Genomic DNA, 54,819 nt, shown 5'->3' with positions numbered 1-54,819 from the left:
GCCGCGTGTTACCCGATTCGACGCCCCAGCGCGCGAGCGCCGCATCGTCGGCGCTGCGGGCATCGACCCAGCGTTCGCCGTCCGGCGTCGTTTCCTTTTTCCAGAACGGCGCCTCGGTCTTCAGGTAATCCATCACGAACTCGCACGACGCGAACGCGTCGCCGCGGTGCGACGCGACGGTGGCGACCATCACGATCTGGTCGAGCGGCAGCAAGCGGCCGACGCGATGCACGATCGCGACGTCGATGCCGGGCCAGCGCCGGCCGGCCTCGGCGGCGATCTTCTCGAGCGCCTTCTCGGTCATCCCCGGATAGTGCTCGAGCTCCATCGCGGCGACCGAATCGCCTTCGTTCAGGTCACGCACGGTGCCGACGAAGCACGCGACCGCACCGATTTTCGGATTGCGCGCGCGCAATGCCGCCACTTCGGCGTTCAGGTCGAAATCGTCGGTCTGGATTCGTATCGTTGCCATGACACCCCCCTCATCCGCCCGTCACCGGCGGAAAAAACGCGACCTCGCAGCCGTCGGTGAGCCGCGTGTCGGGGTCGGTCATTTCGTGATTGCACGCCATGCGCAACGCGCGCCCTTCGGCGAGCGTCTCGGCCCACGCGCCGCCGCGCAGGCGCAGCCATGCGCGCACGTCGCCGACGGTCGTCACGCCGTCGGGCACGTCGGCCTGCTCGTCGGACACGCCCAGCGCCTCGCGCACGCTTGCAAAGAATTTCAGCTGAATCTTCATAGGTCGGGAAGCCGTCGCGTTACGACAGCAGTTCGGAAAACGGAATGAAACGCACGGTTTCGCCTGCGCTGATCGCGTGCTGCGGCGGATTGTCGATCAGGCCATCGCCCCAGACCGTCGACGTCAGCACCGCCGAACTCTGGTTCGGGAACAGGTCGAGGCCGCCGGCCGCATTGACGCGCGCGCGCAGGAATTCGTTGCGCCGGTCGCCCTTGCTTTGCGAGAAATCCGCCCGCAGCGACAGCGCGCGCGGCGCGACGTCACGCACGCCGGACAGGCGCAGCAGGAACGGCCGCACGAACAACAGGAACGTGACGAAGCTCGACACGGGGTTGCCCGGCAGCCCGATGAAGTGCGCGTCGGGACGCTCGTCGCCGCGGCGCACCGCGCCGAACGCGAGCGGCTTGCCGGGCTTCATCGCGATCTGCCACAGCGAGAGCCGCCCTTCGGCCTCGACGGCCGGCTTCACGTGATCCTCGTCGCCGACCGATACGCCGCCGCTCGTCAGGATCACGTCGTGATCGCGCGCGGCCTCGCGCAGCGTGTCGCGGGTCGCGGCGAGCGAGTCGGGCACGATCCCGTAGTCGGTCACGTGGCAGCCGAGCCGCTCCAGCAGCCCGCGCAGCGTGAAGCGGTTCGAGTTGTAGATCGCGCCGGGCTTCAGCGGCTCGCCCGGCATCGTCAGTTCGTCGCCGGTGAAGAACACCGCGACCCGCGGCCGCCGCGCGACCGACAGCCGCGCGCAGCCGACCGATGCTGCCAGGCCGAGCGCCTGCGGCGTGAGCCGCGTGCCGGCCGGCAGGATCACCGAACCCTGGCGGATGTCCGCGCCCTGCGCGGTGATCCATTCACCGGCCTTCGGCGTATGCAGGATCTCGACCGCGTCGCCGTCGGCCGACGCCTGTTCCTGCATCACGACGGCGTCGGCGCCGGGCGGCACCGTCGCACCGGTGAAGATCCGGGCGGCCGTGCCCGCCGCGAGCGGCGCGGCCGGATGGCCGGCCGGGATCCGCTGCGACACCGGCAGGCGCCGATCGCCGTGCATCAGGTCGGCGACCCGCACCGCATAGCCGTCCATCGCGCTCGTATGCATCGGCGGCACGTCGAGCGGCGAGCTCACGTCGGCTGCCAGCACGCGGCCGAGCGCGTCGAGCGTGGCGACGGTTTCGGCGCCGGGCAGCGGCTTCGCGGCATCGAGCAGCGCGGCGAGCGCTTCCGCGGTCGACAGCATCGGCGCGCGCGGCGCCACGGAATTCGGGTTCGACATCGAGGGAATCGGGGGATCGTTGGAATCAATACGTCATTGTAGCGACGCCGTCGCGCGCACGTGCGATATGGCGGACATGCGACAACTGTGATCGGCGCGAACGCGCGGCACTGACACTGGCTTCGCGCGGCATCGGACGACCTCCGCGCGGCCGCCACCAAACGAAACGGCCGGAACCCCGATCCGTGCGACGAATCGGCATTCCGGCCGTCCTGTGCCGCCGGGGGGAGCCCGGCAGCCCGGCGCTGCGTTACGCGCCCGTGTGCGCGGCGATGAAGTCCTTCACCTGTTGCGCGTCGGCCTTCACGACCTCGAAACGCTGCGGCAGCGCCTCGAGCCCGTCGAATGCGGCCGGCCGCTCGGCTTCGCGATCGAGCGCTTCGCGGATCGTCTCGCCGAACTTGATCGGCTGGGCCGTCTCGAGCACGACCATCGGCACGCCCGCGTCGAGATGCTCGCGCGCGACCTTCACGCCGTCGGCCGTATGCGTGTCGATCATCGTGTCGTAGCGCGAGAACACGTCGCGGATCGTCGCGATGCGGTCCGTGTGGCTGCTGCTGCCCGACACGAAGCCGAATTCGGCCACGCGCGCGAAATCGCCGCTCGCCGCGAGGTCGAAACCACCCTTCTCCTCGACGTCGCGGAACAGTTGCATCACGCGCGCCGGATCGCGGCCGAGCAGGTCGAACACGAAGCGTTCGAAGTTCGACGCCTTCGAGATGTCCATGCTCGGGCTGCTCGTGTGATACGTGTTCTCCGCGCTGCGCACGCGATAGGCGCCGGTGCGGAAGAACTCGTCGAGCACGTCGTTCTCGTTGGTCGCGACCACGAGCTTCGCGATCGGCAGGCCCATCATCCGCGCGATGTGACCCGCGCAGACGTTGCCGAAGTTGCCCGACGGCACCGTGAACGACACGCGTTCTTCATTGGACTGCGTCGCCGCGAAATAGCCCTTGAAGTAGTACACGACCTGCGCGACGACGCGCGCCCAGTTGATCGAGTTGACCGTGCCGATCTTCTGCTGCGCCTTGAACGCGTGATCGTTCGACACGGCCTTCACGATGTCCTGGCAGTCGTCGAACACGCCTTCGACCGCGAGGTTGAAGATGTTCGGATCCTGCAGGCTGAACATCTGGGCCGTCTGGAACGCGCTCATCTTCTTGTGCGGCGACAGCATGAACACGCGCACGCCGGCCTTGCCGCGCATCGCGTATTCGGCCGCGCTGCCCGTGTCGCCCGACGTCGCGCCGAGAATGTTCAGCGCGTCGCCGTGCTTCGCGAGCGTGTACTCGAACAGGTTGCCGAGCAACTGCATCGCCATGTCCTTGAACGCGAGCGTCGGGCCGTTCGACAGTTCGAGCAGCGACAGCGCGGTGCCGTTCTCGGTGCCGAGCGTCTTCAGCGGGGTGATGTCGGACGCGTTCTCGCCATGGCGCGTGTTGCTGTACACGGCGGCCGTATACGTGCGGCGCGTGATCGCGCGCAGGTCGTCGGCCGGCACGTCGTCGCAGAACTTCGACAGGATCTCGAACGCGAGATCCGCGTACGGCAGCGCGCGCCAGCGCGCGAGTTCGTCGGCCGACACCTTCGGATACTCGGCCGGCAGATACAGCCCGCCGTCCTTCGCGAGACCGCCGAGCAGGATGTCGGAGAACGTGTGGCGCTCGCCGATGCCGGCGCCGCGCGTGGAGATGTAGTTCATGTCGTTCCTGGTCCTCAGTTCAGCGCTTCCATGCGCAGCTTCGTCACCTTCGAGACCACCGTCGCGAGGCTTTCGATCTGCGCGATCGCCTTGTTGACGTGCTTCTCGAGCGTCTCGTGCGTGATCAGGACGATGTCGGTTTCGCCGTTCGCGTCGTCGACCTGCTCCGATTCCTTCTGCAGCAGCGCGTCGATCGAGATGCCCGTCTCGGCGAGCAGGCGCGTGATGTCCGCGAGCACGCCCGTCTGGTCGGCCACGCGCAGGCGCAGGTAGTAGCCGCTCGTCACTTCGTCGATCGGCAGGATCGGCGTGTTCGACAGGCGGTCCGGCTGGAACGCGAGATGCGGCACGCGATGCTCGGGGTCGGCCGTGTGCAGGCGCGTGACGTCGACGAGATCCGCGACGACCGCCGACGCGGTCGGTTCCGCGCCCGCGCCCTTGCCGTAGTACAGCGTCGTGCCGACCGCGTCGCCGTGCACGACGACCGCGTTCATCGCGCCTTCGACGTTCGCGAGCAGGCGCTTCTCGGGAATCAGCGTCGGATGCACGCGCAGCTCGATGCCGTTTTCGGCGCGGCGCGTGATGCCGAGCAGCTTGATCCGGTAGCCGAGCTCTTCCGCGTAGCGGATGTCGGTCGCGTCGAGCTTGCTGATGCCTTCGACGTACGCGCGGTCGAACTGGACCGGCACGCCGAACGCGATCGCGCTCATGATGGTCGCCTTGTGCGCGGCGTCGACGCCTTCGATGTCGAAGGTCGGATCGGCTTCCGCGTAGCCGAGCTCCTGCGCGGCCTTCAGCGCGGTCGCGAAGTCGAGCCCGCGGTCGCGCATTTCCGACAGGATGTAGTTCGTCGTGCCGTTGATGATGCCCGCGATGTACTGGATGCGGTTGGCGGTCAGGCCTTCGCGCAGCGCCTTGATGATCGGAATGCCGCCGGCGACGGCCGCCTCGAACGCGACCATCACGCCCTTCGCGCGCGCGGCTTCGAAGATCTCGGTGCCGTGCACCGCGAGCAGCGCCTTGTTCGCCGTCACGACGTGCTTGCCGTTCGCGATCGCGCGCAGCACGAGCTCGCGCGCGATGCCCGTGCCGCCGATCATCTCGGCGATGATCGCGATCGACGGATCGTCCACCACCGCGTTGAAATCATCGGTGATCTGCGCGCCGCCGGTGTCGCCGCCGAGCGCGGCCTGCGCCTTGGCCGGGTTGCGCACGGCAATGCGCGCGACCTCGATGCCGCGCCCCGCGCGGCGCTTGATTTCTTCCTGGTTGCGGTTCAGCACCGTGAAGGTGCCGCTGCCGACGGTGCCGAAGCCCAACAGGCCAACTTTGATCGGTTCCATGCTGCGTGTGGTCGATGAGTAAGAATGAATGATTGAATGCCGGGGGACCCGTCCGCTCAGACGGAATGGCGCTTGCGATAGCCGTCGAGGAAGCGCGCGATCCGGTTGATCGAATCGGTCAGGTCGTCGAGGTTCGGCAGGAACACCACGCGGAAGTGATCCGGGGCCGCCCAGTTGAAGCCCGTTCCCTGCACGAGCAGCACACGCTCCTCGAGCAACAGGTCGAGGATGAACTGCTGGTCGTTCTGGATCGGATAGAGCTTGGGATCGAGGCGCGGGAACATGTACAGCGCGGCCTGCGGCTTCACGCAGGTCACGCCGGGAATCGACGTGAGCATGTCATACGCGAGCTCGCGCTGCTTGTACAGGCGCCCGCTCGGCACGATCAGCTCGTTGATGCTCTGGTAGCCGCCGAGCGCGGTCTGGATCGCGAACTGCCCGGGCACGTTCGCGCACAGGCGCATCGACGACAGGATCCCGAGGCCTTCCAGGTAATCCTTCGCGCGCCGGCGATTGTCGCCGCCCAGGCCCGACACGGCCATCCAGCCCGCGCGGTAGCCGCACGAGCGATAGCTCTTCGACAGGCTGTTGAACGTGACGGTGATCACGTCTTCCGACAGCGAGCCGAGCGCGGTGTGCTCCAGCCCGTCGTAGACGATCTTGTCGTAGACCTCGTCGGCGAACACGATCAGCCCGTGCTCGCGCGCGATCCCGAGCAGCTCGAGCAGCAATTCGTCGGAATAAAGGGCGCCCGTCGGGTTGTTCGGGTTGATCACGACGATCGCCTTGGTGTTCGGCGTGATCTTGCGGCGGATGTCGTCCAGGTCGGGCATCCACGCGTTCTGCTCGTCGCACACGTAATGCACGGGCGTGCCGCCCGACAGGCTCACGGCGGCCGTCCACAGCGGATAGTCGGGCGCCGGCAGCAGCACCTCGTCGCCGTCGTTCAGCAGCGCCTGGGTCGCCATCACGATCAGTTCGGACGCGCCGTTGCCGATGTAGATGTCGTCGAGGCCGACGCCGACCACGCCCTTTTGCTGCGTGTAGTGCATCACGGCCTTGCGGGCCGAGAACACCCCCTTCGAATCCGAATAGCCGGACGACGCCGGCAGGTTGCGGATCATGTCCTGGATGATCTCGTCCGGCGCGTCGAACCCGAACGGCGCGAGGTTGCCGATGTTCAGCTTGATGATGCGGTGGCCTTCTTCCTCGAGGCGCTTCGCGTGCTCGAGCACCGGGCCACGGATGTCGTAGCAGACGTTGAGCAGCTTGTTCGACTTCTGAATCGGTTTCACGACGACACGGTTCCTGGGTTGGCCTTGCGGCCGGGGGACGGGATCAAAACTGGAGAGCGGACGGTCTGTGCGCGCTGTCTAGACTGGGAAAAAGCGGGCGGTCGGACGGCGCTTGTGACGACGCACGACGCAAGTGGCGCCCGGGGGCGACCAAAAAGTTATAATTTAGCGGATTTTGGCCGACTTTCGCAATGCACCATGGCCGCTGCGGGCCCGCGCCGTCAGGCGTCCCGTGTGCGCCGGCTCGCGAAACCGGCCGCCCGGGCCCGTGCGGCCCGTGCCAGACACTCCCCTACGGAAACCGCGGATTAACGATTTGAAACTGCACCAGGACACGAGCGGCGCGCTCAACACCGTCACCGGCTACGGCCCCGATTATGTCGACGTCAACCTCCAACGCCACGAAGGGAGCGTCATCGTACTGCCCGGCGCACCGGTGCGGGAATGGCCGGTGTCGTCGTTCGACGCACTCGCGCCCGAGCATTTCGCGATGCTGCTCGACCCGGCGCCCGAACTCGTGATCTTCGGCAGCGGCGCGCGGCTGCGCTTCCCGCACCCGCGGCTCGTGGCCGCGCTCACGGCCAAGCGAATCGGCGTCGAGACGATGGATTTCCAGGCCGCCTGCCGCACCTACAACATCCTGATGGCCGAGGGCCGCAAAGTCGCCGCCGCGCTCTTAATTGAACGTTAATCCCCGATGCGGTAAAACACGGGCCGGCGCACCGGGTCGATCCCCGGATCATCACCGGATCGATACCCGGCAGGCCGCCCGCCCCCGGCGCAACCCGCCGGCGGCCCATCACAACAACCAACAGGCTCAACATCCATGAACGATACGCCGTCGAGGCTACCGCTCAATCGCATCACGCTCGCCCTTCTGTTCCTCGCGCTCGCGATCGTCTGGTTCGCGCCGCTCGGGCTGCGCCACCTGATCCCGAGCGACGAAGGCCGCTACGCGGAGATGGCCCGGGAAATGTTCGTCACCGGCGACTGGATCACGCCGCGCTATAACGGCTACAAGTACTTCGAGAAGCCGCCGCTGCAGACCTGGCTGAACGCGCTGACCTTCGCCTGGTTCGGCATCGGCGAATGGCAGGCGCGCCTCTATACGGGCCTCGCCAGCTTCGCCGGCGTGCTGCTGGTCGGCTTCACCGGCGCGCGCCTGTTCAACCCGCTGTCGGGCTTCCTCGCGGCCGTCGTGCTCGCGTGCTCGCCGTACTGGAACCTGATGGGCCACTTCAACGCGCTCGACATGGGGCTCGCGTTCTGGATGGCGCTGTCGCTCTGCTCGCTGCTGCTCGCGCAGCGCCCCGGGCTGCGCGCGGGCGCGGTGCGCGGCTGGATGTGGGCGTGCTGGGCCGCGATGGCGTTCGCCGTACTGTCGAAAGGCCTCGTCGGCGTGATCCTGCCCGGCGCCGTGCTGGTGCTCTATACGCTGGTCGCCCGCGACTGGGCACTGTGGAAGCGGCTCTATCTGGTGAGCGGCCTCGTGATCTTCTTCGCGATCGTCACGCCGTGGTTCGTACTCGTCCAGCAGCGCAACCCCGAGTTCTTCAACTTCTTCTTCATCGTCCAGCAGTTCCGCCGCTACCTGACCCCGGAACAGAACCGCCCGGGCCCGCTCTACTACTTCGTGCCGGTGCTGCTGGTCGGCTTCCTGCCGTGGCTGTCGGTCGCGTGGCAGAGCATCCGTCACGCGCTGCGCATGCCGCGCCAGCCGAACGGCTTCTCCCCGATGCTCGTGCTGCTGATCTGGAGCGCGTTCATCTTCGTGTTCTTCAGCGTGTCGCATTCGAAGCTGATCTCGTATGTGCTGCCGGTCGCGCCGGCGCTCGCGCTGATGATCGGCGCGTACCTGCCGCTGCTGACCGCGGAGCGGTTCCGCCGCCACCTGCTCGGCTACCTCGTGTTCTTCGTCGTCGCGGCGTTCGGGATCATCTTCCTCGCGTACCAGGGTGATGCCCGCACGCCGAACGCGCTGTATCGCGCGTTCCAGATGTGGCTGTACGCGGGCCTCGCGGTCGCGGCCGCGCTGACGCTCGCCGCCGCGTGGCTGAACCGCCGCGTGGGCGTCGCGGCCGCGATCGCCGCGTTCGGCGCCGCGTGGCTCGCGTTCGGCACGATCGGCGGCACCGGTCACGACGAGTTCGGCCGCTACAGCTCGGGCGCGCTGCTCGCGCCCACCGTGCGCGCCGAACTGGCGACGCTGCCGCCCGACACGCCGTTCTACTCGATCGAGATGCTCGATCACACGTTCCCGTTCTATATGGGCCACACGACGATCATGGTCCAGCGCCAGGACGAGCTCGCCTTCGGCATCTCGGTCGAGCCGAACAAATGGATCCCGACCGTCGGCCAATGGATCGAACGCTGGAAACAGGAAACCCATGCGCTCGCGATCATGCCGACCGGCCAGTACGACACGCTGGTCAAGCAAGGCGTGCCGATGCGCGTGATCGCGCGCGACAACCGCCGCGTGATCGTCGAGAAACCGCAATCGTAAGGACGTCCACCGCATGAATCCCGTTTCGCTCGTCTGCATCATCACCGGCGTGATGCTCAACGCCTGTGCGCAACTTCTGCTGAAAGCCGGCGTCAACGCAGTTGGACACTTCGAATTCAGCCGCGCGAACATCATCCCGGTCGGGCTGAAGATCGCGACCCAGCTGCCGATCATCGGCGGCCTCGCCTGCTACGTGCTGAGCGTCGTCGTGTGGATTGTCGGGCTGTCGCGGGTCGACGTGTCGATCGCGTATCCGATGCTGTCGCTCGGCTACGTGGTCAACGCGTTCGCAGCGTGGTACCTGTTCGGCGAAGTGCTGTCGGTCCAGCGGCTCGTCGGGATCGGCATCATCCTGATCGGCGTGCTCGTGCTCGCGCGCAGTTGAGCGTGCCCGGCGGGCCCGGATGCACTCACGCGCATTAAGCGTCCGCCTACAAAAAATCACGGTACGAATCCGCCAACCGGTGTTTAATGCCGGTTTCGGGCCGGACCGCCCGACCCCTTTATTACACGCCATTACAGGCTAACGTGTTCATGAGCCAGACTACCGCTCCGTTTCTGCCGTTCACCCGCCCCGAGATCGATGAGGAAACCATCCAGGGCGTCGTCGAGGTGCTGCGCTCGGGCTGGATCACCACCGGCCCGCAAAGCCAGAAATTCGAAGCCGCGCTGTCCGAGTATTGCGGCGGCCGTCCGGTCCGCGCGTTCAATTCGGGCACCTGCACGCTCGAGATCGGCCTGCGCATCGCAGGCGTCGGCCCCGGCGACGAGGTGATCACGACGCCGGCCACGTGGGTGTCGACCAGCAACGTGATTCTCGAGACCGGCGCGACGCCCGTGTTCGCCGACATCGACCCGGTCACGCGCAACATCGACCTCGACAAGCTCGAGCAGGCGATCACGCCGCGCACCAAGGCGATCATCCCGGTCTACCTGGCCGGCCTGCCGGTCGACATGGACCGCCTGTACGCGATCGCGCGCGCACACAGCCTGCGCGTGATCGAGGACGCCGCGCAGGCGCTCGGCTCGACGTGGCACGGCAAGCGCATCGGCGCGTTCGGCGACATCGTGTCGTTCAGCTTCCACGCGAACAAGAACCTGACGACGATCGAAGGCGGCGCGCTGGTGCTGAACGACGAGGACGAGGCGACGCTCGCGCAGAAGTACCGGCTGCAGGGCATCACGCGCACCGGCCTGGACGGGATGGACTGCGACGTGCTCGGCGGCAAGTACAACCTGACCGACGTCGCCGCGCGCGTCGGTCTCGGCCAGCTGCCGCACCTCGAGCGCTTCACCGCGCAGCGCCGTGCGCTCGCGCGCGCGTATTTCGCCGCGCTCGGCGACGGCCCGGCCGTGAAGCTCGGCCTCGGCCTGCCCGTCGCCGATTTCGAGAACAGCAACTGGCACATGTTCCAGGTCACGCTGCCGCTCGAGCGCTTGTCGATCTCGCGCGCCGATTTCATGGCGCAGATGAAGGAACGCGGGATCGGCACGGGCGTCCACTACCCGGCCGTCCATCTTTTCACGCTGTATCGTGCGCGCGGCTTCAAGGAGGGCATGTTCCCCCACGCCGAACGATACGGCGCGTCGACCGTCACGCTGCCGCTCTTCACGCAGATGACCGAAGACGACGTGCGTCGCGTGGCCGACGCCATCAACCAGATTTGCGATCAATACGGAAAATAAGCGTACATGAATCACCTTGAAGCACGCGCCGGGCATCCGGGCGCCGCGAACCCGGAGGTATCGGTCATCATCCCCGTGTACAACGAGGAAGAGGGCCTGGCTGCGCTGTTCGCGCGGCTCTACCCGGCACTCGACGCACTCGGCACGTCGTACGAAGTGATCCTGATCAACGACGGCAGCCGCGACCGCTCGGCCGCGATGCTCGCGGACCAGTTCCACGTGCGTCCCGACACGACGCGCGTCGTGCTGCTCAACGGCAACTACGGTCAGCACATGGCGATCCTCGCCGGCTTCGCGCAGTCGCGCGGCGACATCGTCATCACGCTCGATGCCGACCTGCAGAACCCGCCGGAGGAAATCGGCAAGCTGATCGAGAAGATGCGCGCGGGCTACGACTACGTCGGCTCGATCCGCAAGCAGCGTCAGGACAGCCTGTGGCGGCGCAAGGCGTCGCAGATGATGAACCGGCTGCGCGAACGCATCACGCGGATCAAGATGACCGACCAGGGCTGCATGCTGCGCGCGTACAGCCGCCGCATCATCGACACGATCAACGTGTGCGGCGAGGTCAACACGTTCATCCCCGCGCTCGCGTACACGTTCGCGCAGAACCCGACCGAAATCGAGGTCGCGCACGAGGAGCGCTTCGCGGGCGAGTCGAAGTACTCGCTGTACAGCCTGATCCGGCTGAACTTCGACCTCGTGACGGGCTTCTCGGTCGTGCCGCTGCAGTGGCTGTCGTTCATCGGCGTGATCCTGTCGCTCGGCTCCGCCGCGCTGTTCGTGCTGCTGCTCGTGCGCCGCTTCATCGTCGGCGCGGAAGTGCAAGGCGTATTCACGCTGTTCGCGATCACGTTCTTCCTGCTCGGCGTGATCATCTTCGCGCTCGGCCTGCTCGGCGAATACGTCGGCCGCATCTACCAGCAGGTGCGTGCGCGGCCGCGCTACCTGATCCAGGCCGTGCTCGAACAGCACGACGGCATCCCGGCGGTGCCGGGCATGAACCGCTCGGAGGCCGCGCAATGAAGCCGCGCGCCGTCGTCTTCGCGTATCACAACGTCGGCGTGCGCTGCCTGCAGGTGCTGCTTGCACGCGGCGTCGACGTCGCGCTCGTCGTCACGCACGAGGACAACCCGAACGAGAACATCTGGTTCGGCAGCGTCGCATCGGTTGCCGCCGAGCACGGGATTCCCGTCGCCACGCCGGCCGACCCCGCCGACCCGGCGCTGCGCCGCGCGGTGGCCGACGCGCAGCCGGACTTCATCTTCTCGTTCTATTACCGCCACATGCTGCCGGTGGACCTGCTCGCGATCGCGCCGCGCGGCGCCTACAACATGCACGGTTCGCTGCTGCCGAAATACCGGGGTCGGGTACCGACCAACTGGGCCGTGCTGAACGGCGAAACGGAAACCGGCGCGACGCTGCACGAGATGGCCGCGAAGCCGGATGCCGGCGCGATCATCGGCCAGACCGCGGTGCCGATCCTGCCGGACGACACGGCCGCGCAGGTGTTCGACAAGGTGACGGTGGCCGCCGAGCAGACGCTCTGGCGCGTGCTGCCCGCGCTGCTCGCCGGCGAGGCGCCGCACCTGCCGAACGAGCTCGCGAACGGCAGCTACTACGGCGGCCGCAAGCCGGAAGACGGCCGCATCGACTGGTCGAAGCCGGCCGCGCAGGTCTACAACCTGGTGCGCGCGGTCGCGCCCCCGTATCCGGGCGCATTCACCGACGTCGGCGACACGCGCTTCGTGATCGCCCGCGCGCGCCTTGCGGCGCCCGGCAGCGCCGCCGCCGCGGCGGCGGCAGATTTGCCGCCCGGCCTGCACGTAAGCGATAATGCGCTATTCGGCGTCTGCGGCGACAGCCGCGCCCTATCCATTCTCGAGCTGTGGCAGCAGCGCGACGGCAGCGAAACCGTCGTGACGCCCGCGGAATTCGCGCAGTTCATTCATTCTTCCCGTCATTCATGAAAGCAAAAAAAGTCCTGATCCTGGGTGTGAACGGCTTCATCGGCCATCACCTGTCGAAGCGCATTCTTGAAACCACCGATTGGGAAGTGTTCGGCATGGACATGCAGACCGATCGGCTGGGCGACCTCGTCAACCACGAACGGATGCACTTCTTCGAAGGCGACATCACGATCAACAAGGAGTGGGTCGAGTATCACGTGAAGAAGTGCGACGTGATCCTGCCGCTCGTGGCGATCGCGACGCCCGCGACCTACGTCAAGCAGCCGCTGCGCGTGTTCGAGCTCGACTTCGAGGCGAACCTGCCGATCGTGCGTTCGGCTGTCAAGTACGGCAAGCACCTCGTGTTTCCGTCGACCTCCGAGGTCTACGGCATGTGCTCGGACGAGGAGTTCGATCCGGACGCATCGGCGCTCACCTACGGCCCGATCAACAAGCCGCGCTGGATCTACGCGTGCTCGAAGCAGCTGATGGACCGCGTGATCTGGGGCTACGGGATGGAAGGCCTGAACTTCACGCTGTTCCGCCCGTTCAACTGGATCGGCCCGGGCCTCGACTCGATCTACACGCCGAAGGAAGGCAGCTCGCGCGTCGTCACGCAGTTCCTCGGCCACATCGTGCGCGGCGAGAACATCAGCCTCGTCGACGGCGGCTCGCAGAAGCGCGCGTTCACCGACATCGACGACGGCATCAGCGCGCTGATGAAGATCATCGACAACAAGAACGGCGTCGCGTCGGGCAAGATCTACAACATCGGGAATCCGAAGAATAACTTCTCGGTTCGCGAGCTCGCGCACAAGATGCTCGAACTGGCCGCCGAATACCCGGAATACGCCGGCTCCGCGAAGCAGGTGCAACTCGTCGAAACGACGTCGGGCGCTTACTACGGCAATGGCTATCAAGACGTGCAGAACCGCGTGCCGAAGATCGACAACACGATGCAGGAACTCGCGTGGGCGCCGCAATCGACGTTCGACGACGCACTGCGCAAGATCTTCGAAGCGTATCGCGGCCATGTCGCCGACGCGCGCGCGCTGGTCGAGCAGAACTGACCGGGACGCTCGCTTGGCTCGTATCGTCCTCAAGATCGACGTCGACACGCTGCGCGGCACGCGCGAAGGCGTGCCGAACCTCGCGCGCATCTTCGACCGCTTCAGTGCGCGCGCGACCTTCCTCTTCAGCCTCGGGCCCGATCACACGGGCTGGGCGCTGCGGCGCGTGTTCCGCCCCGGCTTCCTGAAGAAGGTGTCGCGCACGTCGGTGGTCGAGCATTACGGCGTGAAGCAGCTGATGTACGGCGTGCTGCTGCCGGGCCCCGACATCGGCCGCCGTGCGATCGCCGACATGCGCGCGATCCACGAGGCCGGCTTCGAATGCGGGATCCATACGTGGGATCACGTGTACTGGCAGGACAACGTGCGCGTGCGCGATCGCGACTGGACCGCGCGTGAAATGCAGAAGAGCCACGCGCGCTTCATCGACATCTTCGGCGCACCGCCCGTCACGCACGGCGCGGCCGGCTGGCAGATGAACGACGCCGCATTCGAGCAGATCGACGCGTGGGGGATGCGCTACGCATCCGACGGCCGCGGCCATTCGCCGTACCTGCCGGTGGTCGGCGGCCGCACGCTGTCGCACGTGCAGATGCCGACCACGCTGCCGACGCTCGACGAAGTGCTCGGCATCGACGGCATCGACACGCACAACGTCGCCGCGCACATCCTGAAGTTCACGCAAGCCAATCCGCACGACCAGGTGTTCACGCTGCACGCGGAACTGGAAGGCCAGAAGCTCGCGCCGGTGTTCGAACAGCTGCTTGCCGGCTGGCGCGCGCAGGGCCATACGTTTGCGACGATGGGCGACTACCACGCGACGCTGGACCGCGACTCGCTGCCATCGTACCCTGTCACGTGGGGCGAAATCCCCGGCCGCTCCGGCGAACTGATCGTCCAGCCCGACTGAGCGTGCGTGCGCGCCGGCACCGCCCGCCCCGCCCTCGCGGCGTGCCGCAGCGCCCCCCGCCGAACCGCGCCGCCCGAGCGGCGCTTTCCATAACAACAGGAGAAACACGTGTCCGTCGAAGTTGACCGTCAAGTTCCCGATTTCACCGCACCGGCTACGGGTGGCGACATTTCGCTGTCCGGCCTGAAGGGCAAGAAGCTCGTCCTGTATTTCTATCCGAAGGACAACACGCCGGGCTGCACGACCGAAGGCCTGCAGTTCCGCGATCTCTATCCGAAGTTCAAGAAGGCTGGCGCCGAAGTCATCGGCGTGTCGCGCGATAGCCTGCGCTCGCATGACAATTTCAAGGCAAAGCTCGAGCTGCCGTTCCCGCTGATCTCCGATGCCGATGAAGCGCTGTGCGCGCTGTTCGATGTCATCAAGATGAAGAAAATGTATGGCAAGGAAGTGCGCGGAATCGAGCGCTCGACGTTCCTGATCGACGCCGACGGCGTGCTCCGCCAGGCATGGCGCGGCATCAAGGTGCCCGGCCACGTGGACGACGTGCTAAGTGCTGTACAAGCGCTTTGAGCCGCGCTATATTGGGCCGCAATGAATGCCCGTTCGCCCCATATTTCTCGTAGCTGCGCCGGTGCCCGTTGCGTTGCTTGCCGGCACCTGACGCGCATCACGACGGTATCAGCCGAGCCGCATGTCCCGGTCCACGGGGCAGCGGCTTTTTTTATGGACTGCGTGCCGGCTCTCGGTCCGGCCGTCATCTCGTCAAGGAGTTGACCGACACTTAGGCGAACCGGCTCGACGAAATTCCTGTGCGCCACCGCGCGCAAACTGCATGCGTCTACGTCACGCAGGATGCGATCAGCGGCGCACTTCATGCGACACGATTCCTCCCGAGGGACACCATGCCTTTGCCTACCCCCCCCAGCAAGCTCGGCAGCCTGCTGCCGCCCGACGAATACAAGGCGAAAGCGCGGCCCGCGAAAGCCGCGAAGAAATCCGCCGAAGGGGACGCATCCACAGCCGGTGACTACGGTCCGGCCAGCGTGGCCCAACCGATGACCGAAGCCGCGAACACGACCGCACCGCTGCGCGCCGTCGCGTCGTCGGAGCACGACACCGCAAGCACGCCCGCACGCGGCCGCAAGTCCCGGCAGACGGCCGCGTTGCTTCAGCCGATGCCGGCGCCGGCCGTGCCGGCAGCCCCCGCGGCCCCCGCCGCGCCGGTCGTTGCACGCAACGACAAGCCGGCCGCCGGCAAACCGTCCGCGGCGCCCGCGCGCGATGCCGGCGCGGCGACGAAGTCGCGCAGCCGCAAGCCGGCCGAAGCCGAACTGCAGAAGCTGTTCGTGCTCGACACCAACGTGCTGATGCACGACCCGAGCAGCCTCTTCCGCTTCGAGGAACACGACGTCTATCTGCCGATGATGACGCTCGAGGAACTCGACAATCACAAGAAGGGGATGTCCGAAGTCGCGCGCAACGCGCGCCAGGTGAGCCGCACGCTCGACTCGCTGGTCGCCGACGGCGGCCCGATCTCGGCCGGCATTCCGCTGTCGCGCCTCGGTAGCCGCGAGGCACTCGGCCGCCTGTACTTCCAGACGAAGCTCGCGGACATCGCGCCGATCGAAGGCCTGCCCGAAGGCAAGGCCGACAACCAGATCCTCGGCGTCGTGCGCGCGCTGCAGCGCGACCGGCCGGACCGCCAGGTCGTGCTGGTGTCGAAAGACATCAACATGCGGATCAAGGCGCACGCGCTCGGCCTGCCCGCTGAAGACTACTTCAACGACCAGGTCCTCGAGGACAAGGATCTCCTCTACAACGGCGTGCGCGAGCTGCCGCAGGATTTCTGGACCAAGCACGCGAAGGGCATGGAGAGCTGGCAGGACACGAAGACGGGCACCACGTACTACCGCGTGACCGGCCCGCTCGTCGCGTCGATGCTCGTCAACGAGTTCGTCTATCTCGAGCCGCAGAACGGCGAGCCGACGTTCCATGCGATCGTCCGCGAACTGAACGGCAAGACGGCGCTGCTGCAGACGCTGCGCGACTATAGCCACCACAAGAACAACGTGTGGGGCATCACCGCGCGCAACCGCGAGCAGAATTTCGCGCTGAACCTGCTGATGAACCCCGAGATCGACTTCGTCACGCTGCTTGGCCAGGCCGGCACCGGCAAGACGCTCGTCGCGCTCGCGGCCGGCCTCGCGCAGGTGCTCGACGACAAGCGCTACAACGAGATCATCGTGACGCGCGCGACCGTGCCCGTCGGCGAGGACATCGGTTTCCTGCCCGGCACCGAGGAAGAGAAGATGCAGCCGTGGATGGGTGCATTCGACGACAACCTCGAGGTGCTGCAGAAGACCGACGACGCGGCCGGCGAATGGGGCCGTGCGGCGACGCAGGAGCTGATCCGTTCGCGCCTGAAGGTGAAGAGCATGAACTTCATGCGCGGCCGCACGTTCGTCGACAAGTACCTGATCATCGACGAAGCGCAGAACCTGACGCCGAAGCAGATGAAGACGCTCGTGACGCGCGCGGGCCCCGGCACGAAGATCGTGTGCCTCGGCAACATCGCGCAGATCGACACGCCTTACCTGACCGAAGGCAGCTCGGGCCTGACCTACGTCGTCGACCGCTTCAAGGGCTGGGGCCACAGCGGCCACGTGACGCTCGCGCGCGGTGAACGCTCGCGGCTCGCCGACTACGCGTCGGACATCCTGTAACGCACGACACGCCGGCTTTCGCCGGCCGTCGACGCCACACGGCGCTCCGTTTCCGGAGCGCCGTTTTTATTTTTGGGGTCGGAAACGTTGGTCACGCTTCGTAACGCAACGACCTCACTTACGCACGAAACTTCAAGTAAATTCTCAGGAATGGTTGCCTAAGCCCCGCCGGAACGTCTACCATCGGGTCTGTCTGTTGTCATACGATTGGCGAGCGCGTCGCGCTCGTCCGCCTTCTCATGCTTCGAATCTGGGTTCCCGTCGCCGTCGTTTCACTGCTCGCGGCCTGCTCCAGCGTGCCGCCGCAGTCGGCATCGCGCACCTCCGGCATGAAGATCACGACCCCGCGCGCGTTCCCGCCGCCCGCCAATTTCCCGAAATTCGTCGATCACAGCGTCGGCCAGGAAGAAATCTCGATCCAGGCGATGAGCCTCGTCGGCGTGCCGTATCGCTGGGGCGGCAACACGCCCACGAGCGGTTTCGACTGCAGCGGGCTCGTGCGCTACGTGATCGGCCGCGCGGCCGACGTGAACCTGCCGCGCACGACCGCCGACATGAGCAGCCGCGGCGTGTCGATCGACCCCGAAGAGGTAGCGCCGGGCGACCTGATCTTCTTCAATACGACCGGACGCCCGCACTCGCACGTCGGCATCTATGTCGGCAAGCTGCGCTTCGTCAACGCGCCGTCGACCGGCGGCACCGTACGGCTCGATTACCTGACGAACCCGTACTGGGCCAAGCGCTTCGACGGCATTCGCCGTGTCGCGCCGCCGCGCGGCACACCGGCACCGTTCGATACGCCGACCTACGAGGCCCGGCGCGACGCGCCGCCGGCCGCACCGGCCGCTGTCGTGACTGCCGCCGCGCCACGCCAGCCCGCCTATACCGCTGCGCAAGCCAGCGCGGCCCCGTCTCCCGCTTCGGTCGCGCCAGCAGCGGCCGTCGTATCGACCGCTGCGGTGGCGCCGGCAGCCGCGCCTGCCGCCGATCCGTACGAACCGCCGCCGTCGCGCATGCAGGCCGCCCGGCAGCAGGCAAGCTCCACGAGCGGCGACATGAGCGCCCCGACCGTGAATGCAGCGACGGCCGTCCCGGCAGAGGTCGGCACGCAGATTCCGACGACGGCGCTGACCGCCGCCCAGGCTGCCGCGTTCGACGACGAACCGCCGCCCGCCACCGCGCCGTCGCCGCGCACCATCGAGCCCGTGCAGGTGTGGCGTGCGTCGACGCAATCCGCGCCCGTCGGCGCGCGCACCGGCACCGCGGACGATCCGATCGCCCGCTTCGCGAACGGCAGTTACTGACCCGGTCCATCCTCGGCGGCAACCGCGTCTTTCGCCGCACTTTTCCGACCACCAAAGAAAATGCGCCGCAACCTTTCGGTTGGCGGCGCATTGCGTGTCGAGGCGACAGCGTCGGAATCAGAAGATCTGGTGCCCGACCCACCATCCGCCGGCCGCGATCAGCGCGGATGCCGGAATCGTCAGCACCCATGCCCACACGATGTTGCCGGCGACGCCCCAGCGCACGGCCGACAGCTTCTGCGTCGCGCCGACACCGACGATCGCACCGGTGATCGTGTGCGTGGTCGACACCGGAATACCGAGGAACGACGCGATGAACAGCGTGATCGCCCCGCCGCTTTCGGCACAGAAACCGCCGACCGGCTTGAGCTTCGTGATCTTCTGGCCCATCGTGCGCACGATGCGCCAGCCGCCGAACAGCGTGCCGAGGCCCATCGACAGGTAGCACGCGCCGATCACCCACGCAGGCGGCGCATCGGCCGTCGCCGACGCATAGCCCGACGCGATCAGCAGCATCCAGATGATGCCGATCGTCTTCTGTGCGTCGTTGCCGCCGTGACCCAGGCTGTACAGGCCGGCCGACAGCAGCTGGAACCGCCGGAAGCGCCGATCGACCTTGCTTGGCGCGGTGCGGAAATACAGCCACGACACGCCGAGCATGAACAGCGAACCGAGAATGAAGCCGAGCAGCGGCGAAATGAAGATGAACGCGACGGTCTTCATCAGGCCGTCGATGTTCAGCGCGCTCCAGCCCGACTTCGCGAGCGCCGAGCCGACGAGGCCGCCGATCAGCGCGTGCGACGAACTCGACGGGATCCCGTAGTACCACGTGATCACGTTCCAGCCGATCGCGCCGATCAGCGCGCCGAACACGACGTAGTGGTCGACGATCTCAGGATCGATCGTGCCTTTGCCGACCGTCTGCGCCACCTTCAGGTGGAAGATGAAATACGCGATGACGTTGAACGCGGCCGCGAACACGACGGCCTGCTGGGGCTTCAGCACCCCGGTGGACACCACGGTGGCGATCGAGTTCGCCGCATCGTGGAAGCCGTTCATGAAGTCGAATACGAGCGCGACGAGCACCAGCGTCGCGACCATCCATAGGGCGAGTTGTATCGAATGCATCGTGGTCCGCTCAGGCGTTTTCCAGCACGATGCCTTCGATGATGTTCGCGACGTCCTCGCACTTGTCGGTGATCTCCTCGAGCAGCTCGTAGATCGCCTTCAGCTTGATGAGCGTCTTCACGTCGTCTTCCTCGCGGAACAGCTTCGACATCGCCGAGCGCAGCACGCGATCGGCCTCCGACTCCCAGCGGTCGATCTCTTCGCATTGCTTGAGGATCTGCGCCGACTGCTTCATGTCGGACAGCATGCCGACGGCCTGCTGCACGTGCTGGGCCGACTGCGTGACGATGTGCGCGAGCTGGCTCGCCTCGGACGTGACGGAACGCACGTCGTACAGCGACACGGCCGTCGCGACGTCTTCCATCAGGTCGAGGATGTCGTCCATCGTCGTGATCAGCTTGTGGATCTCGTCGCGATCGAGCGGCGTGATGAAGGTCTTGTGCAGCAGATCGATCGCTTCGTGCGTCAGCTTGTCAGCGGCCTTCTCGGCAATTTGCACGTTTTGCTTGTGAATCTCGGCGTCGGCGAGATTGTCGATCAGCAGTTCGAGCTCGCGGCCACCGGAAACGATGTGCTTCGCGTGCGCGTTGAAGAGTTCAAAGAACTTGCCCTCGGTGGGCATGAATCGACCGAACATGGGATTCCTGAGAGATTGTCAAACTACTGTCACGAAAACGGGCGACATTGTACCGTTTCCGGTCGGGCCGCGCCGCGCGCATATGCGCACGGCGGGATTGGATACAACGTTTGGCGATTTAGGGCTTTACATCCGGCGTCACTCGCCGTAGAAGGTCTGCGCCCCTGCAAAGTTGTCGAACTTCGTGAATTGGCCCAGGAACGTGAGCCGAACGGGGCCGATCGGACCGTTACGCTGCTTGCCGATGATGATTTCGGCCGTGCCCTTGTCGGGGCTGTCCGGGTTGTAGACTTCATCACGATAAATGAACAGGATCACGTCCGCATCCTGTTCGATTGCGCCCGATTCGCGCAAATCGGACATCACCGGACGCTTGTTCGGACGCTGTTCGAGGCCGCGGTTCAGCTGCGACAGCGCGATCACCGGCACGTCCAGCTCCTTTGCCAGACTCTTCAGCGATCGCGAGATTTCCGAGATTTCGGTTGCGCGGTTCTCGCCCTGCGACGAACCCGACATCAGCTGCAGGTAGTCGACAATGATCAGGCCGAGCTTGCCGCATTGCCGTGCGAGACGCCGTGCGCGCGAGCGCAATTCCATCGGGTTCAGGCCGCCCGTCTCGTCGATGAAGAGCTGCGCCTCGCTCATCTTCTGCACCGCGTGCGTGAGTTTCGGCCAATCTTCGTCGGTCAGGCGGCCGGTACGCATCCGGTGCTGGTCGAGCCGGCCGATCGAGCCGAGCATACGCATCACGAGCTGGGTGCCCGGCATTTCCATCGAGAACACCGCGACCGGCAGCCCATACTCCACCGCGACGTATTCGCCGATGTTCATCGAAAAGGCCGTCTTACCCATCGACGGACGCCCTGCAACGATGATCAACTCACCGCCGTGCATCCCGGACGTCATCCGGTCGAGGTCGACGAAACCCGTCGGCGTGCCCGTGACGTCGCTCGGGTTCGCGGTGTGGTACAGCGTGTCGATGCGCTCGACGACCTGCGTAAGCAGCGGGCCGATCTCGAGGAAGCCCTGGTTGCCGCGCGCGCCTTCTTCCGCGATCGAGAACACCTTCGATTCGGCTTCGTCGAGCAGCTGGCGGACTTCCTTGCCCTGCGGATTGAACGCGTCGGCCGAGATTTCGTCGGCAACCGATACGAGCCGGCGCAGCACCGCACGGTCGCGGACGATTTCCGCATAGCGGCGGATGTTGGCCGCGCTCGGCGTGTTCTGCGCGAGTGCGTTCAGGTACGCGAGGCCGCCCACGTCGTCGGCCTTGCCCGACGTGGTCAGCGCTTCGTACACGGTCACGACGTCGGCCGGGCGCGTCGATGCGATCAGCCGGCCGATGTGCTCGTAGATGATCCGGTGGTCGTAGCGATAGAAGTCGCCCTGCGACAGGAAGTCGGCAATCCGGTCCCATGCCGCGTTGTCGAGCAACAGGCCGCCGAGCACCGACTGCTCGGCTTCGACCGAGTGCGGCGGGACTTTCAGCGATTCGATTTGAGGATCTTGCGGCGCGTTCATGGGTTGGGATTATCGCGAATAACCTACGACGTTACTAGAGACGGGCGCCGACGAACAGGCAATAAAAAAGGCAGGCCCCGGTTGCCCGGGCGCCTGCCCTTGTCCGGACAGCGGAAGCCGCCCGGGAAGCTTGCGTACGACGCTTACGCGTGGTCGCCGATCACGTTGATCGTGACGTCGACGACGACGTCCGTATGCAGCGCGACCTGAACCGTGTGCTCGCCGATCATCTTCAGCGGGCCTTCCGGCATGCGAACTTGCAGCTTCTCGACTTCGTAGCCTGCCTTCTTCAGCAGTTCCGCGATGTCGCCGTTCGTGACCGAGCCGAACAGACGGCCGTCAACGCCCGACTTCTGCGTGATTTCGAACGACTGGCCGTTCAGCTTCTCGCCGACTGCCTGCGATGCTGCCAGCTTCTCGGCGGCGACCTTTTCGAGCTCAGCGCGGCGAACTTCGAATTCGGCGATCGCTTCCTTCGTTGCACGGCGAGCCTTGCGGTTCGGGATCAGGAAGTTGCGAGCGTAACCGTCCTTGACCTTGACGATGTCGCCGAGGTTACCCAGATTGGCGACTTTTTCCAACAGAATGATTTGCATTCGAATTCTCCTTATTGCGTCGCCTGATTACGCCTTGTGCTGATCGGTGTACGGCAGCAGCGCGAGGAAACGCGCACGCTTGATGGCCGTATCCAGCTGACGCTGATAGTGCGCCTTCGTACCCGTCAGACGAGCCGGCGTGATCTTGCCGTTTTCGCCGATGAAGTCCTTCAGCGTTTCCGTGTCCTTGTAGTCGATCTGGTCGACGCCGGCTGCCGTGAAACGGCAGAACTTCTTGCGCTTGAAGAGCGGGTTTTGTTGCTGACGACGCTTGTCGAATTTCTTACCAGTCGGGCGGGGCATGATTTCAGTCCTTTCCAATGTCCTGCAATGCTGTGATGTGAAACACCAAGGTTCTCGCGTTGCGGCTTTTCTTTGCCAGGAAGCCCGTGAACAGCGTTTCGACGCCCATTTCACGACTTTCCAGCCTGCCGCTCGCCTCACCGGCCGCCACCGCCTCGATCGTCATTTCGACCTGACGGGGAATGCCTGCTTCGACGACTTCCGTGCGGTGGTGCAACGTGGCGCTTGCGATCGGAACACCTGCCGGCGTATATCGCACCGGTGCGCGTTCGACGACGCTCGCCGTCAATTGCAACCTGTTCACGTGAGTAGCGCGCTCCTTGATGGCTTAATGAATGACGAACTTAAGCCTGCGCTTCGGTCGGCTGAGCAGCAGCCGCCTTCTTGGCTTCTTCGCGCTGAACTTCCTTCATCATCGGCGACGGGCCGGTCTCGGCCTTCTTCATCTTGACGATGAGGTGGCGCAGCACGGCGTCGTTGAACTTGAACGCGTGTTCGAGTTCGTCGAGCGTCGTCTGGTCGCACTCGATGTTCATGCAGACGTAGTGAGCCTTCGCGAGTTTCTCGATCATGTAGGCCAGTTGGCGACGGCCCCAGTCTTCGACACGGTGGATCTGGCCGCCGTGCGTCGTGATCGTGGTCTTGTAACGCTCGATCATCGCGGGCACTTGCTCGCTTTGATCGGGGTGCACGATGAATACGATTTCGTAATGACGCATTACACACTCCTTGTGGATTGAAGCCACCCGGGCGTCTGAACCGGTGTGGCAAGTGAGAAGCCGAAGATTCTAACCCGGATACAGGGCGCATGCAACACCGATCGACGATTCCGGACCGGATTCGGCCATGTTTTCAAAGACTTGAACCCGCGCCGACGGTCGAACGGCGGCTCGGGCACCCGCCGGGGAATCGGGGGCGGAGCATCGCGCGCGGATGACGGGCCGGCGATGCGGTCCACCGTTACTCGCCGCGCGCCCCGCCAAGGCGCGCGTCGAGCGCCGTCCTGAACGCGGCCAGCGCCGACGGCTCGGCGTCGGTCACGGCCCACCAGGTCATCCCGGCCGCCTCCCAGCGGTCGAGCGCGTAGCCCTGCGACACGGTCGCGTACGGCGCCGCCTCCCCGCCGCCGCCCGCCGGCCGCACGTACACGTCGATCACGTGCTGCCGATATCGGTACACGAGCACCGCGACGCGGCGCCGCCCGACGTAGTCGAGCCGGCCGCCCACGAGCGGGAAGCCGCTCGCCGACAGGTCCTCGACCGGCGGCGCATAGTCGAGCCGGCCGTTGAACCACGGCTTGACGGTATGCCGGTCGGTCGAGATCACGTCGATGTCGCGCGCCGACAGGCCGGCCCGCACGTGGCTCGCGACCAGCTCGTCGACCATCTGGCCGGTTGCGGCGTGACGGGCGGACAGCGCCATCCCGGCCGCCGCCGCGAGCGCGACCACCAGCGCCACGCCCCAGCCGAGCGCGGGCACCGCCGTGACGCGCGGCCCCGGCCCGGCCGAGGTCGGGCGAGCCGATACGCCGCGTCCGGCCGGCCACGAGAACCACCGGCGCCCGCCCGATCGAGGCCGCGGCCGCGGTGCCGCATCAGGCTCCGGCGCCGCCGCGGCCGGCCCGCGCTCGCGCGCGCCGCCTGCCGCCGGCAGCGCCGCGAGGATGCTCGCCCGCAGCGCCTCGGGCGCGCGGTGATAATCGGCCTGCCGCACGGCCCGCCCCAGCACGACGATCCGCTCGCGTTCGCGGCGGCACGCGTCGCACCCGTCGACATGCCGCTGGACGCGCAACGCATCGGGCGCCGACAGCTCGCGGTCGACGTCCGCGTCCAGCAAGGCTCGCGCTTCGTTACAGTCCATCGATCGCCTCCGATGCGGTTCCGCTCGCCGACGCACGCCCCGACGCGGGGCCGGACGGCGGCACCTGCGTGCCGTCCAGCAGCGCGGCAAGCCGGCGCCGGCCGCGCGAGAGCCGCGACATCACCGTGCCCACCGGCACGTCGGCGATCGCCGCGATCTCGCGGTAGCTCAAATCCTCCATCTCGCGCAGCACCAGCACCTCGCGGTATTCGGGCGGCAGCTTCGCGAGCGCCGCGTTCACGAGCCGCACATTCTCGCCGCGCAGCAGCTGCGCGAGCGGATCGCCCGGCGCCGGCTGCCAGTCGTCGGGCACCTCCGTGTCGTCGAGCGTGTCGGGCAGCGCAACCTCGTGCGCGTGGGTGCGGCGGCGCCACTCCGTGTACCAGGTGTGGCGCACGATCGTCAGCAGCCACGGCCGGGCGTTGTCGCCGCGGCACGAGTCGACGAAGCGCAGCGCGCGCATGCACGCGTCCTGGACGACGTCGTCCGCATCGCCCGGGTTGCCGCTCAGCCAGCGTGCGAGGTTGTACGCGGCGTCGAGATGCGGCAGCACGAGCGCGCGAAACCGCTCGCCGCGCGCGATCGCGTCATCCTCTGCCCGCTCGTCGACCGCCTGTCCGGCTTGCCCCACATCGCCTCCCTGGTCCCGGCGGCCGAAGCCGCGCCCGTCTTGCGTCCGTTCTCGCGTCCGATGCCCGGACAGACCGGCAGCGCGCGCACTCGATGACCTTACCGCCGCTGCATCGAGTTTATTCCCGCATGAAGCCGGTGAAGCGCAAAAAATGCCCGGGCCCGCCGCGCCCGTTACGGCGTGCTGCTCCAGTAGCCGGGCCGCGCATACGCTTCGCGCAGGTAGTCGATGAAGTAGCGCACGCGCGCAGGCACGTAGCGCTGCTGCGGATAGACCGCGAGGATGTCGTAGTCCGGCAGCGCGTATTCGTCGAGCACCGTCTCGAGTTCGCCCGTCTCGAGCTGCGCGGCGATTTCCCAGGTCGATCGCCAGCCGAGCCCGAGGCTCTCGGCCACCCAGCGATGCAGCAGCTCGCCGTCGTTGCAGTCGAGATTGCCGGTCACCCGCATCGTGACGATCTTGCCGTGGCGCTGGAAATACCAGCCGCGGTTCTGCCCGCCCTGCAGGTTGAATGCGAGACAGTTGTGCTTGAGCAGGTCGTCCAGCGACTTCGGCCGGCCGTGGCGGCGGAAATAGTCGGGCGTGCCGCACACGACGCGCCGGTTCGACGCGAGCTTCACCGCGACGAAGTTCGGATCGACCGAGCCGCCGATCCGGATCGACAGGTCGTAGCCTTCGCGCACCAGATCGACGACGCGATCGGTCAGGTTGAACGACAGCTGCATTTCCGGCTTGTCGACGAGGAAACCGGGTGCGTGCGGCGCGACGTGCTTGCGGCCGAACGCGGCCGGCGCGGACACGATCAGGTGCCCGCTGACCGCACGCCGCCCGGCGGCCAGCTCGTTTTCGGCCTGATCCCATTCGGACAGCAACCCGCGGCAGCGCTCGAGGAACGCGGCGCCCTCCTCGCTGACCACCAGCCGCCGCGTCGAGCGGTACATCAGCTTCACGCCGAGGCGCTTCTCGAGCGCGTCGATGCGCCGCCCGAGCACCACCGGCGACACGCCCTCCTCGAGCGCCGCCGCCGCGAGGCTGCCCGCGTCCGCGACCCGCACGAACGTCTCGATCTGCTTGAAACGATCCATCTCCTGTCTCCGTCCCGGCGTCGACGCCGGCGGGAAGCCCCGTCCGGCCGTCATTCCATACTTTTAGTTTCGAAATAAGCGACTTCGGCTGATCTTATCAAACCTTTCCTGCATCCCTAAAGTGTTCCCAACAGACCGATTCGCAAGATCCACACATTCAAGGAGACATGCATGGCCAAGATGAGAGCCGTCGACGCAGCCGTACTCGTGCTCGAGAAGGAAGGCATCCAGACCGCGTTCGGCGTGCCGGGCGCAGCGATCAACCCGTTCTATTCCGCGATGCGCAAGTCGGGCGGCATCAGCCACGTGCTGGCCCGCCACGTCGAAGGCGCGTCGCACATGGCCGAAGGCTTCACGCGCGCCGCACCCGGCAACATCGGCGTGTGCATCGGCACGTCGGGCCCCGCCGGCACCGACATGATCACCGGCCTGTACTCCGCATCGGCCGACTCGATTCCGATCCTCGCGATCACGGGCCAGGCACCGCGTGCACGCCTGTACAAGGAAGACTTCCAGGCCGTCGACATCGAGTCGATCGCGAAGCCCGTCACCAAGTGGGCCGTCACCGTGCGCGAACCCGCACTGGTGCCGCGCGTGTTCCAGCAGGCGTTCCACCTGATGCGCTCGGGCCGTCCGGGCCCGGTGCTGGTCGACCTGCCGATCGACGTGCAGCTCGCCGAAATCGAATTCGACATCGACACGTATGAACCGCTGCCGGTCTACAAGCCCGCGGCGAGCCGCGCGCAGATCGAGAAGGCGCTCGCGATGCTCAACGACGCAGACAAGCCGCTGATCGTGTCGGGCGGCGGCGTGCTCAACGCGGCGGCCGAAGACCTGCTCGTGCAGTTCGCCGAAACGATCGGCGTGCCGGTGATCCCGACGCTGATGTCGTGGGGCGCGATTCCCGACGACCACCCGCTGATGGCCGGCATGGTCGGCCTGCAGACGTCGCACCGCTACGGCAACGCGACGATGCTCGCGTCCGACTTCGTGCTCGGCATCGGCAACCGCTGGGCGAACCGCCACACCGGCAGCGTCGAGGTTTATACGAAGGGCCGCAAGTTCGTGCACGTCGACATCGAACCGACCCAGATCGGCCGCGTGTTCGGCCCGGACCTCGGCATCGTGTCCGACGCGAAGGCCGCGCTCGAGCTGTTCGTCGCGGTGGCGCAGGAATGGAAGGCCGCCGGCAAGCTGAAGGATCGCAGCGCGTGGGTGTCCGAGTGCCAGGCGCGCAAGCGCACGCTGCAGCGCAAGACCCACTTCGACAATGTGCCGGTCAAGCCGCAGCGCGTGTACGAAGAGATGAACAAGGTGTTCGGCCGCGATACGTGCTACGTCAGCACGATCGGCCTGTCGCAGATCGCCGCCGCGCAGTTCCTGCACGTGTTCAAGGCACGCAACTGGATCAACTGCGGCCAGGCCGGCCCGCTCGGCTGGACGATCCCCGCCGCGCTCGGCGTGCGTGCGGCCGATCCGACCCGCCCGATCGTCGCGCTGTCCGGCGACTACGACTTCCAGTTCATGATCGAGGAGCTGGCCGCCGGCGCGCAATTCAAGCTGCCGTACGTGCACGTGGTGGTGAACAACTCGTACCTCGGCCTGATCCGCCAGGCCCAGCGCGCGTTCGACATGGACTACTGCGTGCAGCTCGCGTTCGACAACGTCAATGCACCGGAGCTGAACGGCTATGGCGTCGATCACGTGGCGGTGGCTGAAGGCCTCGGCTGCAAGGCGCTGCGCGTGTCCAAGCCGGAAGAGATCGAGCCGGCGCTGAAGCAGGCGCAGGCGCTCGCACAGGAGTTCAGCGTGCCGGTGGTCGTCGAAGTGATCCTCGAGCGCGTGACGAACATCTCGATGGGCACCGAAATCGACGCGATCAACGAGTTCGAGGAACTCGCCGAGAAGGCCGAGCACGCGCCGACCGCGATCTCGATGCTCGACTGATCCGCACGCCATTTTTTGACTGACCGACCGAAGAGGCTTAGCTCATGCCGAAGTTTGCTGCAAACCTGACCATGCTGTTCAACGAAGTGCCGTTCCTCGACCGTTTCAAGGCGGCCGCGGACGCGGGCTTCGACGCCGTCGAGTTCCTGTTCCCGTATCCGTACGCGAAAGAGGAACTCGCCGAGCGGCTCGAGACGCACCGCCTGCGCCTCGTGCTGCACAACCTGCCCGCCGGCAACTGGGACCAGGGCGAGCGCGGCATCGCATGCCTGCCCGATCGCGTCGGCGAGTTCCAGGAAGGGGTCGGCCGTGCGATCGAGTACGCGAAGGCGCTGAAGGTGCCGCAGCTGAACTGCCTCGTCGGCATCCCGTCGGCGAGCACGGCGCGCGACAAGACCTTCGTCACGATCGTCGACAACCTGCGCTTCGCGGCCGACGCGCTCAAGCGCGAAGGCATCCGCCTGCTGGTCGAGCCGTGCAACGGCTTCGACATCCCGGGCTTCGCGCTGAACCGCTCGTCCGAAGGGCTCGACGTGATCCGCGCGGTCGGCTCGGACAACCTGTTCCTGCAGTACGACATCTATCACATGCAGCGCATGGAAGGCGAATTGGCCGCGACGATCGAACGCAACCTCGCATCGATCGGCCACGTCCAGCTCGCGGACAACCCGGGCCGCAACGAGCCGGGCACGGGCGAGATCAACTACGCGTTCCTGTTCGCGCTGCTCGACCGGCTCGGCTATGCCGGCTACGTCGGCTGCGAATACAAGCCCCGCACCACTACGACGGAAGGCCTCGGCTGGCTGCAAAGCGTCGCCGGCTGCGCACCGGGCTCGGCGCGTCGCGCCGCCTGAGATCCGCCCTTCCCGCGGACTTCCAAACCCACGCCCCTATAGGAGACTTTCACATGGCAACCATCGGTTTCATCGGCCTCGGCATCATGGGCGCGCACATGGCGCGCAACCTGCTCAAGGGCGATCATCAGCTCGTCGTGAACGGTGCGTTCCCGGTGCCGGACGACCTGCGCGCGAGCGCGAAGGTCGTCGCGAACTCGACCGAAGTCGCACAGAACGCGGACATCATCATCTCGATGGTGCCGGATACGCCCGACGTGCGTAACGTGCTGTTCGCCGACGACGGCGTCGCAAAGGGCCTGACGGCCGGCAAGCTCGTGATCGACATGAGCTCGATCTCGCCGCTCGACACGCAGCAATTCGCGAAGCAGATCAATGCGCTCGGCTGCGACTACCTCGACGCGCCGGTGTCCGGCGGCGAAGTCGGCGCCCGCGAAGCGACGCTCACGATCATGGTCGGCGGCCCGGAGCAGGCGTTCGAGCGCGCAAAGCCGCTGTTCGAGAAAATGGGCAAGAACATCACGCTCGTCGGCGACAACGGCGCGGGCCAGACCTGCAAGGTCGCGAACCAGATCATCGTTGCACTGAACATCGAGGCGGTCGGCGAAGCGCTGCTGTTCGCCGCACGCTCGGGCGCCGATCCGGAGCGCGTGCGCCAGGCGCTGATGGGCGGCTTCGCCGCGTCGCGGATCCTCGAAGTGCACGGCGCGCGCATGACGAAGCGCACGTTCGATCCGGGCTTTCGCATCGAGCTGCACCAGAAGGACCTGAACCTCGCGCTCGACGGCGCACGCAAGCTCGGCCTCGCGCTGCCGCACACGGCGAGCGCGCAACAACTGTTCAGCGTGTGTGCGTCCCACGGCGGCAAGGCATGGGATCACTCGGCACTCGTGCGTGCGCTCGAGATCATGTCGAACTTCGAAATCGGCCAGACGCCGGCCGCATAACGCGGATGCAGCGGCGCGCGTTTCGCTGCAACGGCGAACGCGCGCGGGCGCAGCGCGAGTGCAGCGCGAGTGCAGCGCGAGTGCAGCGCGAGTGCAGCGCGAGTGCAGCGCGGGCGCAGCGCGACGCATACTCGCGATCCGGCCGCGGCCGGTCGTATCGGTGCGCGAACACGCGCGCATCACGGTGGGGCGCCCCGCCGCGCATCGCAAAGCGCGTGCGCGACGGGGCGAAAAACGCCGCTCTGGGCTGAGAGCGGCGTGGTGGGGTCCGCAGCGGCACCCGGCGGCGCCGGGGAAGCCTTGGTCGGTCAGACGTCGTCGTCGGGTGTCCGCCTGTCGGATTTCGCGTATTACATTTCTTTACGTTCAGGCGTGCGATTTTTCATGCAATCGTCGCGATGAACGCCTACACTTTCGCCACGCCTTTCGAGAAATCCGCCGCGCCTGGCGCTCACTCCGGTGAGCGCGCTCAGCGCGGTGTTTTTTTCGCCACTTCACGGCGCGTTTTCTTTTCAACCACCTAGGGAGTGCAGCGATGGGTCTTCTTTCGTTTATTAAAGAGGCGGGTGAAAAACTGCTGGGTCACGCTGACGCGCAAGCAGCGGAAGATCCGAATGCGGCGAACCAGACCGCGGCCGATGCGATCAAGAATTACATCAGCACGCAGGGTCTCGATACGTCGAATCTGACCGTCGCGTTCGACGGCGCGTCGCGCACCGTCACGCTGTCGGGCAGCGTCGCCGACCTCGACACGAAGGCGAAGGTCAAGGTCGCGGCCGGCAACGTGCAAGGCGTCGCGGGCGTCAACGACGACGATCTGCAGCCGGACGATCAGGAAGTTCAGTACCATGACGTGAAGCCGGGCGATACGCTGTCGGCGATCGCGAAGGAAGTGTACGGCGACGCGAACAAGTACCCGGCGATCTTCGAGGCGAACAAGCCGATGCTGTCGAGCCCGGACCGGATCTATCCGGGCCAGAAGCTCGTGATTCCGCCGCAGTCCTGAGCAATCGCCCAGCACTGACGCAAAAAAGGCAGGCCATTGGCCTGCCTTTTTTTCATGCGCGCCGCGTGCCGCCCGATCGGCGGCCACCGGTCACAGCGTGTCGAATGCGCGTTGCAGCGCGTCGCGCCCTTGAATGCCGTTCGCGAGCGCCAGCATCAGCAGCACGCGTGCCTTGAACGGGCTCAGCGACCCGGCGCTCACGAAACCGAGCGCATCGTCATTCGCCGCGCCGTTGCGCATCACGTGCCCCGAGCCGACCCGCGACGCGCGCACCACCGCGACGCCGGCGTTCACCGCATCGACGAGCGCCGCCTGCAGCGTCGCATGGATCGACCCGTTGCCGGTGCCCGCGACGACGAGGCCGCGCACGCCGGCCGCGACGAGCGCATCGACGGCCGTGCGCGTCACGCCCGCATAGCTCGCGACGATTTCGACCGGCGGCCACGCCGCGGCGATCGCCAGTTGCGCATCGCGCGCACGCGTCACGCGGCGCGCGAATTCGACGCGGCCGTCCTGCACCCAGCCGAGCGCGCCCAGTTCCGGCGACTGGAATGCGTCGACCGCATAGGTGCTCGTCTTCACGACGTCGCGCGCGCCGTGAATCCGGTTGTTGAACGCGACGAGCACGCCCTGCCCGCGCGCGGCCGGATGGGCGGCGACCGTCACTGCGTTCAGCAGATTCAGCGGGCCGTCGGACGACAGCGCGGTGGCCGGCCGCATCGCGGCCGTCAGCACGACCGGTTTGTCGCCGGTCACGACCAGATGCAGCGCGTACGCGGTTTCCTCGAGCGTGTCGGTACCGTGGGTGATCACGATGCCGTCGATCGCCGGATCGGCCATCAGTGCGTCGATGCGTGCGGCGAGCATATTCCACAGCGGCAGCGCGAGATCCTTGCTGTCGATGCTGGCGACCTGCTCGGCGTCGATGCGCGCGACCGACGCGAGCGCCGGCACCGCGTCGAGCAGGAAATTGACGCCGAGCGCGCCGGCCTGGTAGCCGGCCGTGCTGGCGGCGTCCGGCGCGGCGCCGGCGATCGTGCCGCCGGTGGCGAGTACGGCGATGCGCGGCAGCGCCGCCGCCGTCGAAGGGGATGCGGAGTTCGGAGTATTCATGGCCGCGATTGTAATGGCTCGCGGCCGGCATCCGGCAGGTTCCGCGTGTGCGGCCGGGGCCGACGCACCCGCGTCATGGTTTGTCCCGATCACCCGCGCGCGCACGCATCGTCAACGGCTACGCGGGCCGGCGCGTTATACGAATGCCGTTTTGGTGTTTTCACATTGATTAGCCATAATCGGAGCGCGCGGCGCGATGCGACCCTGTTCCCGTTGCGCCGGGCTTCGTGACGGCGTCGATATAAAGCGCAATTCACCCCATGGGAGTGTCGAAATGAAAATTCAATCGCTCGTAGCCGCAGTGCTTCTCGGCGGCATGCTGGCTTCCCCCGCTTTCGCGGCGAACAGCCAGCAGGACAAGATGAAGGCCTGCAACACGCAGGCCGCCGGCAAGACGGGCGACGAACGCAAGGCGTTCATGAAGGACTGCCTGTCGACCAAGCCCGCGAAGGCAATGACGCAGCAGGAAAAGATGAAGGCCTGCAACACGCAAGCCACCGGCAAGAAGGGCGACGACCGCAAGGCGTTCATGAAGAGCTGCCTGAGCAGCCAGCCGGCCGCCTGAGTTCCGGCGCTCCCGCACGAATGCCGCGCACCGCTTCGGCGGGCGCGGCTTTTTTGTTTTCGTTGCACGCGCATCGACGCGCGCGATGCCGCCCGATGCGCCGGCGCACCGTCCGGCGGCATCGCCACGCCGACGCCGCGATACGTTGCGCCGCCCTCCCGCCCCGCTTTCCGGACGCGCCGTGCGAATGCCGCCACATGGTGCGGCAATTCGCCGCGATTTCTTCTATGATGGCTGCAACGCGGCCCACCCAAGTACAAGAAGCGCCATCGGGCCGCCCTCGAGACGGACGCGCACGCCGCGTCAAACGGAGGCATGGATGGCATGGAGACAACACCGCTGGTTCCGCCGCTGGCTGATCGTGATCGTGTTCTGGGCCGTGCCCGTCGCGATCGTCGCCGTGCGCGAGATCCGCGAGGAAATGGCGTATAACAAGGCCGATCTGGAGCTCGCGCTGACCACCTGGCAGCTCACCGACGCGCAGCAGGCCGCCGGCGCGGCCGCGAAGTGCCACGGGGATCCTGACGCGGCACGGGCGGCCGGCTGCCCGGCCGACGTGCTGAGCGCCAACGCGGCACGCCAGCAGGCGGCCCGCGACGAATACGTGGTGCGCCGCAATACGCTTGCCGGTTATCTGTGGCACGCGTTCGTCGGCTATTGGGTCGTGCCAGCCGCGTTCCTGTTCGCATGCGGGGTCGTGATCGCGCTGATCCGCCGTGCGCTGCGCCGCCCGCCGATCAAGCCGCCCGCTCCGCCGGCGCCGCCCGTCACGCATTGACGCGCAGCTTGTCCTTTCCTTTTCCGCTAACCGCCTGCCACCCTCGGGCGCGCGATGCGTCGCCCCACGCGCGCCGCGCCGTCCGTTGGCGTGCCGCGACATCCCCGGACGATTTGACGCTTTTTCACATCGCAATGAAAAGAGGCTGTAATCCACTGTGATATAACTGCCGACGTGATCCGCTCCCTGAGCGAGACTCACTCCGAACGTCATCCGATGGAGAATAACGATGCAAAAACGGAATCTTGTGCTGAAAGCTGCCGCTGCGCTCATCGTCGGTAGCCTCGCGCTCACCGGTTGCACCACCACCCCGGACAAGCCGGACAACGCCGCGACCAACGCGTCGAAGCGTCAAGCGATCGACTCGAGCGTCGACGCCACGCTGTCGCGCATGTATTCCACGGTCAAGGGTTCGCGTGAGCTCGTCGCGAAGTCGCGCGGCGTGCTGGTGTTCCCGAACGTGCTGCAGGCCGGCCTGATCGTCGGCGGCCAGTCCGGCAACGGCGCGCTGCGCGTCGGCGGCAGCACGGTCGGCTACTACAACACGTCGTCGCTGTCGGTCGGCCTGCAGGCCGGTGCGCAGTCGAAGGCGATCGTGTTCCTGTTCATGACGCAGGAAGCGCTCGACGAATTCCGCGGCTCGGACGGCTGGGCAGCCGGCGCCGGCGCGTCGGTCGCGCTGGTGAAGATGGGCGCGAACGGCGCGGTCGATTCCAACACGGCCACCGCACCGGTCCAGGTCATCGTGCTCACGAACGCGGGCCTGATGGGCGACGTGTCGATCAACGGCACGAAGGTCACGAAGCTCAAGATCTGACGCTGACGCCATGCCCGTGCACAGCGTGCGCGGGCCATGCGCAAACGGCGATGTCCTTGCGGGCATCGCCGTTTTTTTATTTGCCCGCGTCGCGCGTCAGGTCGTCGAGTCGATCACCTTGAAGCGCGAGCGCTTCTGTGCGCGAATCAGTGACTGGTAGACATCGACGTACTGCTGCGCCATCCGGCGCGACGTGAAGCGCTGCTCGAAGCGCTGCCGCACGCGCGCACGCGGCAGCAGGTGCAGCCGGTTCACGGCGGCCACCGCGCTGATTTCATCCTCGACGATGAAACCCGACACACCCTCGTCGATCACTTCTGGCACCGCGCCGCGATTGAATGCGATCACCGGCGTGCCGCACGACATCGCCTCGATCATCACCAGCCCGAACGGCTCCGGCCAGTCGATCGGAAACAGCAGCGCATGCGCGCCCGACAGGAATTCGGCCTTCTGGTGATCGGCGATCTCGCCGATGAATTCGACGTGCGGTAACGCGAAAAGCGGCCTGATCTCGCGGTCGAAGTATTCCTCGTCGGCCGCATCGATCTTCGCGGCGATCCGGATCGGCAGCCCGCACTGGCCGGCGATCCGGATCGCCGTGTCGACGCGCTTCTCCGGCGAGATACGGCCCAGGAATGCCAGATAGCGCGGCTCGACGGGCTGCGGCATGTACATCGTCTCGGGCAGCCCGTGGTAGACGGTCGTCAGCCACTTCGCCTGCGGCAGCGGCTGGCGCTGCGAATTGGAAATCGAGATCACGGGCGCCGTGTTGAACGTATCGAACACCGGCTGCTGCTCGGGCAGGTCGAGCCGGCCGTGCAGTGTCGTCATGTACGGCGTTTGCTGCCGGTTGAAGACCGAGAACGAGTAGTAGTCCATGTGGAAATGGAGCACGTCGAAGTCCTTCGCGCGGCGCGCGACCGTCTCCATCAGCAGCATGTGCGGGGCGACCCGGTCGCGGATCGACGAATCGAGCCGCAGCGCGCGCGGCCACACGGGTTCGAGCTTCGCCCGGGTCGTCGAATCGCCGCTGGCGAACAGCGTCACATCATGGCCGAGATCGACGAGCGCCTCGGTGATGTAGGACACGACGCGCTCCGTGCCGCCGTACAGCTTCGGCGGCACCGATTCGGTCAGCGGGGCGATCTGGGCAATTCTCATGGTCCACGTCTCCTGTGTCCTGTCCGTTGCCGCACGGCCGGCGGGCGTGTGCGCGGTTTGCGCCCCGCCCCGCTTTCATGCGGCGCCGGCCGGCATGGCGCCAGCCGAATATCCCATTATTATTCGCGATCGCCGTACAGGGAACCGGCGGCCTTTCATTTTATGGGCGTTGTTACAGACCGGATACATTCCGCGCGGCGCGCCAGGTCGTTCTCGAACGCACGCCGCCGTGCCGGTCAACGCGACGGCCACTTCCATGCCGGCAGGTCGCGCGTGTCGGCATCGACGAGCGCGGTCGCGCCCAGTTGCTTGTCGAGCACCAGCGATTCGCAGCCGGCCTCGCGCTCGAGCGTCGCGATGAGCCGCGCCGCATGCGACACGACCAGCACCTGCGAACGCTGCGCGGCCTGCGCGATCAGGCGGCCAAGCGCCGGCAGCAGATCGGGATGCAGGCTCGTCTCCGGTTCGTTCAGCACCATCAGCGCCGGCGGCCGCGGCGTCAGCAACGCGGCCGCGAGCAGCAGGTAGCGCAGCGTGCCGTCGGACAGTTCGGCGGCGGCGAGCGGCCGCAACAGCCCCGGCTGGCGCATCAGCACGTCGAAGCGGCCGCGGCCGCCCGGATTGTCGATCTCGACCGACGCGCCGGGAAACGCGTCGTCGATCGCCGCATCGAGTGCCGCGCCGTCGCCGATTTCGCGAATCGTCTGCAGCGCGGCGGCCAGATCGGCGCCGTCGTCCGCCAGCACCGGCGTATGGGTGCCGATATGCGACTGCCGGGCCGGCGCCTGTGCGTCGGTCCGGAAATGGTCGTAGAAGCGCCACGAGCGGATCCGCTCGCGCACCGCGATCATCTCCGGCGCGCCGGTCGGATCGGCGAACTCGGTCATCATGCTGTCGAAGCTCGCGACCGGCTGCGGAATCGTCCGCCACTCGCCCGACGCGGTGCGCGTGCGGATCTGTGCGCCCTGCCGGTCGACCAGCAGCGTCGACGGGCGCGGCAGCGCGCCGCCCCAGATGCATTCGCGCTTGACCACCGGATCGAGCGCGAACTGCGAACGGCTCGGCACCGGCAGGCCGAGATCGATCGCATAGCCGAAATCGTCGCACGCGAAGCCGAGCCTCAGGCTCACGGGGCCCGTGCGCACCGTGCCCGTCACCGGCTCGTCGCCGGCCAGCATCGCGCGCGAGAAGCGCTCGGGGCCGGCCCACAGCGTCGACGGCAATCCGCCCTCGCGCGCGAGCGACGGGATCACGCGGCCCTGCGCGGTGTCGGCGAGCAGGCGCAGCGCGCGGTACACGCTCGACTTGCCGCTGCCGTTCGGCCCGGTGACGACGTTGAGCGCCGCGAGCGGCACGATCAGCTCACGCAGCGAGCGGTAATTGGCGATGGCAAGCGTGTTCAGCGCGGTCATGGTGACGGAGGGCGGGCCACGTTCAGCGGCCGTCGACGGCCTGCGGATCGGCGGCGGTGTTGGCCGCCGTGCTGGCGGCGGGCTGGCGCGCATGCGGCCGAACGGGATTCGGCGCGTCCGGTGCGGAATCGTGCGGATACAGCTCCATCCGGCTGCGCGGCAGGCATTGCGGAAAACGCGCCTGCAGGTACGCGATCAACCCCTCCCGCACGCGGCAGCGCAAGTCCCAGCACGACGACGAATCGACCGCGCTGACGAGCGCGCGCAACTGCATCGCGCGCTCGGTCGCGTCGGTCACCTGCAGTACCTGTACGCGCCCGTCCCACTCGGGCGCCGCGTGGACCAGCCGCGCGAGCTCCTCGCGCAGCGGCGCGAGCGGCGTGCGGTAGTCGACCGACAGGTACACCGTGCCGATGATTTCCGCGCTGCTGCGCGTCCAGTTCGTGAACGGATTCTCGATGATCCACTGCAGCGGCACGACGAGGCGCCGCTGGTCCCACAGCCGCACCGACACGAACGAGCCGGTGATTTCCTCGATGCGCCCCCACTCGCCCTGGATCACGACGACGTCGTCGAGCCGGATCGGCTGCGTGAGCGCGATCTGCAGCCCGGCGATCAGGTTGCCGAGCACCGGCCGCGCGGCGATACCGGCAACCAGGCCCGCGACGCCGGCCGACGCCAGCAGGCTCGCGCCGATCTGGCGCACGTTCGGGAACGTCATCAACGCGGCGCCCGTGCCGATGATCACGATCAGCACCATGACGGTCCGCACGAGCACCTTGGCCTGCGTGTGGACGCGCCGCGCGTGGAGGTTGTCGGCCGTATCCATCGGATGGGCCTGGATGATCGCGTCGCCGACGCCGGCCGCGAGCCGCACCAGCAGCCAGGTCAGCGACACGATCGAGCCGACCGCGGCCGCGGTGCGCATGCCGCGCACGAACGACATGCTCTCGTCCGCCTGGAGCCACACGAACTCGAGCGCGAGCAGCGCGAGCGTGACGAGCGACGGTTTGTCGATGTAGCGCAGGATCACGCTCATCAGCGGATACGGCTGCGCGATGCGCTTGACGATGCGTGCGCCGAGACGATGCACGATCAACACGACAAGCACGACGATGACCGACACGATCAGCGTGCCGAGCCATGAATGCAACGGCGCATCGGCGATGCGCTGCAGTTCCTCGATTGAAATCATCGGCGCCCGGGATGCTTCGGTTATGAGGCGCGGCGGCCTCGTCCTGGATGCGTCGGCGACGTCCGGGCCGCATGTGCGCCCGGATCCGGCGTCAGATCAACTGCCGCCCCTGCAGGGGAACGCCTTGCCGAGGCCGAGCGACACCGCGGTGCTCGCGTTGTAGTCGGCCAGCTTCGGGTTCTCCGCGATGTACTTGCGCACCGCGTCGGTCATCTGCTGCGCCCGGATGTCGGGCGGCAGGCAGAAATACTGCCCGACGCGCGGCCCGGTGGTGCCGCCGATCGCGTCGATGGTGTTGTAGACGCCATCGGCGGCGCCTTCGATGTAGGCCGCGCACGACGCCCGCGACTTGACGTCCGTCTTCGCGCACAGCCGGTCGAGATCCGCGCCCGTGAAAGCCGCCGCCGACAACGGCACGGCAAACGCCGCGGCACAAAACATAGCCCGCAACATGGTGTTCCTTATGTCAATGCGGCCCCAGGCCGCTCACTGCACTGACCGGCGCGGCGGCCGCACACCCGCTGCCGGCCGGATTCCGGCCGGGCGGGCGCTTAGCCGCCGCGCCGAAACCGTCATTTTGCACTCTTTTGGGCATCGGCCGGCGCCGATGCGCCGACGCGCACCGTCCGCTTGCTCAGGATGTCGATCGCGTCCGGCGCCTTGTAGTGCTTCGCGAACTCGAGCGCGGTGATGCCGAGCTGGTTCTTCACCTGCGGATCGGCGCCCTGGTCGAGCAGCAGATTGACCGTCGTCGCATGGTTGCCGCGGGCGGCCATCATCAGCGGCGTCGTGCCGTTCGGCGACGCCGTGTCGATATATGCGTCGTGGTCGAGCAGGATCTTGACGACCGCGTCCTGGCCGTTGGTGGCCGCGTAGTGCAGCGGCGCCCAGCCCTTCTTGCTGACTTCCGCGCCCTTGTCGATCAGCAGCTTGACGAGGCCGACGTCACCGTTCAGCGATGCGAGCATCAGCGCGTTCTCGCCGGCCTTGTCTTCCTTCTCGAGGTCGACGTTCGGCGTCGTGGCGATCGCGGCGGCGACCTTGTCGGACTTCTCGCGCGCGGCGATCACGAGGATCGGGTCGCCGTTCGGCGCGAGCGTGTTCGGATCGAGCTTGCCGCTCTTCAGCTGCTTGCCGATATCGTCGATGTCGTCGAACTTGACCGCCTTGACGATCGCGTCGAGCGACTCGGCATGCGCGCCGGCGACGGCAAACAGGCCGCTCGCGACGAGTGCGGCGGTGACGAGGGCGCGCTTGGGCAGGTATGTGGTCGGCTTCATCATTGTTGTGGGCTCCTTCCCTGGGTTGTCGGCTGGCCGCGCGTCATGAGCGGGCGATCTTGAACAGCCGGAAAAAGTTCTGCGTGGTCGCATCGGCCAGCGCCTCGACGGCGATCCCGCGCTCGGATGCGATAAAACGTCCGACATGGCTGACGTACGCAGGTTCATTCGGCTTGCCGCGATACGGCACCGGCGCGAGGTACGGCGAATCGGTTTCGATCAGCAGCCGCTCGAGCGGCACGCGCCGCGCGACGTCCTGCACATCGGTCGCGTTCTTGAACGTGACGATGCCCGACAGCGAGATATGGAAGTTCTGCGCGAGCGCCTGCTCGGCGACGGGCCACGGCTCGGTGAAGCAGTGCATCACGCCGCCCGGCACATCCGCGCGCTCCTCGGCCATGATCCGCAGCGTGTCTTCCGACGACGAGCGCGTATGGATGATCAACGGCTTCATCGTGGCGGTCGCCGCGCGGATATGCGTGCGAAAGCGTTCGCGCTGCCATTCCATGTCGGCGATCGAGCGGCCTTCGAGGCGGTAGTAGTCGAGGCCCGTCTCGCCGATCGCGACGACCTTCGGGTGCGCGGCGAGCTCGATCAGTTCCGCGAGCGTCGGCTCGCGTGCGTCCTCGTGATCGGGATGCACGCCGACCGACGCATAGACGTTGTCGTGCGCCTGCGCGATCGCGAGCACGTCGGGCAGCGTCTCGAAGTCGACCGACACGCACAGCGCGTGCGTGACGTCGTGCTCGCGCATGTTCTCCAGCACGGCCGGCAGGCGGTCGGCGAGACCCTTGAAATTGATGTGGCAGTGAGAATCGACGAACATCGTGTTTCCTGAATACGTAAGACGGGCGCTCACGCGCTCGCCGGCAATCGTTTCCCCACCCGCAGGAAGCAATCCGCGCTCACGCGAACATTTCCCGATAACCGAGAAACAGTTCCTCGAATGCGAGCCGGGCGTTGAGCGGATGGTTCTCGACCGTCCGCTGGCGCGTCACGGCCTTCATGAAGCGCGCGAACGCGTTCGCGTCGACCGCCTCCGCGCAACGCGCGAGCGCGGCCGCCTGCATCGGGAAGTAGCGCGGCGCGCCCGCCATGCGCTGCGCGAGCAGATCGTACAGCCAGCGCTGCAGCCAGCCGAGCACCAGCGGCACCGGCAGCTTCTGCAGCGTCTCGCCGCACGCGAACGGATCGCACGCGGCGCCGGCCGCGAGCTGGCCGAGCGTGAAATCGCGCAGCGGGCGGTTCTCGTCGCTCGCGAGCGCCAATGCGGCGAGCGGCGCGCCGCCCGCTTCGGCGAGCAGCGCACGCGCGTCGTCGACGCCGCGCGCCTCGAGCCATGCCGCAGCCGCGTCGGGCGCCGGCACGGTCATCGGCCACTGCCGGCAGCGGCTGATGATGGTCGGCAGCAACCGGTCGATCCGCGCCGACACCAGCAGGAACACGACGCCCGACGGCGGCTCCTCGAGTGTCTTCAGCAGCGCGTTCGACGCGGCGACGTTCAGCGCCTCGGCCGGATACAGCACGACCACGCGCGCACCGCCGCGGTGCGAACCGACCCCGCAGAAATCGAGCAACGCACGCACCTGCTCGATCTTGATCTCCTTGCTCGGCGCGCGCGTCTTCTTGCCGCCTTCATCGGCGTCGGCCGGCTTCGCGTCGTCGACCGCGCCCGGCGCCTCGCCCGCGAGCACCTCGGGCAGCACGATCCGGTAGTCCGGATGGTTGCCCTGCGCGAACCACGTGCAGGCCGCGCAGCTGCCGCACGGCTCGCCGTTCGGCTGCGGCGCTTCGCACAGGAAGCCCTGCGCGAGATGCTGCGCGAACTGCAGCTTGCCGATTCCGGCCTGGCCGTGCAGCAGCAGCGCATGCGGCCATTGCGGGCGCAGTTGCTGCAGGCGGTTCCAGTCGTCGGTCTGCCACGGATAGATCATGTGGTGCGTTCCTTCGGGTTACAGCGCGGCGAGCACGCGTTCGAGCTGCTGGCGGATCTCGGGAATCGACTGCGTCGCGTCGACGATCGCGAAGCGGTGCGGCGCCTCTTCCGCGCGCCGCAGGTATTCGCCGCGGGTGCGCGAGAAAAACGCGTCCGACTCGCTTTCGAACTTGTCGGGCATGCGCACGGCGCCGCGGCGCTCGCTCGCCACCTGCGGCGCGACGTCGAACAGCACCGTCAGGTCGGGCTGGAAGCCGCCCTGCACCCAGCGCTCGAGCGTCTCGAGCTTGTCGCGCGGCAACCCACGGCCGCCGCCCTGGTACGCGAACGTCGCGTCGGTGAAGCGATCGGACACGACCCAGTCGCCGCGCGCGAGCGCGGGCTCGATCACGAGCGCGAGGTGCTCGCGCCGGGCCGCGAACATCAGCAGTGCTTCGGTCTCCAGGTCCATCGGCTGGTTCAGCAGGATCTCGCGCAGCTTCTCGCCGAGCTGCGTGCCGCCCGGCTCGCGGGTGACGACGACCTGCCGGCCGCCCGCGGCCAGCTTCGCCTGGAGTCGTTCGCAGAACCATTGCAGGTGGGTGGTCTTCCCCGCCCCGTCGATGCCTTCGAACGTGATGAATTTACCGCTCGCCATTATTGACCTCGTATGTACTTGTCCACGGCCTTGTTGTGATCGCCGAGCGTATCCGAGAACACGCTCGTGCCGTCGCCCTTCGCAACGAAATAGAGCGCGCCCGTCTGGGCCGGATTGATCGCCGCCTGCAGCGAGGCGACGCCCGGCAGGGCGATCGGCGTCGGCGGCAGCCCGCGGCGCGTATAGGTATTGTAAGGAGTGTCGGCCTGCAGGTCGCGCTTGCGCAGGCGGCCGTCGTACGCGTCGCCGAGGCCGTAGATCACCGACGGATCGGTCTGCAGCGGCATCCCGATGCGCAGCCGGTTCGCGAACACCGCCGCGACGAACGTGCGGTCAGCCGCGTGGCCCGTTTCCTTTTCGACGATCGACGCGATCGTCAGCGCTTCGTAAGGCGTCTTGTACGGCAGCCCCGGCGCGCGCGCGGCCCATGCTTCGTCGAGACGCGTCTGCATCAGGTGGTACGCGCGCCGGTAGATGTTCAGGTCGCTCGTGCCCTTGTCGAACAGGTAGGTGTCGGGAAAGAACAGCCCCTCGCCGCTGCCGCGCTGGATCGCGGCGTCCGACGCGCCGATCGCACGCAGCAACTCGGCGTCGCTCATGCCGGCCGTTGCGTGCGCGAGATCGGGATTGCCGTCGAGCTCCGCGCGCATCCGCTTGAAGGTCCAGCCCTCGATCACGGTCGCGACGTACTCGTTCACGTCGCCGCGCGCGATCTTCTGCAGGACGTCGTACGGCGTGATGCCGGTCTTGAATTCGTAGTTGCCGGACTTGAGCCGGCTCGACAGCCCGAGCACGCGCGTCATCGCGACGAAGCCGAGCGGCTCGACCGGCACGCCGCCGCGCTTGAGCTGCAGCGCGACGCTCTTCACGCTGCTGCGCGGCTTGATCGTGACGTCGAGCGACGCCGAGCCCAGCAACAGCGGCCGGGTCGCCCAGTAATATCCGCCGCCCGCGCCGGCAGCGGCCACAACGACGGCCAGCGCCACGACCGTCGCGGCGCATTTCTTCAGTAGGGACATGGAAACGTGACTCAGGTAAGACCCATATAATACTTGCTCGCCTCCGTCAAAGTCAGGGTTGACTGTTCCCTCATTCCATGAGCACACCGTTCGCTTCACCGGCTGCCCAGGCCGCAACTGCCTCGCTCCCCGTTTTCCCCCGCCCGTCCGCTGCCGATTTCGACGCGCCGGGTGCCTGCATGCCGCTCCCGCAGTTCGGCGTGATCGACGTGGCCGGCGACGACGCCGCGACGTTCCTGCACAGCCAGCTCACCAACGACATCGAGCATCTCGATGCCGCGAGTGCGCGCCTGTCCGGCTACTGCTCGGCGAAGGGCCGCCTGCTCGCGTCGTTCCTCGCCTGGCGCGCCGGTCACGGCGTGCAGCTGCTGGTCTCGAAGGACGTCCAGGCCGCCGTTCAGAAACGCTTGTCCATGTTCGTGCTGCGCGCGAAGGCGAAACTGACGGACGCGAGCGACACGCTCGCGGTGGTCGGTTTCGCGGGCGACGTGCGCGAGGCGCTGTCGGGCATCTTCGACGCGCTGCCGGACGGCGTGCACGTGAAAGTCGACGGCCCGGCCGGGGCGCTGATCCGCGTGCCGGACGCGGCAGGCCGCAAGCGCTATCTGTGGATCGGGCCGCGCGCGGAAGTCGACGCGCGCCTCGCCGCGCTCGGCGGCAAGCTGCCGGCCGTGTCGCCGGCCGTATGGGACTGGCTCGACGTGCGCGCGGGCGAGCCGCGCATCACGCAGCCGGCCGTCGAACAGTTCGTCCCGCAAATGGTCAACTTCGACGTGATCGGCGCCGTTAACTTCAGGAAGGGGTGCTACCCGGGCCAGGAAGTCGTCGCGCGCAGCCAGTACCGCGGCACGATCAAGCGCCGCACCGCGCTCGCGCACGTCGCCGGCGAGACCGACACCGTGCATGCCGGCGTCGAGCTGTTCCACAGCGACGACCCGGGCCAGCCGTGCGGAATGATCGTCAATGCGGCCGCCGCACCCGCGGGCGGCGTCGATGCGCTCGTCGAAATCAAGCTGGCCGCGCTCGACAGCGGCACGGTGCACCTCGGTGCGGCCGACGGACCGCCGCTCGCGTTCGACGCGCTACCGTACGCATGGCCGACGGAAGCGTGACGCACTGACAACCTGTTGCACGCCGGTTCGCACATAGCGGCCGGCGCGCGATGTTTCCTGCGAGAGATTCGCCCGATGTGTCTGATTGCCTTCGACTGGCAGCCTGATGCCGCCGCCGGTCCTGTCTTTACCCTCATCGCCAATCGCGACGAATTCTTTCGCCGTACGAGTGCGCCGCTTTCGTGGTGGGAGGACGTGCCGGGTGTGCTGGCCGGCCGCGATCTCGAAGCGGGCGGCACGTGGCTCGGCGTGTCCCGCGACGGCCGCTTCGCGGCGCTGACCAATTACCGCGCGCCGTTCGACATTCGCGCGGGCGCACCAACCCGCGGCAAGCTCGTGTCCGACTTCCTCGGCGGCCCGCCGGTCGCGCCGCTCGATTATCTCGGCGCGCTGGCCGAGCACTCGGCCGTGTACAACGGCTTCAACCTGCTGGTCGGCGACTGGAAGCGGCGCGAACTCGCGTGGTTCTGCAACCGCCCGGCCGAAGGCGAAACTGCTGTCGCGCCGCCGGTCGCGGTCAGCGCCGGCGTGCATGCGCTGTCGAACGCGCGGCTCGATACGCCCTGGCCGAAAATCGTGCGCAAGCGTGCGGAACTCGGCACGCTGCTCACCGACAATCCGACCCCTTCGCTCGACGAACTGATCGAGCTGATGCGCGATCCGCACGTCGCGGACGACGACGCGCTGCCGCACACGGGCATTCCGATCGAGCGCGAGCGTGCGCTTTCGGCCGCGTTCATCGAGACGCCCGAATACGGTACGCGCGGCACGACCGCGCTGCGCGTGACGATGAAGGAAGGCGTGCGATTGACGGTCGACATCAAGGAGCGCTGCGACGACGACGGCTCGCACCGCACCGTTCGACCAGGCACGTTCGAGCGCGCGTTCACGTTCGACATCGACGCGACGCAGCCGCGCTGAGCCTGCGCGAGCGGCGCCCGGAGCCTGTTCATACGAATAGCGGGCTCTAGGGCGCGCGCGCCATCTCGACGTGCGGCACACCCACTTCGACGAACCGGTCGCCGATCGTCGTGAAACCGTGCCGTACGTAGAACGCCACCGCGGCATCCTGCGCGTAGAGCCGCACGACCGGTTCGCCGCGATGCCGCGCGGCGTCCAGCAGCGCGTGCAGCACGGCCGATCCGGCGCCCTGCCCGCGCGCGTCGGCCAGTACCGCGACGCGGCCGATCGTGCCCGAGCGCAGCAGCCGTCCGGTCCCGACCGCGCGGCGGGTGCCGGTCGCCGCATCGACCCGGTAGGCAACCGCATGCAGCGACAGCGGATCCTCGTCGTCGAGCTCCCATTCCGGCGGAATCCGCTGCTCGCGCACGAACACCGCATCGCGAATGCGCGCGGCATCGCCGCCCAGCACCGTCCAGTCGCCCGTTTCCACCCAGTCGTCGGTCATCGCTTCCTCCGCGCGGCGTCGAGCGCCGCCGCCGTCAAACGTCGTCGAATGCCGCCTTGAGCGCCGCCACCGCGTCGGCATGCGCGGCCCGCACCTCGGGTACGTAGCCGCCCATCTTGAAGAACTCGTGGATCATCCCCGGATAGCAGACCAGCGTGACCGAATTGCCGGCCGCGCGCAGCTTGTCCGCGTACGCGGCGCCCTCGTCGTGCAGCGGATCGTATTCGGCCGTCGCGATCCATGCCGGTGCGACGCCGGCGAACGACGGCGCACCGCGCTTGCCGTCGAGCGGCGCGAACCGCCAGTCGTCGCGATCGGACCGATCGCGCACGTATTGCGTGAAGAACCACTGGATCGTGTCCTGCGTCAGCAGGTAGCCGTTCGCGAGCCGCGCGTGCGATCCGGTGTCCTGGTAGCCCGTCACGCCCGGATAGATCAGCAGCTGCAGCGCAAGGTCGATGCCCGCGTCGCGCGCGAGCACCGCGCAGACGGTCGCGAGCGTGCCGCCCGCGCTGTCGCCGCCGAGCGCGAGCCGCGTCGCGTCGATGCCGAATGCGGCGGCTTCGCGATGCAGCCAGCGCAATGCGTCGTCGGCGTCGTTCACCGCGGTCGGGAACCGGTGTTCGGGCGCGAGCCGGTAGTCGACCGACAGCACCGCGCACTGCGCGTCGCGCGCGAACATCCGGCACAGCGCGTCGTGCGTGTCGACGCTGCCGACCGTGAAGCCGCCGCCGTGGTAATAGACCAGCGCCGGCAGCGGTTCGGCGAGGCTCGGCTCGACCGGCAGGTACAGCCGCGCGCCGATCGCGCGACCGTCGCGCGTCGGCACGACGCAGGCCTCGATCGAATGCATCGGCGCGGGTGCGACGTCGAGGATCGGCGCGCTCTTCTCATACGCGGCGCGCGCCTGCTGCGGCGTCTGGTGGTGATAGGACGGACGTTTCGCGCGCTCGACCATGTCGAGCACCTGGGCGATCTTCGGATTCAGCGGCATCGGTAAGGACGGCGCGTGCGGCGCCGTGAACGGACAAGCGTCAGATGATGCCACGCGCGGGTCAGACGAGCTGCACCAGCTGCTTGCCGAAATTACGGCCCTTCAGGAGCCCGAGGAACGCGTCCGGCGCCCGCTCGAGCCCGTGTGCGATCGACTCGCGGTAATGCAGCTGCTTCGTCGCGACGAGTTCGCTCAGCTCGGCCAGCGCGGGCGGCCACGCGTCCGGATGCTCGAACACGATGAAACCCTGCATCGTCAGCCGCGAGCGCAGGATCAGGCCCGGATTCGCGAGCGGCGCGGGCACGCCGTCGTAGCTGGCGATCATCCCGCATACCCATCCGGATGCGGATCCGTGCCGCAAAACAAAACGGCCCTGCCTTCGATCAGGCAGGGCCGCTCGTTGCGGCGCTTACGCGTCGCTCGGGCCGGGCTGGGCATCCGGCGCCGTGCGCGTGCGTTGTCGCTTGATGTCGCGGCCCACCGCGAGCCGCCGCATGTACTTGAACGTGCCGAGCGCCTTCGCGACGAAGTTGCCGTCGCTGTCGCGCACTTCGCCTTCGCAGTACGCCATCGTCGTCGAACGATGCATCACGCGTCCGTACGCGCGCAGCTCGCCGCGCCCCGGCTGCATGAAGTTCACCTTCATCTCGACCGTGACGACGCCGACGCCGTCGTCGGTCAGGCTGCGCGCGGCCATCGCGAGCGCGATGTCCGACAGCGTCATCGTCACGCCGCCGTGCGCGATGCTCCACGTGTTCATGTGCCGCTCGTCGAGCGGCAGCACGATCTCGCTCGCGCCGTCCTTCGCGGATACGAGCCGCACGCCGAGCAGATCGACGAACGGGCTTTCGATCGACGGGCCGTCCGTCGGGGATGCCGCGTCGCTCATCGTGCGCTTTCGGAGAAATAGTCGACGCACTGGCGCGATTCGGCCACCGCAACGACGAATTTCTTCACTTCCTGGTGAACCGGGTGCACCTGGTACGCATCGAGCGCGGCCTGGTCCGTGAAATCGGATACGAGCACGACGTCCGACGTCGCGTCGAGGCCGGGCGTCGCCACGCCGACGTCGAGCTGCAGGATGCCCGGCACGAGATCGCGGCAGCCTTCGAGCTTTTCCTTCAGCTTCAGCGCGTTCTGCGCACGCGTGCCGCCTTCCGCCGATTCCTTCAACTTCCACATGACGATATGTCTGATCACTTCGTTTGCTCCAGTTCGTGGTGGTTCGGCGATTCGCCTGGAACCCTTGCCAGTCGGGCATCAAGTGCCCTTTTCATCGTTTGCTTACGGTTGTCGGGAATCGCGGCGAGCGGAGTAAAAAGCGGGTAGCAAAGCGGGGGCGATTTCGAACGTCCAACGACGAGACCCGTCTTTTTACCGTGCCACTCACCGACGTCGAGATCCGACAAGCGAAAGCAGCAACAAGCCTACCAAACTTACTGAGGCCAATGGACTGTATCTCGACGTGCGCCCATCAGGCTCGGAAGCGATTGTTCCCCAGGAAATGGTAAATTCATACGAAAACCATACCTACGAGAGAATATATATGGCCCGAGCCATGATCTGCGTCGGCGACACGACGACGCACGGCGGTCGCGTGCTGGAGGGCACCGCGACCGCGACCATTGACGGGAAACCGATTGCCGGCGTCGGGCACAAAGTCCTTTGCCCTCAGTGCAAAGGCGTCTTTCCGATCCTGCCCGCCACTGGCCGGCGATACCCGCACAACTTCGGCGGACGAGAAACCGCCATCGAAGGCATGAAGACCGCTTGTGGGGCGACGCTGATCGCCTCGCAATCGTCCGCGACACTCGACGATGTCGGAGCCGGTGAAGCGACGACGGGTGCTGCAGTCGCCAACGCTGCAGCAGCGCTGGCCCCTTCGCCTACGCTCTGCCTCGAATGCCTGAAATCCGCAGCCGAAAATGCTGCAACGATGATCGCGCGCGGGTAGAACCATGACCGGCAATTCGATCGAAGCGTTCTACTACACGCGGCAACAGCAGTTGACCATGCAGGTGCACTTGTACGCGCTGGTCGACGGTCTCCTGTTCGCCGATGCGGCTGGCGGGTCCCCGCCTCAGCGATCGCAAGCCGCCGTGGCGCTGTTCGACGGCACACCGGACGCATCACTCGCCGATGCGGGCCCGTGGCTGCTCGACTACGAGCGTGCGGGCGGCAACGTACGACGTTCGCTCGCCGCGATGGCCGGTGGTCCCACAGGCATGTCGTGGCTGATCAGCGCATATCCAATCGAGTCATTGGCCGACGAGCTGCGCCGTCGACTCGACGTGCGCTTACCGGATGGCCGTACAGCCCTCCTTCGCTTCTACGACGCCCGCATCATGGCCGACATGGCATCGCTGATGGAATTGACGCAGCGCATGCAGTTCTTCGTCCCGACATTCAACTGGCTCGTCGAACTGAATGGAAAACTGAAGGGAGTGCACCCGCATGCTTGAGTGGACGAGCGAACAGGTCGCCGGCCTTGCCGAGATCGACGCACGCGGATACGTCGAACGCACACGGCAGGATCTCGTCAAGGCGGATCCGAAGCTGGCCGACGACGGCACGCTACCCACGCGCCTCTGGAATGCGTACGTCGCTGCTCGACAGCTTGGCATCCAGTCCGATGAAAATGTCGCCGCGTTTCTGCGGATCGAGGCATACGCGCCGAGCTTCTACGAAAAGCCCGCAACACGTGCATGGCTAACTCGCCCCGGTCGTTCACCGGACGAACGCTTTCACGACTATTTCCGCGTCATCAAGTGGCGCATCGAACATCCGGAATACAACGGGGGACTTGAGAATGGCAGCAGCACTTCCACTACTGGAGGGGGTATTGGCGGAACTTGGGCCAGTCTTGGCGCGAGCTGGCGCCGCCTTGTTGGGCGCGGTCGGACTGGCGGGAACGGCGAGCCTGTCTAGCGACACGACGAAGGATGAGAGCAAGGCAAAGACTGATGCCAAGGCCGTGCCGCGTACCGGTGAGAAGTGTAAAAAGTGCCCGCCGGAAGAAACCGGTATCGCGAAAAACAAAGTGCACCATATGTCCAACCACTCGCGCGAGTATCAGGCTCGCATCACGGGTAGGCCGTACAGCAATGAAGGGAAGTGGAACGAAGAATGGTTATTCGAGGGCATCTATTTCGACGGCTTTCTGCCAGCAGAATGCATGCTCCAAGAAGCCAAGTCACGCTATGCCAAATTCCTGCAGCGTGATAAATACGGCGAACTCGAACCCGTCGATTGGTTCGAAGGCTGGCCCAGTACCATTTCAGATATTTCGCGGCAGGCCGACGCGGTCAATCCGTTTCCGCCGACACGATTGACGTGGTACTTTGAGGAACCTGAGCCGAGAGAGTACTTGCTCAAAGAGCTTATGCGGAACTCGGTTCTTTCCGTCGTACAACCGTAACCCGAGATCAAGATGGACTTCAGCCTTCAGTTCAGGGATGCCACACTTGTTGCGACAGACTTCGAACAGATTCTGTCGCGCATACATGTCGTCACCTCCGTTATGGGCGCAATTGAACCCAATCTAGCAACATGGTTTGCGCAAGGCGAGACTGTAGACGATGCACTCCTGTATCCGGCATTCGAAGACGGCCAACCATCGACGGCCCTCCTCGCCGTCCTAAAGCACAAGTTTTCTGCCGATCCCTCGCGCTCTTACGTTGCGCTTTGGAATGGTAACCAGAACAAGGGGGAAGGCGCTTCCCTCGCATGCCATGTCGGGAAAAACGTCAGCCCGAACTCGTTCGATGCCAAAATTTCTGACGACTCGGTGCTCGAGAACGCTGCATCAGTTCAGGAAATTGTGAAAGCCACGGTCACCGCATTCAACCCCGCTTACGTGTCGGTCGCCCCGAGGAGCTACGTTACCAAGCAGGTATTCGACGACAAGCCGGGCGTGGGGTGGATGATCTATTTGCCGAGGGTCATCACCCAACAGCAGGTGCCAGAAGCCCGCGACCTCATTCCGGTTCCAGGAGCAGGAAGACTACAGACCGGCACCATCGTTGTCAGCACAACAGATGCGCCGTTCTCAATGCAGAATCCCGAGCACGTTGAGACAGCAAATCGAATCGAGATTCGACTCGTCGAGCAAGACCTCCTTCCCGCCTTCAAGGATCTGTAAGCGCGATGCCGGCGCGATAGTCCGCACCGGCATCCCGGTTAGAACAGCCCCACCGGCTGCGCCGCGTCATCCCAACTGAAGATGATCAGCTCGTTTCGTTCGGCAGCCCTCCCTCCCCCGCCTACGGTGTACTGGATCGGAACGGTCTCGATGTGAAACCCGTCGAACACGCGCCGAATGTCGGGATGGTCGTTGAGACTCACGATCGCGCGCCCCTTGATCGACCGCAGACGCTACGCCATCTTCTCGTACTCCGAGAACGGAAACGCCACGCCGTACCCTTCCGTCTCGTAATACGGCGGGTCCAAGTAGAACAACAGCAGCATCAGCGCGTGTCGTACGCGGCGGTCGACAGGTTGAAGTGGAACGCGTCGCCCGCTTCGCTCGTCATCGACATCATGTGCGGCGTGCTCGATGTCGCACCGTCGACCAGCCCCGACAACATCGAGCCGACGCCCGTCGACTTGATCATGTCGAGTACCGCCGAATCCTTGATACCGACCGCCGCGTTGAATTGATTCCACGCCCCGCCAAGCGCCGACTTGACGCTGTCGGCGGCAGCCCGCACAAGGGGGAAATTCGAACCGTCGATCGCCGTCAGGATCGAGCCGACCGACGCCTGTGCCGCGTTGAAGCTGCGCAGCACCGTGCCGACCTGCGGAAACAGGTCACCCGCCAGTGCGATCGCACCGCTCGCCCCCGTCAGCAGCTCGGCCGCGCTGCTCAGATTGCCGGTCGCGAGACGCTGCAGCACGTCGACCGTCGACATGCTCGCCGCGCGGTTTCGGTCGAATATCCGAACCATCTGCCGCACGCGCTCGGTTGCGATACCGGCCTGCGTCGCCGCTCCCGTGATCTGCCGAATCACATCCATGGTTTCCTCCTTTACATATGCGGCGCATCGAACATCGCCGTGCGGCTGTTCGCTTTGCGTTGATGCTCGTCCATCATGCGTGTCAGCATCGGACTGACCTGCGCGAGGAACTTGTTAGCCATGTCGGCATCGCTCGCTTCGATCTTCACGTGAAAGACCGGCGCGAAGGTGTTCTGCTGTTCGATACGCGGCCCCGATCGAGCGCCGACGCCGGCCGCATCCGGCACGAGCGCCTTCGCTTTCGCGACGGCTGCGACGTTCGCAGGCGATTCGTCCGGCTTGCGATCCAGCACCCTGCGCGAGACAGCGCTGAACAGCTTGTCACCGGCAAACGTGCCGACCGCACCGCCGATCACACCGAGCACCGCCGACCCGATCGGCCCACCCAGTGCTCCGATCATTGCGCCGACCTTCGCTCCCATCACGCCACCGGCAAGGCTCCCGGCAATCCCCGCAAAGCGGTTCGCCTTCTGCGTGCTGGTGTCGGTGCTCGACGCGACGGCGTACGCTTCACGCGCCGCAAGACCGAGCTTCTCCGAATTGAACTGCTTCGCCGCTGACGCGAGCTGCTTCGCCTTGGCGGGATCGACGCGCTCGATGTAAGCGCGGGCAAGTACGAACGACGCTTCCAGCGTCGACCAACCCTTGCCGATCGCCTCGCGCATCTTGGCCTGATATCCATCGCGTCGAGATCGGTAGGCGCGACTTCGGCGAGCGACGCGAACAGGATCAGCTCCTGTTCCTCCGCATCGTTCGGTGCAAGCTTTTGCGCACCGCGCATGTCGCGCACCTTCGGCCGGCGCATCGTGAAGGTGTCGCGCTCACCCGCCAAGGCAGGCTCGCGCGACTCGACGCCCTCGCATCGAGATCCGCGCGTTGATCACCGAGATCTCCCACGCGGCCGACGTCGAGCTGCTGGACCTGATGGCCGGCGGGATCGGCTCGTTCGCCCGCCACCAGGCCGCGCAGGACGCTCGCACCTGGGCAGCAACAGCTGCGATCACGCTTGAGACGGGTTTCATGCAACTCGCCCGCGCAACGCTGCCTGTCAACGAACAATGAGGAAAACTGAATTGAGTACCACCACTGAACGCCTCCTGCGACTGCCGACGGTTATCAGTATGGTCGGCTTGGGCAAGACGACGATCTACCACATGATGAAAGAAGGCAGCTTCCCACGACCGCCTCATACCCCGAAACCGCTCAATGCCCTACCCCGTTCGAAATTCCGCTTCAAGAGACTTGAATGAAATGCATATTCTCGAGTGGAGCCTGGCAACTTGCATCATTGCTTGATCGATATCTGATCGGCTTTAATCCAACGAAGCAAATGCTTACCGGATGCGTTAACGTAGTCTACGTAGGCCCACCCACTCGGAGACTGCTTCAGTACGGTTACGACATCATTCTGGACGAGATAGGCTCGACTTGCGGTCGCGTCGTCGGCGGCTGTGAACAGAGTCGCTTTTGCAACCGATACCGTGGCGGTCGGGCCTGCAGCACCCACTTCTTGCGCTACTGGCGTACCTACAGTGGCGGCAGAACCTCTCGAAAGCGCCATATCAATCAGTTGCGCATCGACGCGCGCCCCGTCCGACTTGAGAGCCGCTGCAATTTTCTGATAGGACTCGCGATTGGCAGAGGAAGGTGGGTCACACCGCAAGAGATTGTCGGCCCCCGAAGCACTGCGCATCAGTAAATGCGGGGGCTGTCCTGCATTGATGGAGGCCAACTTGTTGATTGCCGATGGACGATCGCGCGTGAGCATCATCGAAGTTTGGGAATCTGTTCCCCACTGGGCACCTTGACTCGGTTGCCAACCCGCTCCACAAATCTCTCCGGTTTGCTCGGCCGTAATACAGCCTGTTTTTATCTCAATCATGGAACAGTACTCCCGGTCCAGCACCGTTTCCGGTTGCCCTTGCCCCATGAACACTGTTCCCTGCTCGTTTCGCATAACGATTACATATTGACCTGAAGGAGAGATATTCCATTTGTTAGGCGGCTCCATCTCCGTTCCCCCGCCGGCGTTCGACTCACCTGCTCGTGGCAGCAGGCCAAACGTCGTTCCATTCGGCAAGGAGAACACCGCTTTCTTCCAGGCCCGACGGGGCAATGGATCTTGAGGGTTCGCCGCATTGCTATAGATCACTGCTGCTCCGCCAGGCAATGCAAAGCGCAGAGTGGACTGCGGTGCTGCGCTTGCAAGACCTGACCAAAGCATGGCCATCGCGAGCATAGTTCCGACATGCGTAACAAGCGTGCGCGGGGAACCTTCCCGAAACAACTGAACACGCGGCTTCGTGAGTTTTAACGCTGAGTCTTTCAAGATGGCATTCCCAAATGCTTGCACCAAATGTTGATAACGCCCCGGCGCAACCGACGCCCCGTTTACCTTCGCCATAGCGCGAGTTGGCCCGTAGTCCTGCAAAATGCTGGCCTCGTACGAACCCCTGTTCGGCCCCTCAGGTTGCGTGTCGCGGAACACCGCGATCTGAACGGCTAATTCGCCCCCAACTGGCAACCGTAAATCGCGACAATCATGGACATCAGACTGAGATTCAGGGACCACGGACTCGAACCCACCAACTTCGAGCAAGTCCTGTCACGCATTCAGATCGTTACGACCGCACTTGCCGAAGTCGAACCTAGTATCAATCGCTGGTACGCACGCGGACAGAGCCTGGAGGAAGCACGGCTATATCCGGCGTTCGAGGACGGCTCACCGTCCACGGCCATTTTGGCCGTACTCAAACATAAGTTTGGAGAAAATCCGGAAACGACATATGTGAGCCTGTGGGACGGCAACGAGGACATCAATCAAGGGACGACCATTTCGTGCCATCTGAACGAACCTGGACGCCTCAACACGTTCGAGGTGTCTCTGGCCGACAAGACAATTCTCGGCAACCTCGATTCCGTGCTGAAAATCGTTCGCACTGCAATTGCCACTTTTAAGCCCGTCTACGCCGCAGTCGGGCCGAGAAGCTACGCGACACGGCAAGTATTCAACGACAAACCCGGCGTCGGCTGGATGCTCTACCTACCCACGGTAATCACGCAGCAGCAGCTTCCGGAAGCACGTGAGATTGTTCCTGTCCCGGAGGCCGGCAAGTCGCAGACAGGCACCATCATCGTCAGCACAACAGACGCACCATTCTCGATGAAGAACCCCGAGCACATCGAGACGGCAAACCGAATAGAGATCCGGCTCGTCGAGCAGGATCTCCTCCCCGCCTTCAAGGATTTATAACCGACGATGCCGGCGCGATAATCCGCGCGCCGGCATCGTCGGTTAGAACAGCCCAACAAACTGCGCCGCGTCCTCCGCGCTACAGATGCTCAGTTTCGTTGCGCTTCACTTGATCAA

At 66.1% G+C, this 54,819-nt stretch carries 60 protein-coding genes and 6 pseudogenes (2 of these 66 only partly in view); 28 read left to right on the top strand and 38 right to left on the bottom strand.

Annotated features, from left to right (window positions below; genetic code table 11):
* The 6 genes from SB771_RS09585 to SB771_RS09560 all read right to left on the bottom strand — a co-directional run.
* Positions 1-472: the 5' portion of a molybdenum cofactor biosynthesis protein MoaE gene (locus tag SB771_RS09585; protein ID WP_011657050.1), read on the bottom strand. The gene continues 5 nt to the left of window position 1, outside the view; the window shows 472 of its 477 coding nt (coding positions 1-472); it begins with the start codon at positions 470-472; its stop codon lies off the left edge, out of view.
* A gap of 10 nt (positions 473-482) precedes the next feature.
* A complete protein-coding gene (gene moaD, locus SB771_RS09580; RefSeq protein WP_006758354.1) occupies positions 483-740 on the bottom strand; it encodes a molybdopterin converting factor subunit 1 in 258 nt (85 codons plus the stop codon).
* 19 nt (positions 741-759) lie between these two features.
* Entirely contained in the window at positions 760-2,007 is a 1,248-nt protein-coding gene (gene glp / locus SB771_RS09575) for a gephyrin-like molybdotransferase Glp (RefSeq protein ID WP_175660636.1), read from the bottom strand.
* A 250-nt stretch (positions 2,008-2,257) separates the two neighbouring features.
* Positions 2,258-3,709, bottom strand: coding sequence for a threonine synthase (gene thrC / locus SB771_RS09570; protein WP_175660635.1), 1,452 nt, complete (start codon positions 3,707-3,709; stop codon positions 2,258-2,260).
* 14 nt (positions 3,710-3,723) lie between these two features.
* Entirely contained in the window at positions 3,724-5,052 is a 1,329-nt protein-coding gene (locus SB771_RS09565; protein WP_011657053.1) for a homoserine dehydrogenase, read from the bottom strand.
* 56 nt (positions 5,053-5,108) lie between these two features.
* Positions 5,109-6,347: a pyridoxal phosphate-dependent aminotransferase gene (locus tag SB771_RS09560; RefSeq protein WP_006754745.1), complete on the bottom strand. Its 1,239-nt coding sequence runs from the start codon at positions 6,345-6,347 to the stop codon at positions 5,109-5,111.
* Positions 6,348-6,663: 316 nt separating this feature from the next.
* Between SB771_RS09560 and SB771_RS09555 the strand changes: the two genes are divergently transcribed.
* The 9 genes from SB771_RS09555 to SB771_RS09515 all read left to right on the top strand — a co-directional run bounded on the left by SB771_RS09555 (position 6,664) and on the right by SB771_RS09515 (position 15,035).
* Positions 6,664-7,038 (top strand): Mth938-like domain-containing protein, encoded by a 375-nt coding sequence (locus SB771_RS09555; RefSeq protein WP_041489817.1) that lies wholly within the window; start codon positions 6,664-6,666, stop codon positions 7,036-7,038.
* Positions 7,039-7,173: 135 nt separating this feature from the next.
* Positions 7,174-8,850 carry a glycosyltransferase family 39 protein gene (locus tag SB771_RS09550; protein WP_175660634.1) on the top strand — a complete coding sequence of 559 codons (1,677 nt, stop codon included), beginning with the start codon at positions 7,174-7,176 and terminating at the stop codon, positions 8,848-8,850.
* 13 nt (positions 8,851-8,863) lie between these two features.
* Positions 8,864-9,235, top strand: coding sequence for an SMR family transporter (locus SB771_RS09545; RefSeq protein ID WP_175655613.1), 372 nt, complete (start codon positions 8,864-8,866; stop codon positions 9,233-9,235).
* Between the two features lie 149 nt (positions 9,236-9,384).
* Entirely contained in the window at positions 9,385-10,536 is a 1,152-nt protein-coding gene (locus tag SB771_RS09540; RefSeq protein ID WP_175660633.1) for a DegT/DnrJ/EryC1/StrS family aminotransferase, read from the top strand.
* Between the two features lie 6 nt (positions 10,537-10,542).
* On the top strand, positions 10,543-11,562 hold the full coding sequence (locus SB771_RS09535; protein WP_175660632.1) for a glycosyltransferase: 1,020 nt from the start codon (positions 10,543-10,545) through the stop codon (positions 11,560-11,562).
* Complete coding sequence (locus SB771_RS09530) at positions 11,559-12,506, top strand: formyltransferase (RefSeq protein ID WP_126228006.1); 948 nt, start codon at positions 11,559-11,561, stop codon at positions 12,504-12,506. Before SB771_RS09535 ends, SB771_RS09530 begins: the two co-directional genes overlap by 4 nt.
* Positions 12,503-13,555 carry a bifunctional UDP-4-keto-pentose/UDP-xylose synthase gene (locus SB771_RS09525; RefSeq protein ID WP_011657061.1) on the top strand — a complete coding sequence of 351 codons (1,053 nt, stop codon included), beginning with the start codon at positions 12,503-12,505 and terminating at the stop codon, positions 13,553-13,555. Before SB771_RS09530 ends, SB771_RS09525 begins: the two co-directional genes overlap by 4 nt.
* Positions 13,556-13,568: 13 nt before the next feature.
* The gene (locus SB771_RS09520) at positions 13,569-14,465 is read left to right on the top strand and encodes a polysaccharide deacetylase family protein (RefSeq protein ID WP_011657062.1); all 897 of its coding nucleotides are present in this window, start codon (positions 13,569-13,571) and stop codon (positions 14,463-14,465) included.
* Positions 14,466-14,573: 108 nt separating this feature from the next.
* A complete protein-coding gene (locus SB771_RS09515) occupies positions 14,574-15,035 on the top strand; it encodes a peroxiredoxin (protein ID WP_011657063.1) in 462 nt (153 codons plus the stop codon).
* Between the two features lie 192 nt (positions 15,036-15,227).
* On the opposite strand, the pseudogene SB771_RS09510 reads toward SB771_RS09515, so the two are convergent.
* A pseudogene (locus SB771_RS09510) lies at positions 15,228-15,472 on the bottom strand (hypothetical protein); the annotation flags it as partial.
* On the opposite strand from SB771_RS09510, the gene SB771_RS09505 reads away from it, so the two are divergent.
* Both SB771_RS09505 and SB771_RS09500 read left to right on the top strand, forming a co-directional pair.
* Positions 15,368-17,188: a PhoH family protein gene (locus SB771_RS09505; RefSeq protein ID WP_012364032.1), complete on the top strand. Its 1,821-nt coding sequence runs from the start codon at positions 15,368-15,370 to the stop codon at positions 17,186-17,188. The pseudogene SB771_RS09510 and the gene SB771_RS09505 overlap by 105 nt on opposite strands.
* 239 nt (positions 17,189-17,427) lie before the next feature.
* A complete protein-coding gene (locus SB771_RS09500) occupies positions 17,428-18,492 on the top strand; it encodes a C40 family peptidase (RefSeq protein WP_175660631.1) in 1,065 nt (354 codons plus the stop codon).
* 117 nt (positions 18,493-18,609) lie between these two features.
* Here the strand turns inward: SB771_RS09500 and SB771_RS09495 are convergent, their stop codons facing one another.
* From SB771_RS09495 to SB771_RS09450, 10 genes are all read right to left on the bottom strand, one after another.
* The gene (locus SB771_RS09495; protein ID WP_011657066.1) at positions 18,610-19,620 is read right to left on the bottom strand and encodes an inorganic phosphate transporter; all 1,011 of its coding nucleotides are present in this window, start codon (positions 19,618-19,620) and stop codon (positions 18,610-18,612) included.
* Positions 19,621-19,630: 10 nt separating this feature from the next.
* Entirely contained in the window at positions 19,631-20,257 is a 627-nt protein-coding gene (locus tag SB771_RS09490; RefSeq protein ID WP_006755440.1) for a DUF47 domain-containing protein, read from the bottom strand.
* 138 nt (positions 20,258-20,395) lie between these two features.
* The gene (locus tag SB771_RS09485; protein WP_006755439.1) at positions 20,396-21,778 is read right to left on the bottom strand and encodes a replicative DNA helicase; all 1,383 of its coding nucleotides are present in this window, start codon (positions 21,776-21,778) and stop codon (positions 20,396-20,398) included.
* A 143-nt stretch (positions 21,779-21,921) separates the two neighbouring features.
* On the bottom strand, positions 21,922-22,374 hold the full coding sequence (gene rplI / locus SB771_RS09480; protein ID WP_006755438.1) for a 50S ribosomal protein L9: 453 nt from the start codon (positions 22,372-22,374) through the stop codon (positions 21,922-21,924).
* A 27-nt stretch (positions 22,375-22,401) separates the two neighbouring features.
* A complete protein-coding gene (gene rpsR / locus SB771_RS09475; RefSeq protein ID WP_011657068.1) occupies positions 22,402-22,677 on the bottom strand; it encodes a 30S ribosomal protein S18 in 276 nt (91 codons plus the stop codon).
* Between the two features lie 4 nt (positions 22,678-22,681).
* Complete coding sequence (gene priB / locus SB771_RS09470; RefSeq protein ID WP_011657069.1) at positions 22,682-22,981, bottom strand: primosomal replication protein N; 300 nt, start codon at positions 22,979-22,981, stop codon at positions 22,682-22,684.
* A 40-nt stretch (positions 22,982-23,021) separates the two neighbouring features.
* Positions 23,022-23,396, bottom strand: coding sequence for a 30S ribosomal protein S6 (rpsF, locus tag SB771_RS09465; protein WP_006755436.1), 375 nt, complete (start codon positions 23,394-23,396; stop codon positions 23,022-23,024).
* Positions 23,397-23,637: 241 nt separating this feature from the next.
* A complete protein-coding gene (locus SB771_RS09460) occupies positions 23,638-24,537 on the bottom strand; it encodes a zf-HC2 domain-containing protein (protein ID WP_175660630.1) in 900 nt (299 codons plus the stop codon).
* A complete protein-coding gene (locus SB771_RS09455) occupies positions 24,527-25,168 on the bottom strand; it encodes an RNA polymerase sigma factor (RefSeq protein WP_011657071.1) in 642 nt (213 codons plus the stop codon). The genes SB771_RS09460 and SB771_RS09455 overlap by 11 nt, the downstream gene beginning before the upstream one ends.
* A 173-nt stretch (positions 25,169-25,341) precedes the next feature.
* The gene (locus tag SB771_RS09450; protein ID WP_175660629.1) at positions 25,342-26,253 is read right to left on the bottom strand and encodes a LysR family transcriptional regulator; all 912 of its coding nucleotides are present in this window, start codon (positions 26,251-26,253) and stop codon (positions 25,342-25,344) included.
* Between the two features lie 171 nt (positions 26,254-26,424).
* Between SB771_RS09450 and gcl the strand changes: the two genes are divergently transcribed.
* The 4 genes from gcl to lysM all read left to right on the top strand — a co-directional run bounded on the left by gcl (position 26,425) and on the right by lysM (position 31,007).
* On the top strand, positions 26,425-28,200 hold the full coding sequence (gene gcl / locus SB771_RS09445) for a glyoxylate carboligase (protein ID WP_011657072.1): 1,776 nt from the start codon (positions 26,425-26,427) through the stop codon (positions 28,198-28,200).
* Positions 28,201-28,244: 44 nt separating this feature from the next.
* Positions 28,245-29,054 (top strand): hydroxypyruvate isomerase, encoded by an 810-nt coding sequence (gene hyi, locus SB771_RS09440; protein ID WP_124520198.1) that lies wholly within the window; start codon positions 28,245-28,247, stop codon positions 29,052-29,054.
* Positions 28,958-30,001 carry a 2-hydroxy-3-oxopropionate reductase gene (locus SB771_RS09435; protein ID WP_279607364.1) on the top strand — a complete coding sequence of 348 codons (1,044 nt, stop codon included), beginning with the start codon at positions 28,958-28,960 and terminating at the stop codon, positions 29,999-30,001. Before hyi ends, SB771_RS09435 begins: the two co-directional genes overlap by 97 nt.
* Positions 30,002-30,536: 535 nt before the next feature.
* Positions 30,537-31,007, top strand: a complete 471-nt coding sequence (gene lysM, locus SB771_RS09430; protein ID WP_006755060.1) for a peptidoglycan-binding protein LysM — start codon at positions 30,537-30,539, stop codon at positions 31,005-31,007.
* A gap of 90 nt (positions 31,008-31,097) precedes the next feature.
* On the opposite strand, the gene SB771_RS09425 is transcribed toward lysM, so the two are convergent.
* Positions 31,098-32,120, bottom strand: a complete 1,023-nt coding sequence (locus SB771_RS09425) for an asparaginase (protein ID WP_175660628.1) — start codon at positions 32,118-32,120, stop codon at positions 31,098-31,100.
* Between the two features lie 274 nt (positions 32,121-32,394).
* Between SB771_RS09425 and SB771_RS09420 the strand changes: the two genes are divergently transcribed.
* The 3 genes from SB771_RS09420 to SB771_RS09410 all read left to right on the top strand — a co-directional run bounded on the left by SB771_RS09420 (position 32,395) and on the right by SB771_RS09410 (position 34,280).
* Positions 32,395-32,685 carry a PsiF family protein gene (locus tag SB771_RS09420; protein WP_006755058.1) on the top strand — a complete coding sequence of 97 codons (291 nt, stop codon included), beginning with the start codon at positions 32,395-32,397 and terminating at the stop codon, positions 32,683-32,685.
* A 319-nt stretch (positions 32,686-33,004) separates the two neighbouring features.
* A complete protein-coding gene (locus SB771_RS09415; RefSeq protein WP_011657077.1) occupies positions 33,005-33,463 on the top strand; it encodes a membrane protein in 459 nt (152 codons plus the stop codon).
* Positions 33,464-33,692: 229 nt separating this feature from the next.
* A complete protein-coding gene (locus tag SB771_RS09410) occupies positions 33,693-34,280 on the top strand; it encodes a YSC84-related protein (protein WP_011657078.1) in 588 nt (195 codons plus the stop codon).
* Positions 34,281-34,376: 96 nt separating this feature from the next.
* Here SB771_RS09410 and SB771_RS09405 read toward each other — a convergent pair whose 3' ends face one another.
* From SB771_RS09405 to mltG, 9 genes are all read right to left on the bottom strand, one after another.
* On the bottom strand, positions 34,377-35,441 hold the full coding sequence (locus tag SB771_RS09405) for a glycosyltransferase family 4 protein (RefSeq protein WP_175655601.1): 1,065 nt from the start codon (positions 35,439-35,441) through the stop codon (positions 34,377-34,379).
* A gap of 236 nt (positions 35,442-35,677) precedes the next feature.
* Positions 35,678-36,853, bottom strand: a complete 1,176-nt coding sequence (locus tag SB771_RS09400) for an AAA family ATPase (protein ID WP_175660627.1) — start codon at positions 36,851-36,853, stop codon at positions 35,678-35,680.
* A 22-nt stretch (positions 36,854-36,875) separates the two neighbouring features.
* Positions 36,876-38,048 (bottom strand): mechanosensitive ion channel family protein, encoded by a 1,173-nt coding sequence (locus SB771_RS09395; protein WP_006755342.1) that lies wholly within the window; start codon positions 38,046-38,048, stop codon positions 36,876-36,878.
* 96 nt (positions 38,049-38,144) lie between these two features.
* Positions 38,145-38,501, bottom strand: a complete 357-nt coding sequence (locus tag SB771_RS09390) for a Rap1a/Tai family immunity protein (protein ID WP_006755340.1) — start codon at positions 38,499-38,501, stop codon at positions 38,145-38,147.
* Positions 38,502-38,620: 119 nt separating this feature from the next.
* Positions 38,621-39,331: an ankyrin repeat domain-containing protein gene (locus tag SB771_RS09385; RefSeq protein WP_011657081.1), complete on the bottom strand. Its 711-nt coding sequence runs from the start codon at positions 39,329-39,331 to the stop codon at positions 38,621-38,623.
* A gap of 40 nt (positions 39,332-39,371) precedes the next feature.
* Positions 39,372-40,154: a TatD family hydrolase gene (locus SB771_RS09380; RefSeq protein WP_105785567.1), complete on the bottom strand. Its 783-nt coding sequence runs from the start codon at positions 40,152-40,154 to the stop codon at positions 39,372-39,374.
* Between the two features lie 79 nt (positions 40,155-40,233).
* Positions 40,234-41,262 (bottom strand): DNA polymerase III subunit delta', encoded by a 1,029-nt coding sequence (locus tag SB771_RS09375; protein WP_175660626.1) that lies wholly within the window; start codon positions 41,260-41,262, stop codon positions 40,234-40,236.
* An 18-nt stretch (positions 41,263-41,280) separates the two neighbouring features.
* Entirely contained in the window at positions 41,281-41,901 is a 621-nt protein-coding gene (gene tmk, locus SB771_RS09370) for a dTMP kinase (RefSeq protein ID WP_011657084.1), read from the bottom strand.
* Positions 41,901-42,920, bottom strand: a complete 1,020-nt coding sequence (mltG, locus tag SB771_RS09365) for an endolytic transglycosylase MltG (protein ID WP_012364047.1) — start codon at positions 42,918-42,920, stop codon at positions 41,901-41,903. Before mltG ends, tmk begins: the two co-directional genes overlap by 1 nt.
* 77 nt (positions 42,921-42,997) lie before the next feature.
* Between mltG and SB771_RS09360 the strand changes: the two genes are divergently transcribed.
* On the top strand, positions 42,998-44,032 hold the full coding sequence (locus SB771_RS09360; RefSeq protein WP_175660625.1) for a YgfZ/GcvT domain-containing protein: 1,035 nt from the start codon (positions 42,998-43,000) through the stop codon (positions 44,030-44,032).
* Between the two features lie 75 nt (positions 44,033-44,107).
* Entirely contained in the window at positions 44,108-44,953 is an 846-nt protein-coding gene (locus SB771_RS09355) for an NRDE family protein (RefSeq protein WP_175660624.1), read from the top strand.
* Between the two features lie 46 nt (positions 44,954-44,999).
* Here the strand turns inward: SB771_RS09355 and SB771_RS09350 are convergent, their stop codons facing one another.
* From SB771_RS09350 to SB771_RS09330, 5 genes and pseudogenes are all read right to left on the bottom strand, one after another.
* Positions 45,000-45,440, bottom strand: a complete 441-nt coding sequence (locus SB771_RS09350; protein ID WP_012364050.1) for a GNAT family N-acetyltransferase — start codon at positions 45,438-45,440, stop codon at positions 45,000-45,002.
* Positions 45,441-45,474: 34 nt separating this feature from the next.
* Positions 45,475-46,434, bottom strand: a complete 960-nt coding sequence (locus tag SB771_RS09345) for an alpha/beta hydrolase (RefSeq protein ID WP_175660623.1) — start codon at positions 46,432-46,434, stop codon at positions 45,475-45,477.
* A gap of 61 nt (positions 46,435-46,495) precedes the next feature.
* A pseudogene (locus tag SB771_RS09340) lies at positions 46,496-46,768 on the bottom strand (NADP-dependent oxidoreductase); the annotation flags it as partial.
* Positions 46,769-46,843: 75 nt separating this feature from the next.
* Positions 46,844-47,323 carry a PaaI family thioesterase gene (locus tag SB771_RS09335; RefSeq protein ID WP_006753420.1) on the bottom strand — a complete coding sequence of 160 codons (480 nt, stop codon included), beginning with the start codon at positions 47,321-47,323 and terminating at the stop codon, positions 46,844-46,846.
* Positions 47,320-47,634 (bottom strand): Dabb family protein, encoded by a 315-nt coding sequence (locus SB771_RS09330; RefSeq protein ID WP_006753419.1) that lies wholly within the window; start codon positions 47,632-47,634, stop codon positions 47,320-47,322. Before SB771_RS09330 ends, SB771_RS09335 begins: the two co-directional genes overlap by 4 nt.
* A gap of 346 nt (positions 47,635-47,980) precedes the next feature.
* Here SB771_RS09330 and SB771_RS09325 point away from each other — a divergent pair, with 346 nt between their 5' ends.
* The 5 genes from SB771_RS09325 to SB771_RS09305 are packed head-to-tail and all read left to right on the top strand — an operon-like array spanning position 47,981 to position 50,575.
* Positions 47,981-48,388, top strand: a complete 408-nt coding sequence (locus tag SB771_RS09325; RefSeq protein ID WP_175660622.1) for a PAAR domain-containing protein — start codon at positions 47,981-47,983, stop codon at positions 48,386-48,388.
* A 4-nt stretch (positions 48,389-48,392) separates the two neighbouring features.
* Positions 48,393-48,896, top strand: a complete 504-nt coding sequence (locus SB771_RS09320; RefSeq protein ID WP_175660621.1) for a DUF4123 domain-containing protein — start codon at positions 48,393-48,395, stop codon at positions 48,894-48,896.
* Complete coding sequence (locus SB771_RS09315; protein ID WP_175660620.1) at positions 48,889-49,362, top strand: hypothetical protein; 474 nt, start codon at positions 48,889-48,891, stop codon at positions 49,360-49,362. The genes SB771_RS09320 and SB771_RS09315 overlap by 8 nt, the downstream gene beginning before the upstream one ends.
* A complete protein-coding gene (locus SB771_RS09310; RefSeq protein WP_244096843.1) occupies positions 49,319-49,852 on the top strand; it encodes a restriction endonuclease fold toxin 5 domain-containing protein in 534 nt (177 codons plus the stop codon). Before SB771_RS09315 ends, SB771_RS09310 begins: the two co-directional genes overlap by 44 nt.
* A gap of 12 nt (positions 49,853-49,864) precedes the next feature.
* Entirely contained in the window at positions 49,865-50,575 is a 711-nt protein-coding gene (locus SB771_RS09305) for an immunity 52 family protein (protein ID WP_175655592.1), read from the top strand.
* A gap of 38 nt (positions 50,576-50,613) precedes the next feature.
* Here SB771_RS09305 and SB771_RS09300 read toward each other — a convergent pair.
* The 4 genes and pseudogenes from SB771_RS09300 to SB771_RS09285 form a co-directional block, all read right to left on the bottom strand.
* Positions 50,614-50,892: pseudogene (locus SB771_RS09300) on the bottom strand (DNA adenine methylase); the annotation flags it as partial.
* Positions 50,893-50,900: 8 nt separating this feature from the next.
* Complete coding sequence (locus SB771_RS09295) at positions 50,901-51,449, bottom strand: hypothetical protein (RefSeq protein ID WP_244096844.1); 549 nt, start codon at positions 51,447-51,449, stop codon at positions 50,901-50,903.
* Between the two features lie 11 nt (positions 51,450-51,460).
* Positions 51,461-52,126: pseudogene (locus SB771_RS09290) on the bottom strand (hypothetical protein); the annotation flags it as partial.
* A 53-nt stretch (positions 52,127-52,179) separates the two neighbouring features.
* A pseudogene (locus SB771_RS09285) lies at positions 52,180-52,230 on the bottom strand (phage tail assembly protein); the annotation flags it as partial.
* Positions 52,231-52,325: 95 nt separating this feature from the next.
* On the opposite strand from SB771_RS09285, the gene SB771_RS09280 reads away from it, so the two are divergent.
* Positions 52,326-52,511: a hypothetical protein gene (locus tag SB771_RS09280; RefSeq protein WP_244096846.1), complete on the top strand. Its 186-nt coding sequence runs from the start codon at positions 52,326-52,328 to the stop codon at positions 52,509-52,511.
* A gap of 11 nt (positions 52,512-52,522) precedes the next feature.
* Positions 52,523-52,699: a helix-turn-helix transcriptional regulator gene (locus SB771_RS09275; protein ID WP_208446594.1), complete on the top strand. Its 177-nt coding sequence runs from the start codon at positions 52,523-52,525 to the stop codon at positions 52,697-52,699.
* A 35-nt stretch (positions 52,700-52,734) separates the two neighbouring features.
* On the opposite strand, the gene SB771_RS09270 is transcribed toward SB771_RS09275, so the two are convergent.
* On the bottom strand, positions 52,735-53,937 hold the full coding sequence (locus tag SB771_RS09270; RefSeq protein ID WP_175660616.1) for a hypothetical protein: 1,203 nt from the start codon (positions 53,935-53,937) through the stop codon (positions 52,735-52,737).
* A 54-nt stretch (positions 53,938-53,991) separates the two neighbouring features.
* On the opposite strand from SB771_RS09270, the gene SB771_RS09265 reads away from it, so the two are divergent.
* The gene (locus tag SB771_RS09265; RefSeq protein WP_175660615.1) at positions 53,992-54,702 is read left to right on the top strand and encodes an immunity 52 family protein; all 711 of its coding nucleotides are present in this window, start codon (positions 53,992-53,994) and stop codon (positions 54,700-54,702) included.
* Between the two features lie 105 nt (positions 54,703-54,807).
* Here SB771_RS09265 and SB771_RS09260 read toward each other — a convergent pair.
* Positions 54,808-54,819, bottom strand: a pseudogene (locus SB771_RS09260) (isochorismatase family protein) (it continues 518 nt past the right edge of the window).

It is taken from the genome of Burkholderia sp. SIMBA_051 (assembly GCF_046534915.1).
GTDB classification, from domain to species: Bacteria; Pseudomonadota; Gammaproteobacteria; order Burkholderiales; family Burkholderiaceae; genus Burkholderia; species Burkholderia ambifaria.
The sequence above is the reverse complement of the archived record's forward strand: the minus strand, read 5'-3'. Positions and strand labels throughout refer to the sequence as shown.

What these genes read in the sequence shown, in the direction of transcription:
- SB771_RS09540 (WP_175660633.1), top strand. Translation starts at nt 9,385, where the DNA reads ATGAGCCAGACTACCGCTCCGTTTCTGCCGTTCACCCGCCCCGAGATC.
- mltG (WP_012364047.1), bottom strand. Translation starts at nt 42,920, where the DNA reads ATGTCCCTACTGAAGAAATGCGCCGCGACGGTCGTGGCGCTGGCCGTC.
- SB771_RS09405 (WP_175655601.1), bottom strand. Translation starts at nt 35,441, where the DNA reads ATGAGAATTGCCCAGATCGCCCCGCTGACCGAATCGGTGCCGCCGAAG.
- SB771_RS09380 (WP_105785567.1), bottom strand. Translation starts at nt 40,154, where the DNA reads ATGTTCGTCGATTCTCACTGCCACATCAATTTCAAGGGTCTCGCCGAC.
- gcl (WP_011657072.1), top strand. Translation starts at nt 26,425, where the DNA reads ATGGCCAAGATGAGAGCCGTCGACGCAGCCGTACTCGTGCTCGAGAAG.
- SB771_RS09495 (WP_011657066.1), bottom strand. Translation starts at nt 19,620, where the DNA reads ATGCATTCGATACAACTCGCCCTATGGATGGTCGCGACGCTGGTGCTC.
- SB771_RS09545 (WP_175655613.1), top strand. Translation starts at nt 8,864, where the DNA reads ATGAATCCCGTTTCGCTCGTCTGCATCATCACCGGCGTGATGCTCAAC.
- rpsF (WP_006755436.1), bottom strand. Translation starts at nt 23,396, where the DNA reads ATGCGTCATTACGAAATCGTATTCATCGTGCACCCCGATCAAAGCGAG.
- SB771_RS09530 (WP_126228006.1), top strand. Translation starts at nt 11,559, where the DNA reads ATGAAGCCGCGCGCCGTCGTCTTCGCGTATCACAACGTCGGCGTGCGC.
- lysM (WP_006755060.1), top strand. Translation starts at nt 30,537, where the DNA reads ATGGGTCTTCTTTCGTTTATTAAAGAGGCGGGTGAAAAACTGCTGGGT.
- SB771_RS09325 (WP_175660622.1), top strand. Translation starts at nt 47,981, where the DNA reads ATGGCCCGAGCCATGATCTGCGTCGGCGACACGACGACGCACGGCGGT.
- glp (WP_175660636.1), bottom strand. Translation starts at nt 2,007, where the DNA reads ATGTCGAACCCGAATTCCGTGGCGCCGCGCGCGCCGATGCTGTCGACC.
- SB771_RS09395 (WP_006755342.1), bottom strand. Translation starts at nt 38,048, where the DNA reads ATGATTTCAATCGAGGAACTGCAGCGCATCGCCGATGCGCCGTTGCAT.
- SB771_RS09350 (WP_012364050.1), bottom strand. Translation starts at nt 45,440, where the DNA reads ATGACCGACGACTGGGTGGAAACGGGCGACTGGACGGTGCTGGGCGGC.
- tmk (WP_011657084.1), bottom strand. Translation starts at nt 41,901, where the DNA reads ATGGCGAGCGGTAAATTCATCACGTTCGAAGGCATCGACGGGGCGGGG.
- SB771_RS09355 (WP_175660624.1), top strand. Translation starts at nt 44,108, where the DNA reads ATGTGTCTGATTGCCTTCGACTGGCAGCCTGATGCCGCCGCCGGTCCT.
- SB771_RS09535 (WP_175660632.1), top strand. Translation starts at nt 10,543, where the DNA reads ATGAATCACCTTGAAGCACGCGCCGGGCATCCGGGCGCCGCGAACCCG.
- SB771_RS09420 (WP_006755058.1), top strand. Translation starts at nt 32,395, where the DNA reads ATGAAAATTCAATCGCTCGTAGCCGCAGTGCTTCTCGGCGGCATGCTG.
- SB771_RS09335 (WP_006753420.1), bottom strand. Translation starts at nt 47,323, where the DNA reads ATGAGCGACGCGGCATCCCCGACGGACGGCCCGTCGATCGAAAGCCCG.
- rplI (WP_006755438.1), bottom strand. Translation starts at nt 22,374, where the DNA reads ATGCAAATCATTCTGTTGGAAAAAGTCGCCAATCTGGGTAACCTCGGC.
- SB771_RS09385 (WP_011657081.1), bottom strand. Translation starts at nt 39,331, where the DNA reads ATGATGAAGCCGACCACATACCTGCCCAAGCGCGCCCTCGTCACCGCC.
- thrC (WP_175660635.1), bottom strand. Translation starts at nt 3,709, where the DNA reads ATGAACTACATCTCCACGCGCGGCGCCGGCATCGGCGAGCGCCACACG.
- SB771_RS09425 (WP_175660628.1), bottom strand. Translation starts at nt 32,120, where the DNA reads ATGAATACTCCGAACTCCGCATCCCCTTCGACGGCGGCGGCGCTGCCG.
- SB771_RS09565 (WP_011657053.1), bottom strand. Translation starts at nt 5,052, where the DNA reads ATGGAACCGATCAAAGTTGGCCTGTTGGGCTTCGGCACCGTCGGCAGC.
- SB771_RS09320 (WP_175660621.1), top strand. Translation starts at nt 48,393, where the DNA reads ATGACCGGCAATTCGATCGAAGCGTTCTACTACACGCGGCAACAGCAG.
- SB771_RS09360 (WP_175660625.1), top strand. Translation starts at nt 42,998, where the DNA reads ATGAGCACACCGTTCGCTTCACCGGCTGCCCAGGCCGCAACTGCCTCG.
- SB771_RS09505 (WP_012364032.1), top strand. Translation starts at nt 15,368, where the DNA reads ATGCCTTTGCCTACCCCCCCCAGCAAGCTCGGCAGCCTGCTGCCGCCC.
- hyi (WP_124520198.1), top strand. Translation starts at nt 28,245, where the DNA reads ATGCCGAAGTTTGCTGCAAACCTGACCATGCTGTTCAACGAAGTGCCG.
- SB771_RS09490 (WP_006755440.1), bottom strand. Translation starts at nt 20,257, where the DNA reads ATGTTCGGTCGATTCATGCCCACCGAGGGCAAGTTCTTTGAACTCTTC.
- SB771_RS09390 (WP_006755340.1), bottom strand. Translation starts at nt 38,501, where the DNA reads ATGTTGCGGGCTATGTTTTGTGCCGCGGCGTTTGCCGTGCCGTTGTCG.
- SB771_RS09375 (WP_175660626.1), bottom strand. Translation starts at nt 41,262, where the DNA reads ATGATCTATCCGTGGCAGACCGACGACTGGAACCGCCTGCAGCAACTG.
- SB771_RS09265 (WP_175660615.1), top strand. Translation starts at nt 53,992, where the DNA reads ATGGACATCAGACTGAGATTCAGGGACCACGGACTCGAACCCACCAAC.
- rpsR (WP_011657068.1), bottom strand. Translation starts at nt 22,677, where the DNA reads ATGCCCCGCCCGACTGGTAAGAAATTCGACAAGCGTCGTCAGCAACAA.
- SB771_RS09400 (WP_175660627.1), bottom strand. Translation starts at nt 36,853, where the DNA reads ATGACCGCGCTGAACACGCTTGCCATCGCCAATTACCGCTCGCTGCGT.
- SB771_RS09525 (WP_011657061.1), top strand. Translation starts at nt 12,503, where the DNA reads ATGAAAGCAAAAAAAGTCCTGATCCTGGGTGTGAACGGCTTCATCGGC.
- moaD (WP_006758354.1), bottom strand. Translation starts at nt 740, where the DNA reads ATGAAGATTCAGCTGAAATTCTTTGCAAGCGTGCGCGAGGCGCTGGGC.
- SB771_RS09500 (WP_175660631.1), top strand. Translation starts at nt 17,428, where the DNA reads ATGCTTCGAATCTGGGTTCCCGTCGCCGTCGTTTCACTGCTCGCGGCC.
- SB771_RS09450 (WP_175660629.1), bottom strand. Translation starts at nt 26,253, where the DNA reads ATGGATCGTTTCAAGCAGATCGAGACGTTCGTGCGGGTCGCGGACGCG.
- SB771_RS09305 (WP_175655592.1), top strand. Translation starts at nt 49,865, where the DNA reads ATGGACTTCAGCCTTCAGTTCAGGGATGCCACACTTGTTGCGACAGAC.
- SB771_RS09460 (WP_175660630.1), bottom strand. Translation starts at nt 24,537, where the DNA reads ATGGACTGTAACGAAGCGCGAGCCTTGCTGGACGCGGACGTCGACCGC.
- SB771_RS09485 (WP_006755439.1), bottom strand. Translation starts at nt 21,778, where the DNA reads ATGAACGCGCCGCAAGATCCTCAAATCGAATCGCTGAAAGTCCCGCCG.
- SB771_RS09315 (WP_175660620.1), top strand. Translation starts at nt 48,889, where the DNA reads ATGCTTGAGTGGACGAGCGAACAGGTCGCCGGCCTTGCCGAGATCGAC.
- SB771_RS09415 (WP_011657077.1), top strand. Translation starts at nt 33,005, where the DNA reads ATGGCATGGAGACAACACCGCTGGTTCCGCCGCTGGCTGATCGTGATC.
- SB771_RS09295 (WP_244096844.1), bottom strand. Translation starts at nt 51,449, where the DNA reads ATGGATGTGATTCGGCAGATCACGGGAGCGGCGACGCAGGCCGGTATC.
- SB771_RS09345 (WP_175660623.1), bottom strand. Translation starts at nt 46,434, where the DNA reads ATGCCGCTGAATCCGAAGATCGCCCAGGTGCTCGACATGGTCGAGCGC.
- SB771_RS09550 (WP_175660634.1), top strand. Translation starts at nt 7,174, where the DNA reads ATGAACGATACGCCGTCGAGGCTACCGCTCAATCGCATCACGCTCGCC.
- SB771_RS09410 (WP_011657078.1), top strand. Translation starts at nt 33,693, where the DNA reads ATGCAAAAACGGAATCTTGTGCTGAAAGCTGCCGCTGCGCTCATCGTC.